We start from the raw sequence: 57,671 nt of genomic DNA, 5'->3' as shown, positions 1-57,671 counted from the left end.
AATCGAAATTAAACTTAACTGTTTACAGATTTACATTTTCCTTTATTTTGTGTTTCTAAAAGAGTTAGTAAAGCGTTATTTTTTTCAGTAAAATGTAAAAGACATAAAGAGCCAAAATCGGCTCTTTATGTCTTTCTCTTAATTTATTTATCTTCTTTTACCCTATTATAGTAATTCACTCCAAATTGAGACCCTTCTGATACCATTTTAGCATTCTCAGGTTGATCAGCTTCTGGCACTCCTGCTTCTTCAATTGGTAAGTAACTAGTCTCATTTGTTTTTTGTTTAAAACGTTTAAATAACCCTTTTCTATCAACCAACAGATAGCTCACAGTACCTGCTCCAATTGCGCCTATCGCAGATATCAAAACAGTTTTTCGAATATAGACCACTCCTTTTCTTGCTTATTACAGTACAATTTCCCTTAAAAAAGGAATCTAAAACTACATACACGTTAAATTGTTCATTAAATTTAACTTTAAGCTATCATGGAATTCCTTAGGATTTGATGTTAAAATAAAAAGATACTAGCCTAAGTATGAGGTGAAAAATATGAGAGTAAAATGTGTAATATGTGATTCCATTGATAATATTGATGGAAATTCACTACAAGCAAAACGTTTACGTAATCGCCGGATTCACATGTATTTATGCCCTACCTGCGATACTCGAATTGGGGAAAAAACTAAAAAGAGACTTGCTACTGGAAACTTTCGCGTGTACAAAGAAAAAGAACAAAAAGATCAATTAATATAATAACAGAAACATAGTTATACAACAGAATATTATATTTAAATTATAATAAAAGGGGCTGTCAATCGATCTTCAAGCTACACATAGAGAGTGTAATCAAGTTGATTAATAGACAAGCCCCTTTAAGTTATAAACTTATTATGCTTTTCGTTCGCGGTACAACCTAAATCGGTAAACTCCCAAGACTAAAGCAATTACGAAAAGACTTTCAGCTAATGGTAAGTTAAGACCAAATATTAAAGTTATAATAAACATTCCCACTATAAGTATTAGATAAACGACTGCTGATTTTAATGGTGGCAATTTTTTAGCAAATCCAAATTTATATGCCAAAATGGTTAGTAAAACGATAGTTAGGTATAACAAGAAGAAACCTCTAATCAATAATGCAACTTCACTTTCATTATTAAAGTTTACTTCTCCGCCTAGCCCTTGCATAAAATAATCAGCTACTGGCCAAAGATCATCTGGTACATTCATTACTGACTGATTCCCCACGTGGCTCCTCCTTCTAGTAAGTCAAATAGATTCCTTATCTATCATACTAAATCTTATCTTCTGACGCTAGAGATAAATACAAAGCAATCAATTAAATTACGAGGTGAAATTAATGAAATCTATTCAAATATCAAAATTATTATTAGCAATTTTAGTCATCAGTTCTTTTTCTTTTGTAGGGATAGCAATCGCTTATCGAAATGTGTGGTTATCGATTCTAGCGTTTGTCGTTGGATTTTTAATAATGGGCTATGGCATAACATTAAAAAGAAAAAACATGGCAAAGGAATAATTCAAGTTATCAAAGGACTACCAAACTTATGGCAGTCCTTTGATCTTGTCTTAAAAATAATTCCCCAGAATTTTATTTATTATTTGAGCTCCACGAATTGATTTGAAATTTTATTATGTATTTGTTTATTAGCCGATAAAATTGTATTGTTCACAAGCAGGTCTAGAGTCTCTCCATTCGAGTTTGTTGTCAACCCACCTACCTCATTAACTAGTATTGCTCCGGCAGCAATATCCCAAGGAGCTAACTTCATTGTCAAATAGCCATCAACTATCCCTTCTGCAATATAGGCAAATTCTAGTGCGGCAGATCCAATTGACCTTGTACCACGAACTTTTTTAATGAGCTCTTGAATTTTCTTTTCATTAACAACTGGATTTTCACAAGCCCAAATACTATTTATTACTAAAATCGACTCTTCAAGGGGTAATTTCTTATCTAATGGTAAAAGCTGTTTATTATTCTTAAATGCACCTTGTCCCTTTTGTGCAGTGTATAACACATCTTCCATCACATTATAAATTAAACCAATTTCTCCGACGCCGTCTTGATAGATACCTATTGAGATTGCAAAATTCCTTTTTTGATGGACAAAGTTCATTGTGCCGTCTATTGGATCAATAATCCAAATAGTACCTTTTAGGTTATCAACTTCATCTCCAAAACCTTCTTCGCTCAAAATCAAGTGATTAGGATATTCTCCTTTAATTTTCTTGGCAAAGTATTTCTCAGTATTTCGATCCATTTGTGTTACTAGGTCATTAGGATTTGATTTAGTATCGATATATAATGGTTCATCAATTACATCTCTGATGTGGTTTCCCGCTTCAAGTATCCATTCTTTTGCTTTTTCGAATAATAATTTTCGTGTTTGATTATCCATAAACGATTGTCCTCCAATAGTAAATTCTTTCCATTCATTTTAACAAAAACTATCACTGAGTGCATCTTTACAGGAGCTTATCCTGATATTTATACGTTTATTATCTGTTAATGAGAGATTAATAATACTTTTTTCGGGACAGGTGCATGTTTATTCAAATTAACATTTCGTTATGGTAAAATATAGTGAATCATGTCAGAACCTAGAAGAATGCAAAAGAAAAGGTAGGTAATTTTATGAATTTTAATGGCTTTGATAAGAACGATTTTAATACTTTTAAAATTGATGGTCTCGACGATAGAATGGAAGCAATCCAACAACGGATACAACCAAAATTCCAAGCAATCGGGGATGCGGTATCGGACGACCTATCCAAAATGGTAGGCAGTGACATGTTCCTCCATATTGCAAGACACGCAAGAAGAACAGTCAATCCTCCTCGTGATACTTGGTCGGCATATTGCCATAACAAAAGGGGATACAAAAAGCATCCTCATTTTCAAATCGGATTATGGGACGATAATCTTTTCATTTGGTTGGCATTTATTTATGAATTACCGAATAAAAGCCTACTCGCCGAAAGATTCTTGGAAAATATTGAAGACATAAAAGCCACGGTTCCCGGTAATTACAATATATCACTAGACCATATGAAAAATGAATCATACCAAGTAAAAGACATTGATTTGAATGAATCGCTTGCACGCTTTAAAAACGTAAAAAAGGGCGAATTTCTAATTGGACGAAATTTCGCACCGAATGATCCAATTTTGCAAGACGGTCAGGCATTTTTAAATGAAGTTAAGAAGACTTTCGAAACCTTGTCACCATTATATAAAATAGCTATGAAATAAAATAAAAGTAGTGTCTAGACCTAATGATGGTTTAGACATCTTTTATTATTCAAATGAAAATTCACATTTTGATTCTTCCACCCTGTTCTTTTGCTTTAGCTTTTTGAACTGTTCTGTAACATGAATAACCAGATTCCTTTTCGAACTTGCCACATAGCTGTTTTTCCTCGCTCTTTGATGGGACAATTTGCTTGAATCGGGTATAAGAAATTAAAAGATCCTCCTGTTTGACGCCTAATTCATATGCTTTCTCAACTATCGAGAAAAAATTAACTACATCAATAATTTCTTGCTTAGTCCATGTTTCATCTATTGGATAACTATAACTCATAAAATATACTCCTTTCGAGCTACATCATTTACTCGTAATTTTGCTCTATTATTGACCATTTAAGTTATTAATTCAACTAATAAATAAGCACGTCATGTTTTTGCCAAAACAGTTGACTAACAAAGCATTCTAATTTTGATCCCCTGCTTTTATTATCTTCACCACTAATAAGGAATATTAACACACATTACTTAGGACTACTGTCTTCTGAGTAATTGGATGATACTGTTCCGTCTAGTATTACAATATATATACTAATCTACGGATTTAAAACCCCCTTCTCCTGAAATATCGTATCATAAATGATATAATTTTTGCTAAAACTAGCTATTAGACTAATGTTTTGCTATAATTCTGTTGTTTTAAGACTTTAATAAGAGGTGCAGCAATCTATGTTATCACAAAAAGAAACTCCATTATTCACTGGATTACTTAATCACGCAAGCAAAAACCCAGTACAGTTTCATATACCAGGACATAAAAAAGGAGTTGGGATGGACCCAGACTTCAGAAATTTTATCGGGGATAATGCTCTTTCTATTGATTTAATTAATATTCAACCTTTGGATGATCTTCATCATCCTCAGGGGATGATTAAACACGCGCAAGAATTAGCCGCACAAGCATTTGGTGCTGATTACACTTTTTTCTCTGTACAAGGTACTAGTGGCGCAATTATGACAATGGTACTTAGCGTATGCGGACCTGGCGACAAAATTATCGTCCCAAGAAATATTCATAAGTCTGTTACAACGGCAATAATCTTTTCTGGCGCTACTCCCATTTTCATTCATCCAGAAATAGATGAAGAATTGGGTATATCCCATGGAATAACACCAGTATCTGTCGAAAAAGCATTACAAGCTCATCCAGATGCAAAAGGTGTTTTAGTTATCAATCCTACTTATTTTGGGATTGCGGCAGATTTGAGAAAAATTGTAGAGATTTCGCATTCATATCATGTACCAGTTTTGGTTGATGAAGCGCATGGAATTCACATACATTTCCATGATGACTTACCAATTTCAGCGATGCAAGCGGGGGCTGATCTCGCAGCCACTAGTGTTCATAAACTTGGTGGTTCATTAACTCAGAGCTCTGTCTTAAATCTAAGAGAAGGATTAGTATCTCACGAGAGAGTTCAAAGCGTTTTGTCTATGTTAACAACAACTTCAACGTCATATATTTTATTAGCTTCATTAGATGCTGCTAGGAAGCACTTAGTAATCAATGGTAAAAAGTTAATCGACGAAACAATAAAGCTTGCTAATAAAACTCGTAAAGCAATAAATGAATTACCCCACTTATATTGTGTCGGCAAAGAGATATTGGATAGTGGTTCAACGTATGATTATGATCCAACAAAATTAATTATATCTGTAAAAAATTTAGGCATTACTGGTTATGATGTAGAGGTATGGTTAAGAGAAAACTATAACATTGAGGTTGAACTATCTGACCTATATAACATTCTTTGTATTATTACACCTGGCGATACTGCTCGGGAAGTGAACTTACTGATTGATGCACTTTTCAAACTTGCTAGTGATCAGGAATTCACTGCTAGTGAGAAATCAATTAAGGTAACTATTCCAGATATTCCTTTATTGGCATTCTCACCGAGAGAAGCTTTTTATGCAGAGACAGAAATAATTAACATGAATGAATCTGCCGGTAAGATTAGTGCCGAATCAATTATGGTATATCCACCAGGTATCCCTATTTTTATTCCAGGAGAAATTATTACATCTGAAAACATCGACTATATCAATCAAAACATAAAGGCAGGATTACCAGTTCAAGGACTAGAAGATGAAACATTGCAGCATATACGTGTGATTAAAGAACACCGGGCATTTAAATAAATGAAAAGGAGCTGAAAAATTTTTCAGCTCCTTTTCATTATTAAGGTGTTTTTATTAGTTTAGGATCAAGCATTTCGAAACCTTTTTCTCTTAATCCATTTACAATATCTTCAAGTGCTTTAGCTGTCCATTCACGGTCGTGCATTAATAAATTCGCCCCTGGTTTGAGCAATGAGTATGGGACATCCACTTCTGGACCTTCGCCAGTAACCATTGCTGTTGTTAACTTTTCAGCATCCATATAAGGTTTGAAGTAATCATAGCCATACGTCCAATTCATCAATAACATACCCTCATCTTTAACCATTTGTTTTGAGTAATCAGGATTAACACCATGAGGTGCTCTAAAATATTTAGGCCTCTCTCCAATAACTTCTTCAATTAAATCGCTTAATTCGACAATTTCCTTTTTCTGTTGTTCTTCTGACACTTCCGATAAGTTTTGGTGATTATATGTATGGTTACCTATTTCAAACCCTAAATCGTGAATTTTCTTCAGAATTTCCTTTTCTTCATCGGTATCCAAAAAGTGACCATTAACAAAGAAAATCGCCGGAGCATCCAATTCTTTTAAAGTCTTAGCCATCTCAAGTGCATGCTCGTCTGGAGCATCATCAATAGTTAATAGTACAACATTGGCATTATCTTCTTCTGAGATTGGTTCGAGATTCCAGTTTTCAGTTAGTTGATATAATGGTTCAAGAGTTTCTTGTTCTTCTTGTTCTTCCTCTTCTATTTCCGCGTCAATTTCATCTTCTTCTGGTACGGTATTATCTTGGTTGTTACCTGTGTCGATATCAACAGAATCATCAGGTTGTTCAGGTTCTTCTGTCGCATCTTCACCTTCCTCTACTTGATTTTGTGGCTGCTCATCAGAACTACACCCCACTAAAAATAGAAAAAATAGTAATGTTGTAAATAGTATTTTCTTCATTAAAGTGTTCCCTCCTGCTGTAAAATTGGACTACCTTTATTATAAAGGATTTATTGAAAATAAACGTGGAAAAAATATAAATTAATCAATTTTTTTGTCTTCTTTGTTATTTAAATTGCCTAAACCAGAGATTGATGATAGTGAATTTCACATTTTATAAAAATTCCTGTGATTCTAATTGAATCAATTTTATCTCGGTGCTCTAATGATTAATCAAGCGAAATAATACAGTGAATTACCCAAAAGATTTAATTATTAAAATATCGGCACTAATGAGTCGACCAAATCCAGTTTCTGCTAAAATCTGAAATAATTCTATAACAACAGTATTTTATACTGAAAAAAGCTATCACCAATGTTTGGTGATAGCTTTTTTAAAAAGGAAATTATTTCATCATATGAATTGGTGTACCCATAGCTACTTCAGCAGCTTCCATAGTAATTTCTCCAAGAGTTGGGTGTGCATGAATAGTTAGAGCTAAGTCTTCAGCTGTCATACCAGCTTCAATAGCTAGACCAAGTTCTGCTATCATATCACTTGCATTTGGTCCTGCGATTTGAGCACCAATTACTAACCCGTCATCTTTACGAGTAATTAATTTTACGAACCCATCACTGTCATTCAATGATAGAGCACGTCCATTTGCTGCAAACGGGAACTTAGATGCTTTTGCATCATATCCAGCATCTTTTGCACCCTGTTCTGTGTAACCAACCGAAGCAAGCTCTGGATCAGAGAAGACAACAGCAGGAATGCCATTATAATCAATCTCAGACTTTTCCCCACTAATTACTTCTGCGGCAATCTTACCTTCGTAAGAAGCTTTGTGAGCAAGTGGTGGTCCAGGTACAATATCACCAATAGCATAAATGTTGTCAATATTCGTCTTACATTGTTTATCAATTTGGATAACACCTTTATCATCCATTTCGATACCTAATTGCTCAAGGCCAAGTTCTTGTGTATTTGCGGTCCGACCAACAGTTACTAGAACATAGTCTGCTTCAATTGTTTCTTCTTTACCTTTTACCTCATAAGAAACTTTAACGCCATTCTTTGTTTCTTCAACACCTTTTGCCATTGCTTCTGTGACAACTTTAACACCTTTTTTCTTCAAGTGCTTTTTAACTATAGATGTCATTTGTTTTTCAAAACCACTGATAATATCTTTCGCACCCTCAAGAATTGTCACTTCAGTACCAAAGTTTGCATAAGCAGTACCTAACTCTGTACCTACGTATCCACCGCCGATAACAACCAGCTTCTTCGGAACTTCTTTTAGATTTAATGCGCCCGTTGAATCAAGCACACGATCACTGTATTTAAAAGTAGGTAACTCAATTGGACTAGAACCTGTTGCGATAATACAGTTGTTAAATGTATAAGTTTGAGAGTTCTTCTCGTCCATCACTTTTACCGTGTTCTTATCGACAAAGTAAACTTCACCTTTAACAATATCAACTTTATTACCTTTTAGTAAGCCTTCAACACCAGTTGTTAGCTTTTTAACTACACCACTTTTCCATTCTTGTACTTTAGAAAAGTCGACTGTAACATTTTCTGATTTAATCCCCATGTCATCTGAACCATGTGCATACTCAACACGGTGTCCAGCTTGAATTAAAGCTTTAGATGGAACACAGCCTACGTTCAAGCAAACACCACCGAGTGCACCTTTATCAACAATTGTCACATTTTGGCCAGTCTGAGCAGCACGAATCGCTGCTACGTAACCGCCAGGACCTGCACCAACTACAAGAGTATCTAACTCAATCGGAAAATCTCCTACTACCATATCCCTACGCCTCCATCATAATTAATTGTGGATCGTTCAATAACCTCTTAACTTGATTCATCGCAAATTGTGCAGTAGCACCATCAACAAGACGGTGGTCAAAGCTCAACGATAGAGCTAGTACTGGCGCAACAACGATTTCCCCATCACGTACAATAGGCTTTTCAGCAATGCGTCCGATACCAAGGATAGCCGCTTCTGGATAGTTAATAACCGGAGTAAACCATTGTCCGCCTGCGGAACCAATGTTAGAAATTGTGCTTGAAGCACCTTTCATATCATTAGGGGCAAGTTTACCGTCTCTCGCTTTAACTGCAAGTTCGTTGATCTCTGATGATATTGAAAAAATTGATTTAGTATCAGCATTTTTGACAACTGGTACAAGTAAACCTTTATCAGTGTCAGCTGCAATACCAATGTTGTAATAGTGCTTATAAATAATCTCATCTGTCGAATCATCAATCGATGCATTTAAGACTGGGTACTCTTTTAATGCAGATACAAGAGCCTTTACAACATATGGCAAGTACGTCAACTTAACATCTTTTTCAGCTGCAACAGCTTTAAATTTCTTTCTATGAGCAACTAACTCTGTCACATCTATTTCATCATGTAAAGTTACATGAGGTGCTTTCGTTTTAGAGTTAACCATTGCTTTTGCAATTGATTTTCTAATTCCACTCATTTTCTCGCGTGTTTCTGGATAATCACCTGCTGGTACAGTCGCTTTTTGTTCTTGTTTAGATTCTGTCTTTGTATCAGCTGGTTTCTCTTCAGTAGCTTCTGTTTGTCCACCACTTAAGTAGTTATCGAGATCTTCTTTTAGTATGCGACCATTCTTACCTGAGCCCTGTACTTTATTAATACTTATTTCGTTTTCTCTAGCATACTTACGAACTGATGGCATTGCGATAACGCGATCACCATTATCAGCTTCTTCTTGTTGATTGGAAGTATCTTCTGTCGCTGATTTATCTTTAGAATCTGTAGCTTTTTCTTCTTTAGACTCCTCAGCAGCCGGTTCCTCACTTCCACCCTCGTTTTCATATCCTTCTGCATCAATTGTAATAATTGTTTGCCCAACAGTTGCTACTGAACCTTCGTCAAAATGTACTTCTTTAACTGTACCCTCGACTGGGGAAGGTATTTCTACAACTGCTTTATCATTTTGCACTTCACAAAGTGCATCATCTTCTTTAATTTCATCACCAGCTTTAACAAACCACTTAACTATTTCACCTTCGTGAATTCCTTCACCAATATCTGGTAGTTTAAATTCAAAAGCCATTATAATACCTCCTATCTATATTTTTCCCTAGAAATTAACTACTTTATTTACTTTTTCAATAATGTCATTATAGTTTGGTAACCAAACCTCTTCAGCTTGTGTGAATGCATAGACAGTGTCTGGTGCTGTAACTCGTAGAACCGGCGCTTCTAAATGAAGTATCGCTTTCTCTTGAATTTCAGCAATAATATGTGATGCCATTCCAGCTTGACGCTGCGCTTCTTGGACAACAACAACACGATTTGTTTTTTCCACTGATTTTAGAATTGTCTCAAAATCAATTGGCATAACAGTACGAAGGTCAATTACTTCTGCTTGAACACCGTCTTTTTCTAATTCTTCAGCAGCTTTTAAACAGGAGTGAACCATAGCGCCATAAGCTACAAGTGTGACGTCACTTCCTTCACGTTTAACATCCGCTTTACCTAAATCAACAGTATACTCTTCCTCTGGAACTTCTCCACGGAAAGAACGATACAGTTTCATGTGCTCTAAGAAAATTACCGGGTCATTATCACGAATGGAAGCAATTAATAATCCTTTTGCATCATACGGTGTAGAAGGAATAACTACTTTTAACCCAGGTTGTTGTGCCATCAGACCTTCCAACGAGTCGGCGTGTAATTCAGGAGTGTGAACTCCACCACCAAATGGGGATCTAATTGTGATTGGTGCATTTTTAGTGCCACCTGTACGATAACGAATACGAGCAATTTGTCCACTAATAGCATCCATTGCTTCATAAACAAAACCAAAGAATTGAATTTCTGGAACTGGACGAAAGCCTTCCATTGCAAGACCAAACGCAAGACCACCGATTGCGGATTCAGCTAAAGGTGTGTCAAAAACTCGCTCTTCTCCGAATTCCTTTTGTAGTCCTTCGGTAGCGCGAAATACTCCACCGTTTTGACCAACGTCTTCACCAAAGACTAGCACGTTTTCATCATTTTTTAATTCTGTACGCATCGCGTCAGTAATTGCTTGAATCATTGTCATTTGAGCCATCGTTTACTTCGACTCCTTTGCTTTATATTCTTCCATTTGTTCTTGTAAGTGAGCTGGAAGTTCCTCATACATGTTCTCAATTAAATCCGTCACTTTTTGTTTTGGTTGCTCATCAGCCTTTTTAATTGCTGCTTTTATTTCTTCTTTTGCTTGATCAATAACTTTATTCTCTTCATCTTCAGACCAAATCCCTTTATTTTCTAAGAATTTACGGAATCGAACAAGTGGATCTTTTTTCTCCCACTCATTATTTAAATCCTCAGTACGATAACGAGTTGGATCATCACCAGCCATTGTGTGCGGGCCATAACGGTATGTTAAAGTTTCAATCAATGTTGGACCTTCACCATTGATTGCGCGTTCGCGTGCATCTTTTGTAGCTGCATAAACTGCCAATATATCCATACCATCTACTTGTATACCTTCAATTCCAGCGGCAACAGCTTTTTGAGCTAACGTTGTAGCAGCCGTTTGTTTTTCAACTGGGACTGAGATAGCAAAGCGGTTATTTTGTACAACAAAAATCGCCGGAGCTTTATAAGCACCTGCAAAGTTCATACCTTCATAGAAGTCACCTTGTGATGTTCCACCGTCACCAGTATAAGTAATTGCAACAGTCTTTTTACCACGTTTCTTCATACCAAGAGCTACACCAGCTGCTTGAGTGTATTGTGCACCAATAATAATTTGAGGGCTTAACGCATTTACACCTTCTGGCATTTGGTTACCGTGGTAGTGACCACGTGAGAATAAAAATGCTTGGTATAAAGGAAGTCCTTGCCATATTAACTGAGGTACATCACGGTATGCCGGAAGAATATAATCTTCTTGCTCAAGTGCGTACTGTGTACCAAGTTGAGATCCTTCTTGACCAGCTGTCGGAGCATAAAATCCTAATCTACCTTGTCTATTTAAGGCAATAGAACGTTGATCTAAAATACGAGTGTATACCATTCTGTACATAAGTTCCTTTAATTCATCATCTGATAAATCTGGCATTGCGTCTTCATTAACAATTTTGCCATCTTCATTCAGAATTTGAAACGTTTCAAACTGATTCTCAGCATTTTCTAATGTACGTTTCAAAAGATTCACCTATCCTTTCTATTTCCTTGTTATTAATCAAATTTAGCTTTCCCAAACTTCGAAAAAATCTGTACCTAATTCATTATTAAATACATTACCCTGCATCGCAATTTTTTAATCTTATATGTATAAAATAAATAACTGTTACATAAAAGAATCAAGGAATGACTGGTACAATTTTTATTCAATTATTAGTTTAGCTTATTAATAGATGTTGGTCAAACACTTTGACACTTATTATTATAAATTTGTTATAAGTAATTGTATAGTTAATTGCTTACTAAATAATTATCCGTATAAAAAGCATCTGTATTAGCGAAGATTTGTTGCTGTACTACAAAGGATAACTTAAGATAAGCTTAACTAACTTTCCTTGATGTTTTATAAACTAGGTATTGCTTCAAGCACAAAAGCGAAAGTCTTTCCTTGTTCACCCAACAAGCTTAAAGTCGATTTTAGGTACGGTAAGCGTTAAAACTAGACATTGGTCCCACAATTTATATTTTTATCAATTTCAAAAAAGCCTTCGCAATCTGCGAAGGCTTTTGATGATAGTAATATCATTACTTTAGTAATATGTTCTTATTTACTCATTATATTCTACATCAATCTCTGCTTTTTGATAAAAATCCTGTTTAAGTTGGTTATACTTGTCAGTATCACTGTTAAACGTTTCATTAGCTTCTAAAACTTCATCATATGTAGAATTTACTGTGTCAATATGATTCTTTAATTCCTCTTCTTCTAAATCTTCACTCTGAAGCATCTCGTATAATTCTTTGTCTTTATCTAATGAGTTCGAATATACATCATGCAAACTAATATATGAATTATATCTATTTTCCATTGCCGTGTACATCTTGTCGGCCACTTCTTTTAATTCTTCATCATCGATATCTTCTATTAAAGGCTTAATTTTTCTAAACTCTTCTATAGCTAATTCAATGCTTTCTTTTTCTATTTCAATTATTTCTGCGCGACCTTCAATTGCTGTTAAGGCTTCTTGGGATAATTCTTCTACTCTTTCAAATTCATCCATACCCAAGTTTATTATTTCTTCATAGAGCTCTTTTTCTTTTTTTTCTAACTCGACAAGGGGTTCTTGTTGATCAGCAAAATCTTCTTCCAACGTAACAGCTTGTTCCATGTGCTCGTACATATCTTCTGTAGTTGATTCTCCACTACAACCCGCAAGTAAGAAGATAGATAGAGTGATAATAAATGTTATTTTTTTTAAATGCACTACATTTCCTCCTATCATCCTGCTTTTAAAATCTTTGTTGTAAATTTAAAGTTACTTTTCAATTTAATATTTAGTATAACATAATAATAAGACAATTTAGCTATCTTATTATATGAAAAGAAAAAAATATTCATGCCTTTTTAACGACTAATATTCTACCATTTGCACTTAATTTTGTGTTAAACTATTTTCAGCAAAAAGATGCGAGCAAAGGAGTGAATGTCATGATTACAATGAAAGATATTATTAGAGAAGGTAATCCTATTTTGAATACAGTAGCAAAGGAAGTACCCCTTCCCCCCGTTGAAGAAGATAAAAAAACATTACAAGATATGATGCAATATCTAAAAGATAGTCAAGATGACGAAATTGCTAATAAATACGATTTAAGACCAGGTGTTGGGCTTGCAGCGCCTCAAATAGGTATTTCTAAACGCATGGTAGCTTTACATTTTGAAGATTTAGACGACAATCTATACAGCTACGGTTTATTCAACCCAAAAATTATAAGTCATTCAGTTGAAAAAACATTCCTATCTACTGGTGAAGGCTGTCTTTCCGTTGATCGCGAGGTCCCAGGAATAGTTCCGCGCTACGCTAGAATAACTGTAAAAGCTACTGACTTAGATGGAAATGCTGTAAAGCTTAGACTGAAAGATTTTGCAGCTATTGTTTTCCAACATGAGATTGACCATCTAAACGGAATTATGTTTTACGACCATATAAATCCTGACAACCCATTCGAAGAACCTGAAAACGCAAGCGCTGTTGATAGATAAAGGAAAACTTTACTGATCTCTTTTTTATATTTTAATTGTTAGTTCATAAAGCCAATTGAATTGCAACAAATTCGATTGGTTTTTCATTTTAATAAACCAAGATAATTCATACCCTTCACTAACCCATGCTTGTCTGCATCATCTGTAACGTAGCCTGCTACTTTTATCAGTTCTTGTACATCTTTCCCCATCGCAACGCCAGTCCCTACATGCTCAATCATCTCCGTATCATTTAGTCCATCTCCAAAAACCAAAGAGTTTTCTTTTCAATTTTGCTTGCCATTATTAATTTATCGACACCCATCGCTTTTGATCCATCTTTTGGCAGAACGTCACAAGAAGATCGGTGCCAACGTACATCGAAGTTGGTCATAAGACAATTCATAATCTAGTTGATCCTTTTGATTGCAAAATAATAGTGGTTGGTAAATAGAGTTCTGAACATGAAACTCAGGGTCAACATCTGGATAATTTATTTTCAAGCTTTTCTTACTTTCTACTACTAAAGAGTCACGCACTCTTGCAGCCTTCATTTCATTGTTCGTTTGGAAGGCTATCGAGTGATTCCTTGTTTTAGTCTTATTTATTAACCTCTCTAATTGGTTCAAGGAATTGGATCCTCATATACAGTCTCCCCTTCAAATACAACATACTGACCATTAAGACAAACGAAAGAGTCAATTCTCAGTAATTCTCTAATTTCCTCAGGTCATAAAGGGCGCATTACCTGTAGCTATTGCAACATAAACACCCTTTTCCTTTAACTCTTGAATGGCAGCTATTGTTTCATCAGTTATATTTTTATCAAGGTCAACCAAAGTTCCATCAATATCAAAAAAACAATTTTTTCAGGAAATCTATTCGCTCCTTAATGTAAGTTAAAGGGAGTTAATTCCTTTTTTATCGAATAAAATCAAGGAATTCGCAAAAAATATAATCACATGAATTCGTTAAAATCTCATGGCTCTTATTAAATTTTATTCATTATTTAATACGTTTCTATTTCAATATTTACCAAATCATACTATACTATAAATTAGAGGGATTGGACCGGTGAACGCTTTTTAATGCTTTTCTTTAGTATAAGGAAGGGAGTTGTAAGAAATAATGTTAAAACGTTTAAAGGAAAAGCTTAGAAAGCGATTGAAAAAGATGTTGGGTCGGAATCGTGTACCTAGTACATTTCAGGATGACTATCGTTAAATTTACAGTCCTACTACAAAAAACTATTTGATAAATAAAGATGCTATGGTTTCATAATTTTCTCAAAAAATATTTATAATACAAGTTAGGAGAGGTTGAATGATATTTAAAGTACTGTATCAGGAGCTTTCAAATGAAGTTCCTGTTCGAGAACGTACAAAAAGCTTGTACTTTGACGCTAAATCCGAGCGCGAAGTACGTAAACAACTCTCCGATCGCAATTTAAACATAGAATTTATCCAGCCATTAGATGAAGCACATCTTGAGTACGAAAAAGAATCTGAAGATTTCATTGTGGAGAACGCCTAGCCATGAAATTCGTGAAAAATGACCAAACCGCTGTCTTTGCATTGGGGGGATTAGGTGAAATCGGGAAAAATATGTATGGTGTACAATTCCAAGATGAAATAATTCTTATTGATGCAGGAATAAAATTTCCTGAAGATGAATTATTAGGGATTGACTATGTAATTCCTGACTTTACTTATCTAGTGCAGAATCAAGACAAAATTAAAGGCCTATTTGTAACACACGGACATGAAGATCATATCGGAGGTATTCCTTACCTTCTAAAAGAGATTAACGTGCCTATCTATGCTGGAAAACTTGCGATCGGATTATTAAAAAATAAATTAGATGAACATGGTCTTTTGCGAAATGCCAAGCTTCACCCGTTTCAAGAGGACGACGTTTTTAAATTTAGAAAAACATCAGTAACATTCTTTAGAACGACACATAGCATCCCTGACTCTTATGGTATTGTTGTTAAAACACCACCAGGTAACGTCGTTCACACAGGTGATTTCAAATTTGATTTCACCCCAGTTGGTGAACCAGCCAATATAGCTAAAATGGCTGAAATTGGCAAAGAAGGAGTCTTGTGTTTATTATCAGATAGTACAAATAGTGAAGTTCCTGACTTTACCATGTCAGAACGAAAAGTAGGAGAAAGTATTAACGATATCTTCAATCGAGTTGACGGACGATTGATTTTTGCAACATTCGCTTCTAATATTTATCGTTTACAACAAGTTGTTGAGTCAGCTGTTAAAAACAATCGAAAGGTTGCTGTATTTGGCCGAAGCATGGATAATGCGATTAAAATCGGTCAGGAACTTGGTTATATTCAAGCTCCAAAGGATACATTCATTGATACGCATCAACTAAACCGATTACCAGCTAACGAAGTAACCATTTTATGTACAGGTTCCCAGGGTGAACCAATGGCCGCTCTTTCAAGAGTTGCTAATGGAACACATCGACAAATTCAGATTATCCCTGGCGATACAGTTGTATTTTCTTCTTCACCAATCCCTGGAAATACAGTTAGTGTTAGCAGAACAATCAATAAACTTTACCGCGCAGGTGCAGATGTAATTCATGGTCCACTAAATGATATTCACACATCTGGACATGGTGGACAACAAGAACAAAAATTAATGTTAAGATTAATCAATCCTAAGTTCTTTATGCCAATTCACGGGGAATATCGCATGCTCAAAGAGCATACAAAGTTGGCTCAATTATGTGATGTTGATCCTAGTAATTGTTTTATTATGGACAACGGAGATGTACTTGCCTTAGGCAAAGATAACGCCGCAATTGCAGGTAAAATCCCTTCAGGCGCGATTTATGTAGACGGAAGTGGAATTGGCGACATTGGGAATATCGTTTTAAGAGATCGTCGCATTCTATCAGAAGAAGGCTTACTTATCGTAGTAGTTAGTATAAACATGAAAGAATTTAAAATAGCTTCTGGTCCCGATATTATCTCTAGAGGATTTGTATATATGAGAGAATCTGAAGACCTGATAAATGAAGCGCAAAAACTAGTGTCATCTCATCTTGATAAAGTAATGGAAAGAAGAACAACACAGTGGTCTGAAATTAAAAATGAAATAACAGATACAATTTCTCCATTTCTTTATGAAAAGACAAAACGTAAACCAATGATTTTACCAATTATTATGGAAGTATAACACTGATTAAATGCAAAATACCCTTTCTCATAAGAGAAAGGGTATTTTTTATACTTTTTGAGATTAGTCTTTTAGATTTCAAAGAATATCCATGTTTAGGTTGCTCTATCTACTAATCATCATCTACTACTAATTGCTTTTCAAAACGAGAAATGTCCTTGTCAGCGCCAATTACAATTAGTATATCACCTTTATTAATCATTTCTGTTGCCATTGGAGATACATTGATTTGCTTATTATGTTCCTGCTTAATAGCTACAATATTACAACCATAATTGGCACGAACATCTAAATCAACCAGTGTTTTACCACTCATCTTTGTCCCCGCCTTCACTTCAACAATACTATGGTCATCGGATAGTTCTAAATGATCCAAAATGTTATTAGAAATAATATTATGTGCTATTCGTTTTCCCATGTCTCTTTCCGGATGAACAACTTGATCTGCACCGATCTTATTTAAAATTTTTTCATGATAATCGTTCTGTGCTTTTACTGTAATTTTCTTAACGCCTAGCTCTGTAAGCATTAATGTAGTTAGAATACTTGCCTGTATATTATCACCGATGGCTACAATTACATGCTCAATATTACGAACTCCTAATTCCTTCAATACTTTTTCATCAGTTGCATCTGCGATTACTGCGTGAGAAGCGATATTTTTGAATTCATTAACTTTATCTTCTGCTAGGTCAATGGCTAGAACTTCCATTCCCTCTTCACTTAATTCTCTACAAATACTTCCACCAAAGCGCCCAAGACCAATAACTGCAAATTCTCTCTTCATGGTTTTTCCTCCGTATATAGATTGCTTCCTTAAAGTTTATCATAGTTTAAATCGAAAAGGGAGACCAAACATACATCGTTCATCACTATGCTTGAAATATCTAAATTTGCTATCTACTTAAGATATTTAGATACATATAGATATAAATAAATTGACACAGGTTATTACAGCTAACTAACAACGAGTCGAATTTTAAAACTGATAAGTAATAAAGTAAAGGCCATTACCCGCACTTAGGTAATGGCCTTTATTTTATAGAGCATCTAACATTTGAAATTGAGATTTGACAAGATCAAAGTACTCACCTTTTTGATTCATAAGTTCTTGGTGATTACCTTGTTCTAAGATTTTTCCATGCTCTAACACAATTATATTATCCGCTTCTCTAATCGTAGATAGGCGGTGAGCAATCATAATTGCAGTTCTTCCTTTTAGAAGTGTTTTTAACGCTTTTTGTATTTTTACTTCTGTCTCAGTATCAATACTTGCGGTTGCTTCGTCCAAAATTAATATTCTAGGATTGGCAAGTAGAGCACGTGCAAAGGAGAGTAACTGTCTCTCACCAGCAGAAAGAATACTACCTCTCTCCTCTACTTCTGTCTCGTATCCATCCGATAACCTTGAAATAAACTCATCAGCTCCTACTACTCTTGCTGCATCCTTCACTTCTTCATCGGTGGCTTCAGGTCTCCCGAAACGGATATTTTCCATTATTGTACCAGAGAAAATAAACGTATCTTGTAGTACTACACTAATACTTTTTCTAAGACTATCTAGCTTCATATCTCTTAAATCATAGCCATCTATTTTAACAGCACCTTTTGTAGGATCGTAAAACCGACTAATCAAATTAGCTATCGTCGACTTACCTGAACCTGTATGACCAACAAGCGCTACTGTTTGGCCCTTATTCATTTCTAATGATATTTCATGAAGTGCAACCCGGTCCTCATCGTATGAAAATTGAACACGATCAAATTCGATATGTCCTTTCATGTCTTTAAACTCGATAGCATCTTCTTTTTCTTCAACATTTGGTTGCTCATCTAAAAATTCAAAGATACGTTCTGATGATGCCATCGCTACTAATAACTGATTATAGATTTGACCTAACCTTGAAATCGGTTCCCAGAACATCCCTAAGAAAAAGGCAAATGTTACGAAGGTACCAATTGCAATACCTCCATTTTCTTCACCAAGGATAATTAGGTGGGCGCCATAAGAAATTAAAATAACAGTACCAATCGCATTACTCATTTCAACAAACGGCCCAAAGTATGCACTTTTTTTGGTAGCAATCCTTTCCGTTTCAAAGTTATCTGTATTGACACCATCAAAGAATTCTGTATTCTCTTTTTCTTGAGCAAATGACTGAGTAATACGGATTCCTTGCATACTTTCATTTAAATGAGAATTTAATCTAGACTTTTGAATACGCACATCCTGCCAAGATCTACGAATATTTCTTCTTAGCTTCGTTGAGATATAGAACATTATAGGTAGTATTATTAACACAGCCATAGTTAACTGAGGGCTAAGCACAAATAAAATAACAATAATACCCAGTAACATAACTACGTCCATTAATAAGTTGATAATTCCGTTAGTAAAAAGTTCCTGCAAGGAATTTACATCGTTCAATATCCGAACCAAAATTGATCCTGCTGATCTCTTATCAAAAAAGTTATGTGATAAACGTTGTACGTGTGAAAATAGACTCGAACGTAAATCATGAATAATTTTTTGCCCTAGAATGTTAATCCACTTGATTCTAAACATATTACCTAAGTAGCTTAATAAGTAAAGAAATGCTATCACTACTACAAGTTTGGTTAATAATGTTATATCTTTATTAGCAATTGCCACATCAATGACAACTTTACCAATCAGTATAGGAACAAGAAGTCGCACCATTGTCGAAATGAACATAGCTAAAATCGCTCCAGGTAGCAACGTCTTACGGTAAGGTTTTACATAGTTGAGCAATCGTAACATTTGTTTCCAGTTAAAAGGTTTTTCTACCGCCAGGTCTAATGGGTAATAAAATCGGTTTAAATGGTGGTTTTCTTTTGTCGTACTATTTGTATTTTTATGACTTGCCAATGGTCTCCCCCCCTTTAATTAACAGTATTCATAATGGCTTGTTTGTCTTGATACTGAATGTCATAGATACGTTGATAAGGTCCACCATTACGTAATAGCTCTTCATGCTGACCTCGCTCTACGATTCCACCATCTTCAAGAACCAAAATTTCATCGGCATGCTTTAATGAAGAAATTCTGTGAGCAATAATAAATGTTGTTCGATTATCCATTACTTCTTTTAGTGCTTTTTGAATTTGAAATTCAGTTTCCATATCAACTGCTGAAGTTGCGTCATCAAGAATTAACACACTTGGATCGATAAGGATAGCGCGCGCTATTGCTATTCTTTGCTTTTGACCACCGGACAGACCCATTCCTCTTTCACCTAACATCGTGTCATATCCTTTTGGCATTTCCAAGATAAACTCATGCGCTTGTGCTCTTTTAGAAGCTGCAATAATGTCTTCCATGCTAGCTTCAGGGTTACCATATGCAATATTTTCCTTTATGGTCGTTGAAAAAAGAAAGGATTCTTGTAATACGAAACCAATATTTTTTCGGAGTGTCTTTAAGTTATAGTCTTTGGTTGATTTACCGTCGATCAATACTTCTCCTAGTTCTGGTTCATAAAAACGTGTTATTAATTGAGTAATACTTGTTTTTCCTGAACCTGTAGCTCCAATCAATCCGACAACTTTTCCTGGTGGCGCATCGAACGAGACATCTTTTAATGCTGAATCGTCATCAGCTGTATAAGTTAATGTAACGTTATTAAAAGTTACATGTCCTGCTATCCGTTTAGGATCAATAGCATCCTCTTCTTCTTCGATATCTTCTTTTGCTTCCAAGATTTCTAGCAATCTTTCACCAGAAGCTTTTGCTTGTGAAAACATGTTTACGATAAATCCTAAATGCATTAGCGGTCCCAAAATATAAGTAACCAAACTGAAAAATGCAACCAATTCACCTAAACTTAATTGTTCATTAATAACTAAGTAACCACCAAAAATAAGCAATGCTACCATACAAACATTTCCGATAAACTCCATAAATGGAAAGTATTTAGCCCAGATGTTTGACGTTTTAATATTAACTTCACGGTAGTTCTGATTATTAGTAGTAAATCTATCAATCTCAAAGTCTTCTTTTGATAGAGATTTTACTGTATTCATACCACTTACATTTTCTTGTATTCTAGTGTTTAGACTACCCAATGACTTTCTAATTGTTCTAAACGCCGGATGAACACGTCGATCAAATTTGTAGACAACAACAGCAAGAAAAGGCATGGCTGCCATCGTAACTAGAGCAAGTGGAACCGAGTAGAAAAACATAACACTTAAACTAATAATAATGAGCAAAGAAATTTTTAATAATTCCTTAAAACCAGCAGCTAAAAAGAATTTAAAGCCCTCAACGTCCATTGTCAGTCTAGACATTAAATCTCCTGTCCTAGCATTATCATAATAAGTAAATGAAAGTTTTTGTAGCTTCTTATATAGTCCATCTCGCAAACGATAGACTGAAGAAGTTCCAAATAAATCTCCCAGGTACTGCTGAAAAAAGTTAGCAATCCCTTTTACAATCATAATTAGTATAAAGCCCGTAGCAATATAAGGTATTAGTTCGTATTTTCCATCTCTTACCACATCATCAATAGTTATTTGTAATACAATTGGATATAAAACAGTTATTCCAGTTACTAATAATACAAAAAACAAAGACGCAAAAAAGTACTTTTTAAATGGCCAGTAGTATTGTTTTAATTTCTTAAAGGTTTCCATTTGTCTCCCTCCTCCTGATGTTTTTTTCGTAATTATAAATATAACGGGTTACGAAATAAATTTCCACCTTTTTGACTTAATTTTTTAATCTTTTTGACAATTACTTTTTTAGACCAACTAAATTTATATATGAAATGTTTTTGTCCTATGCAAACTAAATTAATTAGACAAATTTTCATAAGAAAAACCCTTTACCACTAGGCAAAGAGTTTTATAATTCAATTACTTATTTTTCATTTTTACCTAAAACACGATTAACACGTTTGCGCAGCATCTTCATGCCTCCACCACCAGCTTGAAAATGGCGAAGATTCCCTTCTGCATCAAAAACATAATAAGCAGGAACATATTGATTCTCAAATGCATCAGTCAAAACATGTTTGTTATCGACAAAGATAGGTTGTGTAATGGCATGTTCCGAAGCAACCTCTTTAATCTGTTCCAAATCTAAATCCTTCTCAGACCTAGGCATGTGGACGGCAACAACATTTAACTCATCTTTGTATTCATCACGAAATTCATTGACATTAGGCATTGCCTCTTTGCATAATCCGCAACTCACTGACCAAAAATGAATAAGAGTAGGTTTCTCACCTACAAGACTGTCTTTTGTTAATTCTCCATTTAACCACTCAGTTGCTCCGCTAAGTTCTGGCATTGATTCTCTTAGTTTCAAATGTATTTCCTCCCAAATTTAGTAATGTCAAAAGTATGTTAAAAAAGGTCTAACGCTAAAGTTAGACCTTCAATCTGATTTAATAATTATAGTGTTTCTTGTCCAGGCTTCCAGTTAGCAGGGCAAAGTCCACCAGTTTGAAGTGCTTGTAGTACACGTAGTGTTTCATCAACATCGCGACCAATATTGTTATGATTTACTACCTGATATTGAAGTTCTCCTTCAGGACTAACTATAAATAAACCTCGAAGCGCTACACCTTCTTCTTCAATTAAAACTCCGTAATCTTTTGCGACCTGATGGTTCGTATCAGCAGCTAGAGAATAATGTAAGTCTCCAAGACCATTTTCATCACGTGAAGTGTTAATCCATGCTAAGTGAGTGTGAATCGTATCTGTAGAAACACCTATAACTTCTGCGTCTAAGTCTTCAAATTCATCAAAACGATCAGAAAGTGCAGTTATCTCTGTTGGACATACGAAAGTAAAATCCATTGGATAAAAGAAAAGAACTGTCCATTTATCATTTTTCATATTTTCTTCTAAAGAAACTCTTCCAAATTCTTTATTTGGTAGCACTGCTTCCATTTCGAAACGTGGTGCTTGCTTGCCTACCATGCGTTCTGCCATATGTATCCCTCCATAAATTTTTCATTTAAATAGTAATCTAAAATTGTGTTTGCTCCACAATTCACAATGGATATTATAACTAATATATTATCCTTTCGTCAATCAAGATGATTATCTGATGATATAAATATTAACTCTACCATTATTTTATCCAAGAAAGCACTTGCTTAAACAATAACTGTAATATAATTTAGTTTGGTTTTTATACTTCCTGAAATAGAGCGAATTTAAAGTTTAAATTAGTATTTTATTGTCTATTATTTGATTAATCATACCAGTTTCTATTATCCTTATAGAGAAAGGAGACGTTGACATGGATTTTATACAAGATATATTTAACGATGCACTAGGTGCAATAGTAACTTATGGTTTAAGAATTATTTTATTAGTTATTGCTTTTCTAATCGTTGCTCCAATTGGTAAAAAAGTAATATCTTCTAGCTTAGCAAAGGCAAGTAGGCGGGAGAACGTCTCAGAAGGAAGAATTAAAACGTTGGAAAAGTTAATTTTAAACGTTTATTCGTATGTATTACTCTTTATATTTATTGTTATGATTTTTGGTATAATTGGCTTGCCACTTGGTCCTCTACTAGCAGGTGCAGGTGTGCTTGGGCTTGCAATCGGTTTTGGTGCCCAGGGGTTAGTTAGCGATGTTGTAACAGGTTTCTTCATTCTATTAGAGCGGCAAATTGAGATAGGTGAATATGTGACAACAGCTGGATATAATGGAATTGTAGAAGAAGTAGGTCTTCGCACGACAAAAATCAGAAGTTTTGATGGAACATTAAATTTCATTCCTAATCGTGAAATGATAGGAGTGAGTAATCATTCTAGAGGAACGATGCGTGCTTTAGTTGATATTGGGATTAGCTATGATGACAATATTGACCAAGCAATGGGAGTTTTACAACAGGTTTGTGATGAGTTTAAAGAAAATGACGAAAGATTTGTTGAAGGCCCAGATGTATTAGGGGTACAAAGCTTCGGTTCATCCGACGTCGTTCTAAGAGTACTTGGACAAACAGCGAACATGCAGCAATTTGCAGTTGAACGTGACATGAGAAAACGAATTAAAGAGATGTTTGACAAAACAGGAATTGAAATCCCATATCCACATCAAGTAAACATAAGTAAAAATGCAGATAGATAAAATCACCCCCTTGCTACCAAAAGCAGGGGGTGATTTTTTAAGTAATTTTATAGTCAGAATGTCCCTTAACTGCCTACTCGCTCTTCTACTTGCTTACATACTTCATTTGCAGTTAATCCATCAGCGTTAATAACGGATCCACTAAAGCTCGTTGTTTGCATACCCATCACATCTTTATCCTGACCAGAAATAACACAACAATCACATCCATTACTGTCTTCTTCCTGCCTTAAATCAACAATCTCATGTCCTTTTTCTTGTAAAGCGCCTTTTACATCTGCAAGTGTACCTTCAATACCAATTTTAGCCATAGTTGACATTCCTCCTCAAGTAATTATTTGAGATTTCCAATCTTAGATTTCCCAAATCTAGAATAGGTATTCAACTATTTATATTCCTCTTAATGTCTCTTTAACTAAATTAACCCCTACATGTAAAGCATCCTCGTTTGCCTGTAGCTTGCTATGATGTAGACCATACGGAGAATCCACACCTAACCAGAACATGAAACCTGGAATATCGTTTAAGATGTAACCAAAATCCTCGCCTGTCATTGCGGCCCTAGCTTCAATCCAGTTAACATCCTGTTCCATAACTACCTTTTTAAATTTTTCTACGTATTCTTCTGAATTATATACTTGATAATAGTTTGAACCATAGTCAATCGAAATAGAACAGTCATGACTGAATTCGGTACCTTTTGCGAGCATTTCAATATGGTGTTTAACCTCATCAATTACCATAGGGTTAAGAGTTCGAATGGTACCTTCCAGTCTAGCTTCTTCTGCGATAACGTTTTGTACAAAGCCACCAGTAACTTTTCCTATTGTTACAACTGCACTTTCAAGTGGATCAATTCTTCTAGATACAATCTGTTGTAATTGAGTAACAAAATTACTTGCTGCTACAACCATATCTTTAGTTAAATGCGGATAAGCGGCATGTCCCCCTTTACCCTTAAAATCAATAAATAACTCGCTAGTATTAGCAAATAACAAACCAGCTCTCGTAGAAACGTCTCCGACTGATAACTCGGGAGCAATATGCAATGCAAATATACAATCCGGCTTCCACTTAATGAATTCTTCAGACTGTAGCATTGGTAAGGCTCCACCTGGGCCCTCTTCAGCAGGTTGAAATAAAAATAGCGCATTATCTTCAAGCGGAGAAGTTGCAAGGTCTTCTAATGCCCCTAAGGCAATGGTCATATGGAAATCATGTCCACACGCGTGCATTTTCCCAACGTGCTTGGACTTAAATCCATAACCTGTCTGTTCAGTTATTGGTAAGCCATCGATATCAGCTCGAAAACCAATTGTTCTAGTTGCATTTTTACCTTTAACCAAAACCAGAATTCCCGTTTTCCATGTTTTTATCGTTAAATGCTCTTGTGGATAAGTACTAATTTTATCTAATAAATATTGTTGTGTTTTATATTCCTGAAAGCCTAGCTCAGGAATCTGGTGTAGATCGCGCCTTATTCTTTTTAAATCTTCTAAATTCACAGTTTTACCTCCTGAAAGAGTTTTATGTTTTTAAAAAAAGCAGGAGAGAAACTCTCCTGCTTTTTTTACTTATTCTTCATCTAATTTTCTTAATGCTTGCATTATTTCGGTTTTTGATTTCGTTTGATCATCAATTTCCTTAATTACTCTAGCAGGTGTACCGGCTACAACAGTGTTTGGTGGTACATCCTTCGTGACAATCGCACCAGCGGCTACAACTGCACCTTCACCGACTCTAACTCCCTCAAGTATGACAGCATTCGCTCCAATCACAACACCATCTTCAATAATTACCGGATCAGCAGATGGAGGCTCGATAACTCCTGCAAGGACAGCTCCTGCTCCAACGTGACAATTTTTACCAACTGTAGCTCGTCCACCTAGAGTTGCATTCATGTCAATCATTGTACCTTCACCAATAGCCGATCCAATGTTAATCATAGCGCCCATCATGATGACACAACCATCACCAATCTCTACCTGATCACGAATAACAGCACCAGGTTCAATTCGAGCATTAATTCCTTTTAAATCCAATAAAGGAATTGCTGAGTTTCTACGGTCATTTTCAATGACATAGTCTTCAATTTGACTTTTGTATGTATCTAGAACTTCTTTAATATCTTTCCATTCACCAAAAAGAACTCCTGTCTCACTATCAACAAAATCTTTCACGTTATCATTGAACACAATTTGATTCAGTTGCTTACCTTTAATATAAACTTTTACAGGTGTTGATTTTTTACTATTCGAGATAAAAGAAATAATCTCATTTGCATCCATCATTTTCAATTTTACTTCCTCCAATACCAAATTCATTCTCTTTACTTTACCAAAGATAATTTATACATGACAAGTGATATCATTTAATTATTATTAGAAAACTCGCGCATTCCTAATTCACTTAATAGACGAAACGCATGTTTATCTACAGAACACTTACTAGAACACTTGCTGACTACCACTAATATATTAATTTAAACGTTTACGAAAAAGGAGTCTTTATCATAAAAAGACTCCTTTCAAACTTCCTAAATCACACTATTATTCTGCAACTTGAGGTTTATGTTTATTCACGTGAAGATATTTATTCAACTGCTTTAAAATCGCTCTTCTAGTTAAAATGCCATCAAAATAACCTTCTTCGTCTACGACACAAACAAAAGGATAATTAATAACGGTTTTCAAACAAGTTAGGAAATCGTCATTCTTGTTGAGACAAGGTATTTCCTGATTCATTACCTCAGATACTTTTATATCCGAAAGTTTTTCCATTTCAAAACGTTCTAGACCTAACACACTATTAAGTATGATAGTTTTCCCTATTATACCTTTGAATTTGTAGGTAGAGTCCAAGACTGGTACAGCGGAATAACCAGATTTCACTAAAACTAACAAAGCATGCTCTAATGGATTTCCCACTTGGACATGGGCAACTTTTTCTGAGGATATCATTAATTCTTCTGCGAGGATTTCGGTAATTTCCTTACTTTCAACATTATTCATTGTAACACTCCTTTACAAGGCAGTTGAAGGAGCACATTCACGTTTTCACTTCCCAATCATATTTTATCATAAATATATTTGGTAAACCACGATTACTTTAAGACTTTTAACAATTCGTTACCAGTTGAATCAATTTCATAATTACCTTATACATCAATTAGCATCCGCATCTAGTTTGGGAATGGTCTATCCCAACTAGATGTAAATGTTAACTTTCAAAAAAACAGTATTATGAAATTGACTAACAGTTATTAATGTTTACATGACAAATGTCAATTTCTAAATTGAATGTTACAAGCTATAATAATAATTGAAAAGAGGTTTAACGATGACTACACATACATTTACTAAAAAAGAAGAAATTGCACACGCAATAACCCATGGCATTGGAGCACTTAGTAGTGTGGTTGCCCTAGTTTTTTTAATTCTTTATTCAAGTGCACACGGTGATACTCTACAGATTATTTCATCAGTAATTTTTGGAGTTACTATGCTATTTATGTACATTTCATCAACTATATCCCACGCATTGCCAGATGGAAAATGGAAGTACATTTTTCAAATATTTGATCATTCCTCGATCTATTTATTTATCGCGGGAAGCTATACTCCCCTTCTACTAATTCTACTCAGAAATGAATTAGGATGGACATTATTCGGGATTGTTTGGGGAATCGCTGTGCTTGGGATCATTTTCAAGGTGTTCTTTGTAGAAAAATTCTTGATTATGTCTACCGTTTTTTACATATTAATGGGATGGCTAATTGTATTTGCATGGGAACCTCTCACTACTGCATTGCCTAAAGACGGATTAACTCTTTTAATTATTGGTGGATTGCTATACACAGTAGGCGCAATATTTTATGTTTGGAGAAAATTTTATTACCACCACGCTGTTTGGCATCTCTTTGTTATCGCAGGATCAGTTTTCCACTTTTTCACTATCTATCTTTATGTTATCTAAGGAACTATTATTAGTTACTAATCAGGAAAAATCAGTCCTTGGCCTAATTTAATTTGGTCAAAGGACTGATTTTTGTTATACTATTTTTTTGCTGCGGACAGATAATGGTCTACTATTTAGAAAACTGTTAATATATTAATAATAACTACTTACTATACAATAAGTGGAAAGGCTTGGACTTATATGGACCGACGATCTTTTTTAAAAAAACTAGCTGCAAGTACATTAGCCTTGTTGGGTTCTGGTGGTGGAACCTATTATTATGCTAGAGAAATAGAACCTAGCATGTTAACAATCCACCAAGAAAAAATAACATCTCCAAAAATTATTGATTCGTTTAATCAATTTACTATAGCTCAATTTAGTGATACTCATATTGGCTTTCACTATACTTTGGATCAATTCGCTGAGTTAGTTACTACTTTAAACGATCAAAAACCAGATGTCGTGGTATTTACTGGCGACCTAGTTGACGCACCTAATGAATTTAATTGGGATAATCAATTAATAAAAATTCTATCTAGCATCAAAGCCCCTTACGGCAAGTTTTGGATATATGGCAATCATGATCATGGAGGATATGGTACGGAAATTGTCAAAGAAGCAATGGATAAAGGTGGATTCACATTACTAAAGAATACGAATACTATTGTCAGTAAAAATGGGAAATCAATTGCATTGGTTGGATTAGACGATGCGATGCTCGGAAGTCCAGATATTGATCAAGCACTTGATAATCTCGATTCAACTTTGCTAACTATTGTTCTTGTTCACGAGCCAGACTACGCAGATATTGTTAAAAATTATCCTGTCGATGTTCAATTGTCTGGACATAGCCATGGTGGTCAAATTCAAATTCCTTTTCTTGGTCATTTATACACACCTAGTCTTGCAGAAAAATATGTAGAGGGGAAATATACTTTTAGTAATGCGCCGCTTGAGTTACATGTTAGTAGAGGTATAGGAACAACGAGACTTCCTTACCGCTTTTTATGTAGACCTGAAATAACTTTATTCCAATTAGAAAATTAAGAACATCGCCTGATAATTGGGTTAATTAATAGTAATAATAGATTTAGTAACTCTTTTTATGTTGCGCTTTCTATCAAGTTTGTGTAAGATTGTAACCAATCATATGAAAGGAGGAAATCTAGTGGATAGTAGTAATACAACTAATAGTATTGAAAATATTGCAAAAGCACTTTTTATCGTAAACCGACACGCAAAGACAGCCCCAAACCCTCGATATTTATATAACATGAAAAAGCAGGCGATTCACAAATTATTACAAGATAACTCGGCTAAGAAAATCGGGCTTCACTTTTCAGATCACCCCAAGTTTAGCCATCAACACTCCACGTTGCTAGTCAAAGTGAGTAATTACTATTTTCATATACCTCCAACAAAACAAGATTTCAAAACGATGGAACATTTAGGTAACCTAGACCAAAATTACCGTAATCCAAAACCACAAATGTCCCTATCACAGGCTAAAAAGGTATTAAGTCATTTGTTGAATTGGCCTTATCCAGATCCAAAAAAAACAGAAGAAAAAAAGACCTATTCTTCTTACTTTACCCCATCTTCTTTAGGGCAGTTAACACGGCCAAAGTATAAAAAAAGAGACCAAAGATATTAATAATCCCATAACGATAGGAGCGGTCTAAATGCATATCAACAGCACACCGCTTTAATATGTTCTGGAGAAATTAAATAGATTTTGAATTATGGGCTTTTATTTGGGCAATAATAGTGTGAGTTACTTGAATTAAAAAAAGCAAACCTCCAAAAAGAATGATTCCTAAAGCAACGTTAGCAATAGTTGTTGACGTTGCTTCTTCTGTGTTACCTATGCTACCTCTAAAATTAACTAACCCAACTATGAATAATAAGAGAAAGCTACATGTGAAATAAGTGAGTACACGGTTTAAATTTAATAATATCACCAACTTTATTACAGGGTATAACAGATAGTAACATAGAAGAATTCCAAGGAATCCAACTAAGATATCAACATGTTTTTCCGTTATTCCAAACGGTATTAATTGAGAATAATTTATAAACCAGGCTCCCATTAAATCCCACCTTTATCCAACCTTAGTTTTATTGTTTCCAAAAATAAAATCTATTATACTGTTATTTGTACTTCTAAACCAAAACTCGTTCACTAATAAAAACCGTCCCCTCACAAGTAAATGTGAAGGGACGGTTGTTAACTTATTTATTTTGTCTGTTCGCTCATTCATGTGGTATCATCAATTTACTGTTTAATTTTTGTGCTCTTTAACTGTCTGTTCTCTATCTGCTCTTCTAGTTGCTTCATAGCTTTTTTATCATTTGTCAGTTCCTGTATATTTTTATCAACTAATTCTTCAAAAGATAATTTACGTAGTCTCACTGTAGTCACTCCCTACCATATATTAATCGCTTTCATTATAACAGATGAATAAGGCTAATAAATTTAAATTGTGTGAACATTTTGTTAACTTTTGTATAAATGGAGGAAAATCTGATGGAACATCTAATCAACCGTAATGTTAAAAATATTGAAATATCAGGAATTCGTAAGTTTTTCAACATGGTAGCTGATAAAGACGACGTCCTGTCGCTGACAATAGGTCAGCCTGATTTTTATACACCGGATCATGTGAAGGCTGCTGCAAAAGACGCTATTAATCAAAATAAAACTACATATACTCATAATGCTGGAATACTTCCCTTGAGAACAGCAATTAGTTCGTTCGTTAATACTCAGTACGATCTATCGTACGACCCAAAAACAGAAATCATAGTTACAGTTGGCGCATCACAAGCCATAGATGCAACTTTAAGAACAATTTTAAATCAAGGTGATGAAGTTATTCTTCCAGGTCCTGTTTATCCAGGTTATGAGCCCTTAATTAAATTGGCTGGGGGAGTTCCAGTCTATGCAGACACAACGCAAAACGAGTTTAAACTTACTAGTGATATTATAAAAAAACACATATCAAAACATACTAAATGCATTATCTTGCCGTATCCTTCAAATCCTACTGGTGTTACATTGACCAAGACAGAATTACAAGAAATAGCTGAAGAACTAAAAAGTCATGACATATTCATCCTCGCAGACGAAATATATAGTGAACTGGTTTATGATCAGGAGCACGTATCTATTGGCGTTTTTGATGAGGTCAAAAATAAAACAATTATTGTAAATGGAGTGTCTAAATCTCATTCAATGACTGGTTGGAGGATAGGCTATTTACTTGCACCAGCTTGGTTATCACAACATATATTGAAAGTACATCAATATAATGTTTCTTGCGCGACTTCAATAAGTCAATATGCTGCTTTAGAAGCTTTAACAAATGGACTGACTGATTCTGTTTATATGAAAGAACAGTATAAAATGAGGCGCGAATTTGTCTATTCGAGATTAACCAAAATGGGGATTGAGGTTGTCAAACCGGACGGAGCATTTTACTTCTTTCCAAAATTCCCAATTTCAGAAATGTCCTCATTTGATTTAGCCATCAAACTGGTTAATATGGCTAAGCTTGCTTTAGTACCTGGGGATGCATTTTCCGTATATGGTCAAGGGTTTCTGAGACTTTCCTATGCTTACGATATGGATACATTAGAGAAAGGTATGGATCAATTGGAACAGTTTCTCGTTGAAAATATCCTTAATTAACCTTTGGGTATTTAAAGAATGCTTCAACATTCGACAATGTTGAAGCATTCTTTTTATTTATTTAACTTTATCTTTACTTCTAGAAACCTTATTTTTCTCATATAGATTTAATAGCTTGTCTAATTCTTGACTAAGTGTTATAGATTCTGGACTTGTAAAACCTTTTTGTAAGGCAACCTCGGTCATCTTATTTCTTAGAAATTCAATTCTCAGTAATAGTCTTATTGAATAATTCATACCGGGTTACCTCCCTACGTTTAATGTTTATTAAATCTTAACATAGCTCAATCTAGTTTTGCAGTTTAATATTAACCAATTTTCACCGAGTAACTATGCTTTTATTTTAGTAGATAATTACCTTCTGGTGTTATTCTATTTTAAATTTCTATAAAATGAATGAATACAAACAAACATGCGCTCGTACAATCAGAAGTTGAGGAAATCACTCGACCTTTCTACAGTCAAGAACTATACGAAGAGGATTTTAGGATTTGTTCTGTTTTTTTGCGAAAAATGAACATGGTTTGTTCTTCTAAAAGAAAAAATGACAGTAAAACTGCCATTTTATCCTCTATCAAAGATATTGAATCCCATTAGTGTCACTAATATTACTAAAGAAACGATAAAAAATATTACTTCACTCACCTTATATACCTCCTTATCGCTTTTAGCTATGCCTCTTAGTAGCTTCAGTAATTATACTATAATAAAATCAAGAGAATATACTTTATGTACTAAAAGTATCTATATGTTATTTTAACAAATTTTTTTGTATTTTCCTACTTTTTAACAAAACATAGATAATTACTACAACGAATAGTAGTATGATAAACTATTGTTAACTAAATGCATATTCAAAAAGGTGCCGAATTGAGAAGCAAGCCGGTTGAGGTGGCCTAGCTTTTTTGCAAAGGAACGTATGTTTTTAATATGTGAGTGGCAAACGAAGAGTTTCTACGCATATCATTTGGTGACTTTTTAAACAACCTCTATAATGTAAATTCAATAATTGTTTTTCTCTTTATCTATTTTTTTAAAACTAATCTAGAAAAACATAATACTAACTTGCTAGACTGAACTGAAAGAAGGTGACCTATATGCCCCACTGTCCCTATTGTGGCGGAAAAATTAAAAGTGATGAGATTTTCTGTACGCAATGCGGAAAAAAAATTCCTAATGATATTAATGATCGAATTCCCAATGAAAAACAAAACCATCGACTATGGTATTTTCCAATCATAACGATTATCATTATTTTAATCGCTATAGGTAGCTATTATATGCACTTAGAAAATAATTCAAAAGAATCTAAAGAACTTTTCAGGCAAGGGGAAGACTTAGCTTTGGATGGTCACTATGTAAAAGCCTTATCTGCCTTTGAAGATGCGTTGGAACGTAAAGGCAATTTTCCAGCAGCATCTACAAATAAGAAATTTATCAAAATAGCCATTGAAGTAACTTCCGAATTAGACACAGCAGAAAAACTCACTTCTGATGAAGATTTTCAAAAATCACTCGAATTAATAGCTAGTGCTGAAGATAAACTAAAAAACTATAACGGTGAGGTGGTTAATGCACTCATTAATGAAATTGTAGAGCAGCGAAAATCTACTCAATTAAATCAGCTATCCACAAAAATGAATGAAGACCTTAGCATAGATGATTTAAAAACTCTTCTATGGGAAGCTGAAGCAATTAAAAACGATGAATCAGAGATAATCGCTGAAGATATTAAGAATCGAATTATATCCTACATCTTCTCTACCGCAAGTGATCAATTAAATAATAAGCAATTTTCAAGTGCGCGAGATATCGTTGATGATGGATTGAAATATGCACCAGAATCGGAGAAACTTCTTAGTCTAAAAACGACGATTGAAAAAGAGAAAACGGCTTTCGAAACAGCTCAAGAACAAAGAATTGAACAGGCAATGAATGCCGCAGAAGAAGAACACGAAATTAATAAAAACGATGCCGTAGAAATTATTGATATTCAGGTTGTAGAAGATGACCAAGATGATTTAGTTGTTTCAGGAAAACTAAAAAGTGTTGCAACAGTACCTATTAACTCGCTGTCGGTTGAGTATGTTTTGTTAGATAAGGACGATGACGAGATACTTTCAAACGAAGTATATGTCTATCCAGACACACTATACCCAGACGAAGAAGGTAAGTTCGATTTTACCCATTATGAAATTGAGGAAGAAACAAGCGAACTAAAAGTAAAGATTGAAAAAATTAAGTGGTTTCTAGATTAGTAAATACAACGGAGTGAGACGATGAATAAGAAAAAGAGTTACCTCCCGATACTATTAACAGTTTTTCTAGTATTAATTGGGGTTGTATCGATTTTATTTATAAATAATCAATGGCAAAGTGAGCCACTTGAAGTAAAAAACACATTGGCCAACCAAGTTACTAATGAAGAAACTTCTACGGATTTAAAAACTATTATTCATGAATCTCAAAAAAACGTCGTTCAAATTGAAGCGATTACTAATAGCAGTGAAAAAATCGGTTCTGGCTTTGTCTTTAATAATAAAGGAGATATTGTTACAAACGCTCATGTAGTTAAAGAATCTAATTCAATTTATGTGAAAACTGCAGATGCGCAAATATTTACAGCCGCACTAGTAGGAATTGGTGATAATAAGGACATTGCTGTCATCCGAGTTCCTCAACTAGCTAATCAGAATCCTGCAGTAATAGACACGAACTTTCGTGCCGAAATAGGTGATGAAATAATTGCTGTCGGTAGCCCGTTGGGATTTCAAAACTCTGTTACCTTAGGTATTATTTCTGGCACAAACAGATCGTTCACAATTGATGAGTTTGATTATGAAAATGTTTATCAAATTTCAGCACATATTACGAATGGAAACAGTGGTGGTCCCCTTATTGATCGTTCAACAGGTAAAGTAATTGCAATTAATTCTGCTGGTATTGAAGAAGGTGGTATTGGTTTTAGCATTCCTATTTCCGCCGTGTTGGAAGATGTAACAAAGTGGTCTGATGCAGCCGAACAACGAGAATTAGATTACAATAGTTTATCAGAAGAAGCTCAACAGGTTAATCCGGATCAACTTGTTGAAGATGCAGAATATATTATTGGATATTTTTTCGAAAGCTTATCAATACGAGACTATATCAATGCTTATGCACTCTTAGGTAGTGAATGGCAAACAAAGACTTCCTACCAAACGTTTCGAGAAAACTATATTCATGTGGTAGAAACACAAATAATCGAAATGGAAAGTTCCTTTATTGAAGAAACTAATCAAATTAAAGTAAATCTAATTGCAGAAAAAGTGGTTAGAAACTCGAATCAAAAAGTAAAAAACGAACAACATCAGTATTCTTTTCAAATAGGTTATGAAAACGGTCAACTAAAAATTATTGGTAGTGAGCAATCAGCCATATCCACCTCGGAGTAAAATAAGCAATTAAAGATAAAATAATCAACAGACCAAAAGTGTATTAAGACAGGAAGTGCACAATATCGCAAAACCACTTCGAAGTAAATTCATCTATGAGTTATTTCGCTTGAGCTGGCATCGCTATACTAGGAATTAATTTTCTTCAGCAGTCCATTTTATAATTTCCTGATTATTAATAAAGACGCACACCCTTTAGGGTTGTGCGTCTACTATTTTTTCATTTTTATATCGTACATACCTATTTCTTCCCAGACATTTTGCTTCATAAAGAGCTTTGTCAGCATTTTTCATAATCGCTTGAACTTCATCACCATCATCTGGATAAATACTACTCCCTATACTAAATGACAAATGAAAGGAATCTTTTCCTACAAAGAATTTTTCTTTCATCTTCTGTAATATTCTATTTGCCATGAACTCTATTTCTTGATCATCTGTGATTTGTGGTAGCAAGACAGCAAATTCATCTCCACCTATTCTGGAAATAATCTCCTTCTCTCCTACTATCTCTCTCAAACGGTCAGCAACAGCTATTAAAAATTGATCCCCAACATCATGTCCGTATTTATCATTTACCTTTTTAAATTTATCTCCGTCAAGATATAAAATTGCCATCCTATTTAGTGCTTGTCGATCTACTTCGTCCATTGCTTTTTGGGAAACCTCTTCAAATATTCTTCTGTTTGGAAGTGACGTCAAAAAATCCGTATAAGCAAGTTGTTTCAATTTCTCTTCCGCAAGCTTTCGTTTCGTTATATCACGGCTTGATGCAACTACCCTCGTAATTTCCCCTTCACCACCTATAATTGGCTCTATATTATCTTCCACCCATATAATATTATTCGTTTTCTTGACCATTCGGAACTCTAAACGTAAGCTTGTCTTTTCAATTTGAAGTTTTTTATACTGATGCTTAATTTCCTCTACGTCATCTTTATGAATAAAGTTAAATTTGCTCTTATTAATAAATTCATCAGAGCTATATCCCAAAATATATTCGTGGGATGGTGAAGCGTAGCGTATATGTCCATCTATATCGAGTATTTCTATTAAGTCTTGCATTGACTCAGCAATTAACTGATACCGTTCTTGAGCAACTGAGAGTTCATGTTTTGTTTTTAATTTATCAGTTATATTCTCAAAAATACCCGCAAATGCGACATAGTTTCCAGACTCGTCAGCGATAGGGTTAAATGTTACTGTAACGTTAATTAAATGACCAAACTTATCTAGATATGTAGTTTCTTCTTTTAGAACTCTTTTTCCTTTAGATAAGTTATCTATGTATTCTTTAATATTTATTTGTGGTTGAAACTCCTGATACGAGTAATCGATAATTTCACTTTTTTTATACTTAAACAACTTATAAAATGACTCATTTGCCATTAAAAATGTTCCATTTAAATCAACTAAAGCTAATCCTTCTTCTGCATTTTCAACAAAAGAAGCGAATAGTCTATTTAGATATTTGATATCATTCGATTGTAATGCTAAATGTGTTAAGTTAATCGTGATTGATAATATATGAGTTATTTCATTTTGATCATTTCGAACAGGAATTAATCTGCTTTTAGCTTTAAAATGTCCATTTGACAATACAACACTATCTGAGTAATTAACAAGCTGATTTGTTTTTAAGACATCTTGATATTTTTCTTCCAAATACTCTGCTTGACTTTTCGAATTAGATTCCATTAATGTCTTTCCAATATTTTTTTGTGTTAACCGAGCTAACTCCATTCCTGCATCATTGATAAATTCGTAGGTGAACGTTGAGGTGTTTTGATCTTTAGATACTTTCATAAGAAAAATGCAATCTGTCATTAATCCGGCAAACTGCTTAATCCATTCTATTTGATTTTCATGCATATGGTGGATTTTTAAATTCATGCTCACCACTCCTTTAGTTGCCTAAAAAGCTACTTTAGTCCTATACTGCTATTTTACATGAGATGAAAAATTAAAAACAGTCTTTTTCCAAAAAATTACATAATATTTATCTTAAGGTAAGATTTTATTTTAAAATCTCCATACTCGCTATGCCTATTTTTCTATCGATTTCTATAAACTAGGTAAACGTCTATACACAAATATCACTTGAGCCATATAGTATTAATGTAGTTTACTCAGGAGGTGAGTATGTATATGTCACACTTAGGATACGGATCCCCTTATGGAGCACCTGCTGGATATGGTGCTGGAGCTTATGGTGCTGAAGGATATGGCGCTGGATATTGCGGCGCTGGAACAGGTTATGGTGGCGGCAATTCCTTCGCCTTAATCGTAGTACTTTTCATCTTACTCATCATTGTTGGCGCAGCATTTTATGCCTAATCTTGGTACTCCTAAAGGCCTATAAAAGCAAACCCTCATAACGTTTTTTGAGGGTTTGCTTCTTACTTGTTTATCCCTCTTTATCATCAAGAACACTATCCAAATTTGAACAAAAAGCTTGAACACTAATAACAAATTCCTGTTTATCATTTAACATTTTATTGCTATCATCTTTAATAATTAAAGATTGGCAATTTGGTAAATACCATTCGTATTTTCTAATGTCCTGTTTCGTTAATCCGTCTTCAATTACAACTAATACAGGAAAATGAAAACTTTTTAATGCTTCCCAAAAAACTACTTCGTGTGAGTCCTTTTGGAAAGCGCTAACAAAATTATAAAAAGATTTATTTTGTTTTGCCCGATTAATACTTACTGTCGTTCGTTTGAATTGATTCAACCATTTTACCGGAAGTTCACGATGTACAGCCGGAAAGTCACCAACAATGATTCCGGCTATTTGGTCTGAATTACTTAACGCATACCCCATCAAATAGCTTACGCCGTAAGAATGACCATAAATAATATAACGATTTATATTCAGGTTAGCTATTACTGTCTCAATGTCTTGTATATGGTCATATAGTGTGTACCCCTCTTTTGGGGTATTACTCTTTCCTCTTCCTCGTAAGGATATAGTTATAGATGGACGAGGATACAAATTTTCCATAAATTTAATATAGTTCTCAGCAGCTTCAAGACCAGGAATAATAATTATCGGGACATGATGGGAATTAAAATCACCATGATACAAATAATATATATTAACACCGTTGTTCTGTACATGTCGTTCTTTCATAGAATCTTCCCTTCCTTATTTCATCGCATTGGAAGTTACAAAAACTAGTTAAGAATTTAACTACACTCTATCTTTAAATTCATTCAATAATTGATCGCCCTGATAACCTTCTTCAATTAGAGCCTTAAGTGTTTGTTCGATTTGGCCTTTTTTAAGGTCAATTATTTTACCTAAGAACAGGATACTAACATGATCTTTTATATCGTTAATCTCAATAATAGATGACATAAACGTTGCAGGTTTATTAGTCTCCTTTGTGATCTTAGCTTGCAACATGATGGCATCATTTTTCTTTTTTATGTTGGAAAAGTACTTAGAATAGGATTGATCAAGTAAACACTCCAATACCCATTGACTCTTTTCATCCTCTCGATCAATAATCAAGCCATCTAAAAGGGGGATATTGTGGGACACTATATCACTTTTAATATCTTCTAACACATCAAGTGAAATAAGTTTGAATGTTTTCATTAAGCATGCCTCCATAATTGTATAACGTTAATTTCTACTTCCAACAGTAATTTGAATGATTATTCATATTTCTATTTCTACTTCTATTCTAACAGAAATAATTAAGTTTTTATCATTAATACTTGTTTATTTTTACTATTACAAATCAATTACCATCATACGATTTAACATATTAGTGAATAGTAGATAAGAATTCTAATTAAAAGGAGTGTTACTAAAATGATTTGGTTGATATTCATTGTTTTAATTTTCGTTATTATTACTATTGCTGTAATCCTTGAGAGAAAAGGTGAAAATAAGTTTAATGATGGTGATTTTACAATAGAAGAAAAAGCCCAGATTGATAATGATTACATAAAAAATGGAGAGCATCACGAAACAGATCGCGGTGATAAAATATAAGAGTTGCAGATAATTCTTTTTAACAAGATGTTAGTATTTTTCACTAACATAACGGGAACAAATGACTTATTTTTTAAAGTCCTGTATAATAATTATATCTTTTATCAGGGGTGTTAAAATGAAAACTAGTTCATTTTTCTTATTGTTTTTTTTCCTCTTCGCATGTAGTTCTGATGTTTCACCTGCTATTACAAAAAAGGATGTGGTATCTGAGGAAGCTAATCCTAAACCCGAATTAGTAGAAAACGAAATTAAGGAGAATAATGAAGAAAAAGTACAAATGGTGTTGGAATTCAACTTACCAAACGAGCAAGTTACGATAAATTTGGATGGGATAGAAATTTTAAACGAATATTTAACAGGCGCAAGTAACAGGCAAGAACAAATCGATAAAATGATACTAACACCCGTAAAGTTACCTGAGTATGACACTCTATATTTACTTCAATTCTCTTGCTACAATGATAATTGCTCTTATCTACTATTAGATCAAAAGGATGAAGGACGTTCATTCTTATTGGCCGATTTATCAAAAATTCTTAAATTTGCTATTTCTGATGATAACAATAAGTTATTAATGGTATTCAGAAGAATAAATGAGGAAGGCAATCTAATACTACAAAAAGATAACTTACTTGTTATTGATTTAGATAGTTGGGAAACTCTATCGGTTTCAACGAATTCACAAGAAAAATTCGCCAACAACTATAAAGTTCCGATTATGGATGCTAATTGGAATCAAGATCATTCGATAACAATTTCCACCCCGCGATTAAAAACACCAACCGAAGAAAATTTAATTAAATGGTATGAGAGCATAGATAAAACTACTAAAAATCAAAAGTTATTCATTGAAGGTATGTAAAAATAAACAACAGAACTCTATGTAAAGTTAAATAACAAAAAAGTAAGTTTCTCATGATGAGAAGCTTACTTTTTTGTTTTAATGAAACACTATCTCTTGTTCACTATAAACATTGAATGGTTCACCATCTACAAAAAATTGACTGTGAATATACAAATTATAACTACCTTTCTCAAGAGGAGAATAGCTTTCCGGTTCTTGAGGATGATATATGTAATTCGGTTCAAGTGTTTTAGTCACGTGACTACCCGTAAAGTCATGGTTCTCTTGATTAATCGATACTGAAGTTAACGGGGTTCGATGATCGATAGTAATTGTTTCGCTACCTATATATTGGAGGGATCGAAGTATTTGAAAACCGTCCCCATTTCTTTCAACTCTTATATGTACAATGAAGTCATCCTTTTGCTCTCTAATTTTATAAGTTTCAATCAATTTAGCGCTTGATGTCTCATTTAACCAGTAAATTGTTCCGGAGATTGTCAATACTATAAGTAATATTAGAATAATAATTTTTTTCATTTTTATCCCCTCCTCACGCTATTATGTATCTATATATAATATAGACGAATAGGTACGGCAAAAGGTTTCACTAAATTTGGAAATTTTATACTATTATTTACAGTTATAACTAAGTTTGACGATCTCTAGACTACCCTTTTTGTTGCTCAAGTCATCCGTATTTTACTACATAAATACTTATTACTACTTAAATGTAATGTCTTTAATTCGTATTCCTAAAAAAAGTAAAACACGAATAAATAACATTTAAGAGTTGCAATATAAATATATACCCTTGAATGCGTTGTGACTAACCAATTCATTTTGATGGTTAATTAATCGTTAAGGAGGAATTCGAATGACTGTATCTAGCCAAGTAAAGCAAGCTGTGGCAGGTCTAAAAAGTGCACAAGCTAGTTTGGAAACATTTGCGCTTCAAACCCAAAATGAACAAGCAAAGCAAATGTACCAAAATGCTGCGCAACAAACTGAAACTGTAGTTCAATCTTTAGAACCACGAGTACTAGAAATAGAAAATGAAGAACCGCAATATAAACAAGAATAGAGGCACCATTTGACCTCCAATTTTAAAAATCACACTCGGTGTCAGCAGTTACTTGCTGCACCGGGTATTTATGAAGGTGGATTCAATCTACCCTTTTTCATACTTTAAAAATAAAGGTGATAACAGTGAATAAATTTAAGATTCCAGTAATTATAAGCCTCGCTTTTTCATTTTTTGTTCTAGCTGGTTGTAATACCGAGGAAGATAAACGAATTGTTAGTGATGATTTAGATAATAATATTACAAAGATTAGTAAAACTTCTCAAGTAGATCAATCACTCTCTAATGATGCTAAAGAATTTGTATTAAATAAAGACAACGTTACAGGTGTCAGAGGTGTAAACACAGCTACTCGACTATTTATAGCTGTTGAGATAGCACAACTAGAACAATTCAATGAACAGGATATTGGAAAAGAAATAAAAAAAGAATTACAAAAAAAATACTCTAACAAGAAAGTTGAAGTTTCTTCTGATCAAAAGCTATTTTTCGAGTTAGATGAATTAGAAAAGCAGGTTCAAAATAACAACATCAAAAGAGAAAAATTAACTAAAAAGTTTGATGAACTTGAAAAACTATTGAATGATGAAGCGTAACAAGTGAGGTATAAAAATGTCGAACAATAAGAAAAAAAAACTAACTCCAACTCAGCAAGAATATCAGCAATTTGCAAACAATCGAGAAGTAGTTAAACGCCCTCTTTTAAAAAATTGTATCAAAGCATTTTTAGTCGGAGGTATCATTTGCGTGATTGGCCAGTTAATATCTACTTTTTATATGTATTTCTTTAAATTCACCGAACAAAACGTCGGCAATCCAACCGTTGCCACATTAATTTTTATCACAATGCTCTTAACTGGTTTTGGAGTGTATGACCGGCTGGCACAATTTGCTGGAGCTGGTTCAGCCGTACCCGTTACCGGATTTGGTAATGCTGTTATTTCGGCAGCCATAGAACATCGTACGGAAGGATTTGTATTAGGTGTAGGTGGAAATATCTTTAAACTTGCTGGTCCAGTTATTGTATTTGGTGTTTTCTCGGCATTTATCGTCGCGTTAATTAAAACGATTTTAATACAATGGGGTGGATTATAAATGTTAGCAGGACATCGTACATGGATTTTTGAAAATAAACCGGTAATCATTTCAACAGGTACTGTTGGCGGACCATTTGAAGCAGATGGAAGTATTCCTGAAGATTTTGATTTATTACACTCCGATATGTGGATCGGACAAGATTCATTTGAAAAAGCACATAAGATATTACTCGATGAAGCCTGTCAAAAAGCTATCGAAAAAGCCGGCGTACAAAAAGAACAGATCCAATTTTTTTTAGCTGGAGATCTTATCAACCAAATTACCCCTACTAGCTTCTCAGCATCACAATTAGGTGCGCCATATTTAGGATTATTTAGCGCTTGTTCCACATCTATGGAAGGATTAGCTTTAAGTGCACTAATAGTAAACAGTAAAGGAGCGAATTATGTCTTAACTGGTGCTTCTAGTCACAATGCAGCTGTTGAAAAGCAGTTTCGTTATCCAACTGAGTATGGTGGTCAAAAACCCGCTACTTCTCAGTGGACAGTTACAGGAGGTGGTGTGGCCCTTCTTAGTAATCAAGGAGATGGGCCAAAGGTTACTTCTGCTACAATTGGCAAAATCGTTGATATGGGTATGTCAGACCCTTTCAATATGGGTGGTGCAATGGCACCAGCGGCAGTAGATACAATTGAAGCGCATTTTAAAGAACGTGGTGTTGATGCCACGTATTATGATCTAATTATAACTGGCGACTTGGCTCATGTTGGCCGTGAGGTAGCCATTGATTTATTTAAAAAGCACGGCACTACGATCAACGAGGATCAATTTGTTGACTGCGGCTTAACTATTTACCGCGAGGGACAGCCTGTGCTAGCTGGTGCCAGTGGTGCCGCATGTTCAGCAGTGGTAGCCTATGGTCATTTTTTAAACAGAATGAAAAAAGGAGAACTAAATCGCATACTGGTAGTGGCAACAGGCGCATTACTCTCTCCTCTTTCTTCTCAACAAAAAGAAACGATTCCCTGCATTGCACATGCTGTTTCGATAGAAAATGGAGGTGCTTAAGATGGTATTCTTTTGGGCTTTTGTTGTCGGAGGATTAATTTGTGTAATTGGTCAAATTATGTTTGATGTATTTAAACTAACTCCTGGACATACCCTAACCACTTTAGTTGTAAGTGGAGCTGTATTAAGCGGCCTAGGTTGGTATGAAAAATTAGTTGATTTTGCTGGTGCTGGAGCAACAGTACCGATTACAAGTTTTGGAAATCAACTTGTGATTGGCGCAATGGAACAAGCAGAAAAACATGGAATTATTGGTGTTATCACAGGAATGTTTCAAGTAACCAGTTCAGGTATTTCTGCAGCAATTATTTTTGGTACGATTGGAGCTATATTTTTTAAACCAAAAGGATAACAAGGAGAAGATACAATGACAATCGGATCCCAAGTGAAAACAAGTTTATCAAGTATAAAAAGTCTACAATCAAGTTTATCTAGCTTATCTATGCGTTCGCAAAATGAGGAAGCGAAACGAGTATTTCACGAAACCATGATGATAATGGATGAAGTTTGTATCGATTTACAAAAACGAGTCGGAGAATTAGAACGCGAAGAAGAACAATATAAAGGATTTTAACTAACCTTCAAATGTCAGGAGCTTTTTAAAAATGCCGGAATGGGTAGAAGTTATAATAAGATCAGTTGGATTAGTGATTATTGTTTTCGTTGTTTCTAAACTATTTGGAAAACGGCAATTAGGGCAGTTAAGTGTATTTGAATTCATCTCAGGAATCGTTGTAGCTGTTATTGCAGCGAACGTTTCCATTGGTCTTGGAATCTCCTTTGCCCATGGCCTTTTAAGCTTGAGTATTTGGTTTCTAATACCCGTTCTTCTTGGTTTATTAGCTCTAAAAAGCAAACCAGTCCGAGATTTAGTTGAGGGAAAAGGTACGATCTTTATTAAAGACGGAAAAATAATGGAAGATAATTTAAAAAAAGAACGTTTTAGTTCTGATGACCTGTTAGAAAAATTAAGAGCGAAAAACGTTTTTCAAGCTGCTGATGTTGAATTTGCTGTTCTAGAGGCTGATGGTGACTTAAGTGTATTACCAAAAAAAGAAAATCAGCCACTAACACCGAAGGACTTAGCTATTAAGGTTGCTCCAATAAAAGAACCACAAGCGGTAATTATGGATGGTGAAGTCCTTTATGAACCACTGTCGACAGTTGGACTGAGTTTGAATTGGCTCGAAACAGAATTAGATAAGCTCGGTGTTAGTGTTGAAAATGTTTACTTGGCACAAGTGGACTCTTATGGTCAATTAAACGTAGATTTATTTGACGACAAGCTACAAGTACCTTCACCACAAGAGAAGCCACTGCTTTTGGCAACAATGAAGAAGTGCCAAGCTGATTTAGAACTATTTGCACTTTCGACTGAAAATCAAGCAGCAAAAAAAATGTACTCAAAAAACAGTCAAAAGTTACAAACGGCGGTAGATAAGCTAACCATCTATCTACAAGATTGACTTAACCCAACAGTTAAAAATACTGGATTTAATTTAAACTATTGAATGCTAATAGCTATTTTTCCAAATTGCTTTGCATCACCTAAATAATCAAAAGCTGCTTGCGTATTTTCTAGACTAAATACTTTACCCACTACTGGATGAATAGAATGACTCTCAATAAATGCTAGCATCTCTCTTAACTCTTCTCTGCTTCCCATTGTCGATCCAAGCAATTGATATTGTCCATAGAAAAACTGACGAATATTAATCGTAATCTCATCCTCAGTAGTGGCACCGAAAGTTACAAGCTTTCCTCCCTTTTTGAGGACGGCTAATGACCGATTAAATGTTGCTTTACCAATACTGTCGATTACAATATCAATTTGTTCATTTTTCAATTCTATTTCCCAATCGCTATTGGTATCAAGAGCAATATCTGCACCTATTTCTTTTGCTCGATCTCTTTTTTCCTTACTTCTTGATGTAACAATGACCCTTGCCCCAGTTGCTTTGGCAAACTGAATTAAAAAGGTCGCAACACCGCTACCAGCACCAGGAATAAATACGGTATCTGAAGCTTTCACCTTAGCTTTTGTAAATAAAGCTCGGTAACCAGTTAAAGCTGGTAATGCCAGTACGCCTGCCTCTTCCCAAGTTAAATACGAAGGCTTCTTTTCAATATGTTCTACTGAAGTAATTATTTTTTCTGCAAATGTACCATCATCTGGCATTCCTACTATTTGAAAACCCTCTGGCGGTGCATCACTATTTTGATGCCAACCGATCCCAGGATTTAGTATAACCTCGTCTCCAACATGAAAGTTATTTACACCCTCTCCTATTTCTTCAATAATTCCAGCACCATCTGAACCTAACACAAGTGCTTCGGTAGATTCCCCGCGTCTTTTTGGAATATTTATATCTCTGTGATTTAATCCTGCAACCTTCAATTTAATTTTCACTTGCCCTACACTTACAGATGGCTCTTTTATTTCAGCATATTTCAGCTCTTTTCCAACATGAATAAATGCCTTCACTAGTTATCATCCTCTCATCAAATTTATCTTGTTGGTATGTATGTTTAAAGCCAACAACTGTAAAATATATCGTATCATATTCAAAGCGTTCTTCTAAATAATTGATACAAATGATAGCAACAGAAAATAAGCTGATTACCCCGGTGGAGCACTCAGCTTATTTTTTGGGGGCATTTTAGTGAATTCTAGAATAAAAATAAAGCTAACAGTGTTGATGCTACTAAACCAATCATAACAGGACCAAAGTTTTTCCTAACTAGTTCCATTACAGGAACTCCACAGAAACCAGCAACAGCCACCAGCGAGGACCATGCGATAATCGTGCCTCCTCCAGTCCAAATCGATCCCATTTGACCAATTGCAGCAAGTGTTGTTGCGTCAATAGATCCATCAGCAAGCGCACCAGATAACGCACCCGTGAGTGGCAAACCGGAAAATCCGGATCCATCTAAACCAGTAATAATACCAATGATCAATATACTAAAAGCTGCTAAAAAGGCGCTTTGCGGTAAAAATTCTTGTGTTGATTGTACAAGATCGAATAATAACGCCGGTGGATTTTCTTCACCGATAGGTAAGATGCCACCTGCAAAATCTGAGCTACCTAAGAAAAAGAAACCAGCAATAGGGATAACTGGTCCCATCGCTTTAAAGGCAAAAGTGAAACCATCGACAATGTGTTCACTAATATAATCAAGTGCACGATGCTTACCAAATACGAAGGTTGAAAGTAGTAGTAAAACAATTGCTACCCCACCAATAAATGCCGCACCATCTCCACCTTCAAATCCACCCATTCGACCTGCAGACAATTTAGTTGAGACCATGTAAATCATGACCGCTAACATCGAAACTGGTACTAAAACCGCGAAAATTTTACTCCAAAGCGATAAATTTTTAGTTTCTGATTTCTTGTGACTTTCTTCTTTTAATCCTTGCATAGTTGCTAATTCTTTTTCAATTTGAGGATCATTTTTTTGACGTATAGATTTTCTATTGAAAAAATACGCCAATGCTATTGCGATTCCTCCAGTAATTAATGATAAAACTAGTGCTTGATCTGACAAAACAGAGGTCTCTACACCTGCGGATTTAGCAGATAATCCTGGAGCAACTTGAATAACATAGTCAGATGATAAAGCCATCCCTTGACCTGCAAGGGCAACCGCCATAGCCGCTACCATTGCTGGTAAACCTGCGCGAATAGCAGCAGGAACTAATAGTGCACAAATTAGTGGTACTGCTGGAGTTGGCCAAAAGAATAATGAAATAAGATAGGTTACGCCAATTAAAACAAAGTAAGCTACATGCCCATTAACCATAAACTTTTCAATAGGCTGTATCATCCGCTTATCAGCACCTAAATCTTTTAGTGAATGTAATAAAGCAACCATAAATGTAATAATTAAGAAGATATTGAACAATTCTTTAGCAGCTACTAGATTTGCATTAAAAACTGCAGTAAAACCATCAATAACATTTCCTTGATATATCCAAGCAACTACAAATGTTCCAAGTAAAGTAGGAAGAACCACGCCCTTGCGAAATACCATCGTGATAATAATTAACAATGTAAACAATCCATATATCCAGTGGGAAATTGTTAATTCCACGTCACATTGCCTCCTTATTCAGTTATTTATTAACTGTGATAATAGCCTATGCAAAACGGATTTAATGGTGACGTGGTAAGCAAACGCATGACGCAAGAAGTCACTCCATAGAACAAAAGCGCAAGGGGCATTCGAAATAAGCAAACCGCTTATTTCCGGGTAAGCGCTGGAGCTGGATGTGGCTAACTTAGTAACCAATTACCGACAGAGTAATCCATTTTGTAATTTCCTATACATAAAAAAAATCCTCTCGTCAAAGACGAAAGGATTTTTTATCGTTATAATAATACACTAAAACTATTTAATTAGTCGCTGTAATAAGTTTAGGGCGTTTATTAAACAAGAAACCAACAACAATGGTATTGATAATAAATGATGGTATTAAATAAGAACCGTTATATACTAATGAGTAAACCCAAACATTCATACCGTCGATTAGTGAATCGAAGAACACAATTCCAGCAATAAAATGTGCCGCGAAACGTAATGTACATGCTAATAATACGCCTAACGTGATAGCTGAAATAAATCCAGAAGTGTTTCCATCTTTTACATTTTGTTTGACTTTATTAGCAAATAACCCAGCAAACCCTAAAACAGTAAATGCCAATCCATAATCAATAAAGCCTTGAACAGGATGCATAATCCAAGCTGTTCCTAAAGCAACTTGTAACACTCCAAATAAAAAACCGGATACTAAACCACCCTTAAGTCCCCAACGAAAAGCGACAATAAAGACTGGAATCATTGCAAATGAAATCGAACCACCCTGTGCCCATAATTTAAACGATAAAAATGGCAAAAGATCAAGTACTAACGCTAAAGCTGTAAAAATTGCTACCTCAATTAGAAATAATGTTCGTTTCGAATTCACTTTAAATTTCCTCCCCTCGAATTTTGGCAATAAAAAAAGCAATGCCAAGGGGAAGCTTCCTGATGGAAAATATGCTTTATTGCATACCGGACACCAGAAAAGCCACCATCCCTACGCTAGAATTAACTAACAGGTTCAAAGGGTCTGAACAAATGTTCACTCTCAGCCATAATGGCTCCCCCTGAAGGCTTCACTTCTATACTTTGATTGCTAATAGATATTATAACTTAAAACTCGCTAAATAAGCAATATAGAAAGACTATACTCATTCCTTGTTAAGACACAACTGTCACTGGGCACGGAGCATTTTTTATTACACTATAACACGTGCTACCTAGTAGTCTTCCTTTTACTTTCTTCATACTTGTTGTTCCCATAATGATACCAAGTGCCTGAATATTCTTTGCTTCATTACATATTTCTTGTGATGTAATTCCTAGACGCCATTTCACTTTTAAATCGATATTTTTTCCAACTCGGTTCCTACCCTTATTAAGCACTTTAATTGCTTCTTCTTTTTTATATTCCTGTAGCTGTTTCTTACCAATTTTTTTATTTGCATAATGTGTATTTACTCTCTGTTGAACATGAAATAATTCAATTGTATAGCCTGATGTACGCGCTAATTTTACAGCATAATCTATAGCTAATAGAGATTGCTCTGAATCGTCAATTGCAACTAGCAATATATTCTTCACACGAATCACCTCTGCTTTATACTATTCAGCAAGTAGTGAAATACGTACCATAAAATAATTTTAGGATGATTTTTTTTATTTGAGATATAGTAGTAAATAGGTTTTATGAAATTGATTTGTTTATACTGAAAAGTTAACACAACCATATTCTCGCGCTTCAAAATTCTTCGAAGTAACACAAGTTGAGCATCATCTAATTATGTGTCATAATTTAGAGGTATTCATGCAGGGAGGTTCAAGTTTGAATATTGTATATTCTCAACCGTTTTTCATAGTAAATCGTGAAATAAGTAATAACCAACAGTTTTATTTTGAATCAGAAAAATACATTAACCTCTATATAGACCGAATAACAACACCTATGCATCAATTTTATCTAGATGAAGTGCTTGATGTTTCTTATAAGCTACTCACATCATCTAATTATTGTTTATTATACTTGCATACTAACCAAGGTGTATTCACTTTTAACGTAAAATCATCTCCAGATGAATTAAAAAGAGAATTCCTGAAAACCAAAAAAAGTAATCAACACTAATTTATTAGCCACTTTTAAAAGAGGTTTTCCCAAGCTTGGGAAAACCTCTTAAATTTCTAAAGTTTTTATCTAATTTTATTTTCCGTTAACCGCAAAAATTCCTCGACATCAGCAATACATAACTCAATGCCTTTTTCCCAGAAATCTAATCCTCCAAGATCTACATTTAGATGTTTTTTAGCCAAATCTTCAACAGTCATAATTCCAGTGTCCCTTAATAATTCTTTATATGACTCTTCAAAGTTTCCATCTGATTCAACTGCATTCGCATAAATTCCTAGACTAAATAGATAACCAAACGTATATGGGAAATTGTAAAATGGAACATCTGTAATATGAAAATGCAACTTGGACGCCCAGAACGTTGGATCATAAGATTCAAGTTCATTACAGTATGCTTCTTTTTGTGCTTCAACCATTAACTCACTTAGTCTCTCAGCTGAAACAATTCCGTTTCGACGTTCTAGGTAAAACTTATTTTCAAAAAGAAAACGTGAATGTATATTCATAAAAAATGCTACGCTACGCTGGATTTTTTCTTCGAGTAACGATATTTTCTCATCTTGAGTTGTCGCATTTCGTACAGCTGCATCGGCAATAACCATTTCAGCTAAGGTTGAAGCTGTTTCCGCTACATTCATAGCATAGTCCTGATTCAACACACTTAATTCATCCATTACATGCTGATGATATCCATGACCGAGTTCATGAGCTAATGTCGCGACATTGGATGCTGTACCAGAATAAGTCATAAATATTCTAGTTTCACCGCTATCTGGAAAGCTAGTACAAAATCCACCCGGTCGTTTGCCTGCTCTATCTTCCGCTTCGATCCACCCTTTATCAAAAGCAGTTTGAGCAAACTCAGCCATATTTGTACTAAATCGACTAAACTGTTCAATAATCGTCCTGGCAGCTTCATCAAAGTTAATTGTTTTAGTGGAAGTAGCAATTGGAGCCTCTAAATCAAACCAACTTAGTTTCTCTAAACCAAGTAGTTCCGCCTTTCTTTTTAAATAAGATACAAAAGGGGTTTTATTATTAGCTATTGCTTCCCACATTGCATGTAACGTCTCATCACTCATCCGGTTATAATCGAGTGGCTCTTTGAGCACGTGAGCCCAGCCGCGATGGTTATAGGTTTGTAGACGAAATCCAGCCAAATGATTAATTGTTTCAGCAAATAGCTCTGAGTTCTTCTTCCACTCTTTCTCTAATTCTGTAAATGCTTCTTTACGTTTCAAACGGCTTGGATCACTTAATCGATTAGCTGCCTGTCCTACAGAAAGATGCTCAGACTCATCACCATTAGTTAGTTCCACGCTCATCTTGCCGACAATAGTATCATACATCTCTCCCCAAGCATGATAGCCATCAACGGATAGGTCATTTAGTAGGATTTCTTGCTCTATTGGAAGTTTTTCCTTTGCTAATTTCCTTCTTTCATTAAGTACAAACTTAAACGCGATGAGTGTTTGTTGTTCTATTAGGTGTTCCCAAACATTTTCTTCAATTTGGACCAATTTCTGATCAAATTTAGATATGGTGGTAGCATATAATGATGAAAGTTGACTTCTTTTACCTACTAGTAGCTTAGCTTCTTTGTCACCAACGTCCTGAGCGGATAAGCAGCTCACAAAGGAGGAAAACTCACTCAATTGTTTAGTTGCTTTCTCTAGTAATTGGATAACATCTTCCAAATCCTTGGAATCATTAGAATGTTCAGGAATAATAAACTTGTTTACAGCACTTAATAACACATCCATATTTTTTTTGAGTTCAGATATATAATTATGTAATTCTTTAGAACTGCTTCCTCCAGAAAACAGTGAATCTAAGTTCCATTCCATTGTATATTGGCTGTTCATTTGTATCTCTCCTCGCAATGGCAATTGACGCTTTTCTAATTTTTAAAGATATCTACAAAATATCTCTAGTAAATTATAACAGATTTTGATTTAGAAATGCCTTATTCTCTTTTTCCCATCGACTTAAACTTTAAAACATATAAGTTTAGTCTCTTACAAGGAACAAATGAGAAGGAGCCGGATCTGGACGTGGCAAAATTAAGAATGAATTATCTATAGCAGTTCATTTTATAATTTCTCAAAAAATAAAAAGACTGTTCCAAGTTCGAGAAACAGCCTACTAACCACTAAGTAATACGAACGAATTTTTCATTTGCGGTAAGATAAAATAGTTGACCATTGGAGTTTTCTACTTGATATTGAAATCCTTCCCCTACTCTGACCCGTGCTAAAATTTTCGGAAAGCCAATTCCTTTATTAATTGTATTAACTAAAGCATTATCACCCCATGATGGTTTATTATAAAACCTTAATCCGTCTACTTTACTTTCCACACGCTTACCAATAAATTGTTGGTCTTTCATGGATTGAAAGGTTTTAGTTTGATTGATTACAGATGCTCTACCTCTTGGTGCGAAGTAACTATATCCACAATATTGACAGATCCCAAGTACGACTGCTTCAGCATAATCCTGCCAATGATTTCTTAGTTGTTTGATATCATCCATTTCTGAATCTGCAAATCCATACTCGATAATGTTGGTTTGTACTTTACCAGTTTCTCGTATCATAAAATAATAGTCTTGTCCTATACCAGAAGGAAGAGTTCTAGTAAATATTCGTCTCACATTTTGCCCGCTTTTTTGTAATTTTCCAGCAAGTACTTTTGCTAATTTCCCATTACTATAGATGGAGTGAATAATCTCTCCTCCATCTCCACCTCCTGCGTTAATGTGATTAGAAATACAGTAAGCAGCTCCACTGTCACGTACTATCTTCGTTCGTTTTTCATTGGTAAGGGTTGTATCGTTAGATCTAGTTATCGCAACTGGAAAATTCAACTGCTGAAAGCGACGATATTGATAGATAGAAATTTTTAAATTCATATCCTTTTCTATCCAGTACTGATTAGAACCCCCTCCTGGATCAGCACCGCCATGCCCTGGATCTATAATTAAAATAGGTTTCACTTGCTCCCTCCTCCCACATTCTTATTTCTATAATTGAAATCAAGGAGCCTTTTAGTGTCGCTACCCTTAAAAATGTTTTAAGTTTTACAACAACTAAAGTGCAGGCAACATGCTCACCCTAGGGAATAAGACGAGCCTCGGCGCCTAAGTTCTTAGCAGGCATAGAGGATTGACTTAAGACCTCAGGCGGTAGCTGGATGTGGTTAACTTAGAAATTAATTATCCACACGAAACCAAATTTATAATTTCCTAAGCAAGAACAAGAAGTCAGTCATGTATTTTATTGATCTATTAAAGTAACCGTAACACGAACATCAAGTGTATGACCTCCACCTCGGTAAACACCCTGTAGTGGACTAACATCTGCATAATCTCGGCCAGTACCAACACGGATGTGATTTTCCAACGCTTCGACATTATTAGTAGGATCAAGTCCTACCCAGCCGATTCCCGGCACCATTATCTCTACCCATGCGTGTGTTGCAGAATCACCAACCAAAGCAGAATTGTCACCTACATATAAGTAACCACTCACATAGCGAGCTGGTATATTTTTGGCTCGAACAATTCCAAGCATCACATGAGTAATATCCTGACATACACCATTTTTAAGTTCAAAGGATTCATATGCTTTTGTATTTACATGTGTAGCGTCTCCATTGTAGTTAAATCTTTCATGTAAATACTGCATGATAGCAATTGAAAATTGGACTGGATTCTCTATCTCACCGACTTCATTAATTACCTCCTCTATTTGTCCTGGTTTGAGATACGTGTACTCCGTTTCATTTAAGAAAGATAAATAATGATTATGAAACAAATCGGAATGAAAGATGGCTTTCATTTCCGGCGAGTATTCTACCCGGTGGATAAACGGACTTTTTTGAATACTGACGATAGAAGTTGTGGTTACTTCTAAATGGTTGTGTTGTTCAGGGATGAAAAATGTCTCCACATGGTTTCCCCACAAATCCAAATGTTCTTTTGTTAGAGAAGAAGGTTGAATCTCATTTCGATAGGATAGCAACCTCTGACACTCATCTGTCCTCGGTTTCAGTCTTATCGTGTTCATACTCTGGTTAACAGGTGATTCATAATCAAAACGATTTGTGTGAATAATTTGGTATTTCATGCTTGATCTACTCTCCGTATTTTGTTGTTGGCTTTGAAAAGTTTGTTTAGTATTCGTTTTAAAGTCTATATCGGGCTCAATCAAATAGTATGTTTTCGAAAAAATAATTCCAATTTCGTTACATCTATTCTGAAAATTATCTAAGAATGCACTTAATTCCTTTAATTCTAAATCATTGATTTTCACTTGATTAAACTCTTCCGCCAATTGATCAAGTGATGCATACATTTTCCACGAATAGTGAGAAACTTTACCGCCTTCCATTTCATAAACCGCTTGTCTTACATGGTTGATACAATACAGTATCGACCGAGGAAACTCCTTATTTGAAATTAGAAAAGTAAGCACTGCTTTTGGATTCATCTGAGGTGGGTTTTGTTTTAAATAGGCTTCATATCCGTTAACGAGCTGTAAAGCTGACCTCCAATAATAATAATATTGACCATGGTAATTATATTTAGTCTCTGCTGAAACTGTGTTATTGCATACTACATTTAATATTCGCGTTGTTTTTTCGGCCCGTTCAAGCCACTTTCCAATCTTAATAAATCGATAGGCAACACCACCCCGAGGCATCGACGATTCCACAATCCCCTGGACAGTTAATGCAGTCAGTTTAATTTGCTTTAATAATTTTTGTATGTCATCTTTTGTCCAATCGCTTGTATTAAAATCGCGAAAAGATAAACAAAAGTCATTCCATATTTCCCATAAATCGTCTGGAAGGTGATCTCTTGTTGTTTTGGCATTTTCTCTAGCTGCCCAAACACAATTTGTAATCGAATTTTCATTTTCAGTAGAAAACAACAAGTAATCGATAATATCTCTTTCTTGTGTAAGGGAACGCCCTGTCTGTTTAAATTCTGACAAAGAACCGCATATTTCAATCACAACTTCCCAATCATGATTTGCTAATATCTCTTCGTCTGAAGCTTCTAAAATTTGAATTAATTGGACACTCAGTATTCTTGCGTTATTTTCTGCTCGTTCAATGTTACGTGACATCCAGAATAAACAATCTGCAACCCTACTAAGCATTAAGTATCACTTCCCTTTCCTTTTAATACCCATGTATCTTTCCCTCCGCCGCCTTGAGAAGAATTAACTACCAGTGAACCTTGTTTTAATGCTACACGTGATAGCCCACCTGGAAGAACGTACGTTTCATTTCCTCTCATAACAAAAACACGGAGGTCAACATGACAAGGATAAAATTGGTCACCTTGATAAGCCGGAGCACGGGATAGCTTAATAGTTGGTTGAGCAATATATTGATGAGGCGCTTCCAATATTTTTTGCCGAAAAATTTCGATTTCTTCTGCTGAAGCATGTGGTCCAATCAACATATCATAGCCACCTGAAGCACCTACATTTTTAATTACTAATTGATCTAGGTGATCAAGAACCCATTCCCTTTGTTCCTTATCCCTTAGTCGATATGTCTCAACATTAGGAATTATTGGTTCCTCATCTAAGTAGTACCGAATAATATCTGGGACATATGCATAAGTTGCTTTATCATCTGCCACACCATTTCCTATACCATTTAAAATAGAAACATTTCCTTTTCTGTAAGCTTGGAGTAAATCTGGAACACCTAATGTTGATTCTTCATTAAATGCTTTAGGATCAAGAAAATCATCATCGATCCTTCGATAGATAATATCCACCTGCTCTAAACCTTTGATAGTTTTCATGTACACCTTATCATTTCTGACAAGTAAATCCCGCCCTTCAACTAACTCTAACCCCATTTGTTGCGCTAAAAAAACATGGTCGTAGTAAGCGGAATTAAATATACCGGGAGTCAGCAATACAGCTCTAGGGTCAGTCCCTTTTTTAAGTGTTGGAGGTCTATGTGCTAAGACTGCATCATGTAAGTAGGAGATCTGATGCTCTAAAGTGAACAGCGAATGCTTCGAAAAAAATTCAGGATATACTTGACGCATTACGTAACGGTTTTGATAGACATAGGACATCCCCGATGGATTGCGCAAATTATCCTCTAGGACAAGGTATTGACCGTTTTCATCTTTGATTAAATCAATACCAGCCAGAAAAATGTGGTTTTTCAAAGGAATATCAATACCTTGGACTTGTTTGTAGTAAAAATATGGATTTCCCTCTACTAATTCTTTTGGAACAATCCCATCTTTTACTATATTCTGTTCCCGATAAATATCCTCTAAAAATAAATTTAAAGCCTCAGTCCTTTGAATCATACCTCTTTCCACTTTTCTCCATTCCTCGTCCGGAATAATGATTGGCACAAAGTCAAAAGGCATTATCTGCTCTTTACTCTCGTTTTTGTTATAAACAGTGAAAGTAATTCCTTGCCTTAAAAAAGATAGTTGAGCAGTTTCATGCTTTTTCTTTAGTTCTTCTTCGTTAAAATCACTCAGAATTCGATGGAATTTAGAATAATGAGTTCTTGGCGTTCCATCTAATTTCAACATTTCATCAAAAAAAGGTGCTGTTTTATATGGTTTAAACAAAGCAGTCCCTCCTAATTGGGCATCAGTATTTTAAACCTTTGGTATTACTAATTCCGTTAAAACTCTCTATCTAACTACTCGTCCTAGTCTAATAGTATTCAACCTATGGATTAATAAGACTTATTTAATCTAATTTATTGAGACGCAGGCACCTTACTCACCCTAGGGCAATAAGACGAGCCTCGGCGCCTTTTTACATCTTTGCAACATAGAGGATTGATTTAAGACCTCTGGCGGGTGCATTTGAAATAAGCAAACCGCTTATTTCCGGGTAGGCGCCGGAGCTGGATGTGGCAAAGCTTAGGAATTAATTGTCTACAAGAAACCAATTTTATAATTTCCTAAGAAATGAAAAAACGAGCGTCCATTAAATTTGGACACCCGTTTGTTATTGCTATTTCATATCTGGGTCTGGATGAACGTTGGAAGTGCGCAATACACTAAGTGGAGTATCATGAATATATGGAGGTGCTGGCTTAAGTTTTGGTTTTTTGCCGAACGGTACTGGGTTATCTACATAATTAAACACACCACAACCATCCATGCTTGTTCCATAAGCCCAACGGCCCTTTGCACTCTCATTACCCGCTGAGTAGTTGAACAATGTGTAGGATACTTCTTGTTTTTCAAGCTCTCTCGGGAATGTACTTGGTACAACCACATTTTCCTTCGCTTCTAGTTCTGCGATTGCTGCTAACCATTGGTTTTGGTGCATCGTGTCACGTGCGATTAACCAGGAAAGCATATCTTTAACACCGCGGTCTGTTGTTTGTTCATATAAACGAACCGCTTGTAATCTACCATGAGATTCATATGTTAAATTCATTCGAAAATCTGCTAGTAAATTTCCGCTTGCATTAATGTAGCTCGCCGTCCAAGGATTACCAACACTATCTACTGGCATTGCACCCAGACCTGACACAATTGCATGCTGAGGGTTCATTCCGCCTAAAACAGCACCAATTACAGGGTCTTTAGCTGCCACATCTAAATCGCCAACAGGGGCATCTTCTAATAATCTGGCAATCATAGTAGCTAGCATTTCAACGTGTGCTAATTCCTCTGCACCAGTATCCATCAATAAATCTTTATACTTTCCATCACCTCGTGTTCCCCAACCTTGAAATAAATATTGCAAGGCAACAGAAATTTCACCAAATTGTCCCCCTAATATTTCTTGTAATTTCTTGGCATAAAGCGCATCTGGTCTCTCTGGTTTTGCTCTGTATTGAAGTTCTTTTACATGATAAAACAAATAACCCACTCCTCACCTTTTTTTGTTTTCGGGTTTTTCTCCCTATGTTTTCTTATTCAACAATTAACAAATGGGTGAATGCTGGATAGCCTATTTTTTCTCTAAATTTCCTTGAATTAGAGGAGTAAAAGTCTACTAGCTAAGTTTAAGCTTACTTTAAACAAAAATCTGTTTTCTGAAAAATTTGGGACTGCGGTAACTCGTCGGATGGTGTTACCAAGCTAGAATAATGTATAACTAATCAGTGGCCACCGACTACTATAAAGGCGAAAAAGTGCGTGTTTGGGGCGAATCTTTACTCTTTCTTTTAAGCCCCCTTATTCCTTTGGACACCTAAATCGATTAAGAGTAGAATGATTTTAATAAAAAATCAATCGATAAAGGTGGTGATAAGATGCCAAGAGAAGCAGAAATCATTGAGGATTTAAAAAAACGTTATGTCCGAATGGCGTTAGAAACGAACAAATATGCGAGCACAGCACAAGCTGCTGGAGTTGACCGCAAAACGCTTCGAAGTTGGATGAATAAATATGAAACAGAGGTTCGAGATCA

Annotated in this window: 64 protein-coding genes and 1 riboswitch; of the genes, 26 read left to right on the top strand and 38 right to left on the bottom strand. The window is 35.0% G+C overall.

Features of this window, described 5'->3' with window-relative positions; translation table 11 throughout:
- Positions 1–143 precede the first annotated feature (143 nt).
- Positions 144–392: a YbyB family protein gene (locus tag LD272_RS00320; RefSeq protein WP_369413900.1), complete on the bottom strand. Its 249-nt coding sequence runs from the start codon at positions 390–392 to the stop codon at positions 144–146.
- A gap of 160 nt (positions 393–552) precedes the next feature.
- Here LD272_RS00320 and LD272_RS00315 point away from each other — a divergent pair, with 160 nt between their 5' ends.
- Positions 553–756 carry a YlaI family protein gene (locus LD272_RS00315; RefSeq protein ID WP_226034588.1) on the top strand — a complete coding sequence of 68 codons (204 nt, stop codon included), beginning with the start codon at positions 553–555 and terminating at the stop codon, positions 754–756.
- A gap of 135 nt (positions 757–891) precedes the next feature.
- Here the strand turns inward: LD272_RS00315 and LD272_RS00310 are convergent, their stop codons facing one another.
- Positions 892–1,251 carry a YlaH-like family protein gene (locus LD272_RS00310; protein WP_226034587.1) on the bottom strand — a complete coding sequence of 120 codons (360 nt, stop codon included), beginning with the start codon at positions 1,249–1,251 and terminating at the stop codon, positions 892–894.
- Between the two features lie 112 nt (positions 1,252–1,363).
- Between LD272_RS00310 and LD272_RS00305 the strand changes: the two genes are divergently transcribed.
- Positions 1,364–1,543 (top strand): DUF5325 family protein, encoded by a 180-nt coding sequence (locus LD272_RS00305; protein ID WP_226034586.1) that lies wholly within the window; start codon positions 1,364–1,366, stop codon positions 1,541–1,543.
- A 79-nt stretch (positions 1,544–1,622) separates the two neighbouring features.
- Here the strand turns inward: LD272_RS00305 and LD272_RS00300 are convergent, their stop codons facing one another.
- On the bottom strand, positions 1,623–2,426 hold the full coding sequence (locus LD272_RS00300; RefSeq protein WP_226034585.1) for an inositol monophosphatase family protein: 804 nt from the start codon (positions 2,424–2,426) through the stop codon (positions 1,623–1,625).
- A 236-nt stretch (positions 2,427–2,662) separates the two neighbouring features.
- On the opposite strand from LD272_RS00300, the gene LD272_RS00295 reads away from it, so the two are divergent.
- Entirely contained in the window at positions 2,663–3,280 is a 618-nt protein-coding gene (locus LD272_RS00295; RefSeq protein ID WP_226034584.1) for a YktB family protein, read from the top strand.
- Positions 3,281–3,341: 61 nt separating this feature from the next.
- Here the strand turns inward: LD272_RS00295 and LD272_RS00290 are convergent, their stop codons facing one another.
- Positions 3,342–3,611, bottom strand: coding sequence for a UPF0223 family protein (locus LD272_RS00290; RefSeq protein WP_226034583.1), 270 nt, complete (start codon positions 3,609–3,611; stop codon positions 3,342–3,344).
- A 392-nt stretch (positions 3,612–4,003) separates the two neighbouring features.
- Between LD272_RS00290 and LD272_RS00285 the strand changes: the two genes are divergently transcribed.
- Positions 4,004–5,476, top strand: coding sequence for an aminotransferase class I/II-fold pyridoxal phosphate-dependent enzyme (locus LD272_RS00285; RefSeq protein ID WP_226034582.1), 1,473 nt, complete (start codon positions 4,004–4,006; stop codon positions 5,474–5,476).
- A 40-nt stretch (positions 5,477–5,516) separates the two neighbouring features.
- On the opposite strand, the gene LD272_RS00280 is transcribed toward LD272_RS00285, so the two are convergent.
- The 6 genes from LD272_RS00280 to LD272_RS00255 all read right to left on the bottom strand — a co-directional run bounded on the left by LD272_RS00280 (position 5,517) and on the right by LD272_RS00255 (position 12,828).
- Positions 5,517–6,410 carry a polysaccharide deacetylase family protein gene (locus LD272_RS00280; protein WP_226034581.1) on the bottom strand — a complete coding sequence of 298 codons (894 nt, stop codon included), beginning with the start codon at positions 6,408–6,410 and terminating at the stop codon, positions 5,517–5,519.
- Positions 6,411–6,796: 386 nt separating this feature from the next.
- A complete protein-coding gene (gene lpdA, locus LD272_RS00275; protein WP_226034580.1) occupies positions 6,797–8,206 on the bottom strand; it encodes a dihydrolipoyl dehydrogenase in 1,410 nt (469 codons plus the stop codon).
- Positions 8,207–8,210: 4 nt separating this feature from the next.
- Positions 8,211–9,494, bottom strand: a complete 1,284-nt coding sequence (locus LD272_RS00270; protein WP_226034579.1) for a dihydrolipoamide acetyltransferase family protein — start codon at positions 9,492–9,494, stop codon at positions 8,211–8,213.
- Between the two features lie 27 nt (positions 9,495–9,521).
- On the bottom strand, positions 9,522–10,499 hold the full coding sequence (locus LD272_RS00265; RefSeq protein ID WP_226034578.1) for an alpha-ketoacid dehydrogenase subunit beta: 978 nt from the start codon (positions 10,497–10,499) through the stop codon (positions 9,522–9,524).
- A 3-nt stretch (positions 10,500–10,502) separates the two neighbouring features.
- Positions 10,503–11,585: a pyruvate dehydrogenase (acetyl-transferring) E1 component subunit alpha gene (pdhA, locus tag LD272_RS00260; protein WP_226034577.1), complete on the bottom strand. Its 1,083-nt coding sequence runs from the start codon at positions 11,583–11,585 to the stop codon at positions 10,503–10,505.
- A 586-nt stretch (positions 11,586–12,171) separates the two neighbouring features.
- Positions 12,172–12,828 (bottom strand): YkyA family protein, encoded by a 657-nt coding sequence (locus tag LD272_RS00255; protein WP_226034576.1) that lies wholly within the window; start codon positions 12,826–12,828, stop codon positions 12,172–12,174.
- A 224-nt stretch (positions 12,829–13,052) separates the two neighbouring features.
- Here LD272_RS00255 and def point away from each other — a divergent pair, with 224 nt between their 5' ends.
- A complete protein-coding gene (gene def / locus LD272_RS00250) occupies positions 13,053–13,607 on the top strand; it encodes a peptide deformylase (protein ID WP_226034575.1) in 555 nt (184 codons plus the stop codon).
- A gap of 83 nt (positions 13,608–13,690) precedes the next feature.
- Here the strand turns inward: def and LD272_RS00245 are convergent, their stop codons facing one another.
- The 3 genes from LD272_RS00245 to LD272_RS21535 form a co-directional block, all read right to left on the bottom strand.
- Positions 13,691–13,861 (bottom strand): HAD hydrolase family protein, encoded by a 171-nt coding sequence (locus LD272_RS00245; protein ID WP_226034574.1) that lies wholly within the window; start codon positions 13,859–13,861, stop codon positions 13,691–13,693.
- Between the two features lie 78 nt (positions 13,862–13,939).
- On the bottom strand, positions 13,940–14,215 hold the full coding sequence (locus tag LD272_RS00240) for a hypothetical protein (protein WP_226034573.1): 276 nt from the start codon (positions 14,213–14,215) through the stop codon (positions 13,940–13,942).
- Positions 14,216–14,311: 96 nt separating this feature from the next.
- Positions 14,312–14,437 carry an HAD hydrolase family protein gene (locus tag LD272_RS21535; protein WP_226035001.1) on the bottom strand — a complete coding sequence of 42 codons (126 nt, stop codon included), beginning with the start codon at positions 14,435–14,437 and terminating at the stop codon, positions 14,312–14,314.
- 472 nt (positions 14,438–14,909) lie between these two features.
- Here LD272_RS21535 and LD272_RS00230 point away from each other — a divergent pair, with 472 nt between their 5' ends.
- Both LD272_RS00230 and rnjA read left to right on the top strand, forming a co-directional pair.
- Positions 14,910–15,119, top strand: a complete 210-nt coding sequence (locus LD272_RS00230; protein WP_226034572.1) for a DNA-dependent RNA polymerase subunit epsilon — start codon at positions 14,910–14,912, stop codon at positions 15,117–15,119.
- A 2-nt stretch (positions 15,120–15,121) separates the two neighbouring features.
- Positions 15,122–16,789, top strand: coding sequence for a ribonuclease J1 (rnjA, locus tag LD272_RS00225; protein ID WP_226034571.1), 1,668 nt, complete (start codon positions 15,122–15,124; stop codon positions 16,787–16,789).
- Between the two features lie 112 nt (positions 16,790–16,901).
- On the opposite strand, the gene LD272_RS00220 is transcribed toward rnjA, so the two are convergent.
- The 5 genes from LD272_RS00220 to LD272_RS00200 form a co-directional block, all read right to left on the bottom strand.
- On the bottom strand, positions 16,902–17,576 hold the full coding sequence (locus LD272_RS00220) for a potassium channel family protein (protein ID WP_226034570.1): 675 nt from the start codon (positions 17,574–17,576) through the stop codon (positions 16,902–16,904).
- Positions 17,577–17,828: 252 nt separating this feature from the next.
- A complete protein-coding gene (locus LD272_RS00215) occupies positions 17,829–19,679 on the bottom strand; it encodes an ABC transporter ATP-binding protein (RefSeq protein WP_226034569.1) in 1,851 nt (616 codons plus the stop codon).
- A 14-nt stretch (positions 19,680–19,693) separates the two neighbouring features.
- Positions 19,694–21,445, bottom strand: a complete 1,752-nt coding sequence (locus LD272_RS00210) for an ABC transporter ATP-binding protein (protein WP_226034568.1) — start codon at positions 21,443–21,445, stop codon at positions 19,694–19,696.
- Between the two features lie 226 nt (positions 21,446–21,671).
- Positions 21,672–22,121, bottom strand: a complete 450-nt coding sequence (locus LD272_RS00205; protein WP_226034567.1) for a TlpA family protein disulfide reductase — start codon at positions 22,119–22,121, stop codon at positions 21,672–21,674.
- Between the two features lie 86 nt (positions 22,122–22,207).
- A complete protein-coding gene (locus tag LD272_RS00200; protein ID WP_226034566.1) occupies positions 22,208–22,750 on the bottom strand; it encodes a peroxiredoxin in 543 nt (180 codons plus the stop codon).
- Positions 22,751–23,063: 313 nt separating this feature from the next.
- On the opposite strand from LD272_RS00200, the gene LD272_RS00195 reads away from it, so the two are divergent.
- On the top strand, positions 23,064–23,900 hold the full coding sequence (locus LD272_RS00195) for a mechanosensitive ion channel family protein (protein ID WP_226034565.1): 837 nt from the start codon (positions 23,064–23,066) through the stop codon (positions 23,898–23,900).
- A gap of 65 nt (positions 23,901–23,965) precedes the next feature.
- On the opposite strand, the gene LD272_RS00190 is transcribed toward LD272_RS00195, so the two are convergent.
- From LD272_RS00190 to cbpB, 4 genes are all read right to left on the bottom strand, one after another.
- Positions 23,966–24,211, bottom strand: coding sequence for a YkuS family protein (locus LD272_RS00190; protein ID WP_226034564.1), 246 nt, complete (start codon positions 24,209–24,211; stop codon positions 23,966–23,968).
- Positions 24,212–24,289: 78 nt separating this feature from the next.
- Positions 24,290–25,405: an N-acetyldiaminopimelate deacetylase gene (locus LD272_RS00185; protein ID WP_226034563.1), complete on the bottom strand. Its 1,116-nt coding sequence runs from the start codon at positions 25,403–25,405 to the stop codon at positions 24,290–24,292.
- 69 nt (positions 25,406–25,474) lie between these two features.
- The gene (dapD, locus tag LD272_RS00180; RefSeq protein WP_226034562.1) at positions 25,475–26,197 is read right to left on the bottom strand and encodes a 2,3,4,5-tetrahydropyridine-2,6-dicarboxylate N-acetyltransferase; all 723 of its coding nucleotides are present in this window, start codon (positions 26,195–26,197) and stop codon (positions 25,475–25,477) included.
- Positions 26,198–26,449: 252 nt separating this feature from the next.
- On the bottom strand, positions 26,450–26,911 hold the full coding sequence (gene cbpB / locus LD272_RS00175) for a cyclic-di-AMP-binding protein CbpB (RefSeq protein WP_226034561.1): 462 nt from the start codon (positions 26,909–26,911) through the stop codon (positions 26,450–26,452).
- 328 nt (positions 26,912–27,239) lie between these two features.
- Here cbpB and trhA point away from each other — a divergent pair, with 328 nt between their 5' ends.
- The 3 genes from trhA to LD272_RS00160 all read left to right on the top strand — a co-directional run bounded on the left by trhA (position 27,240) and on the right by LD272_RS00160 (position 29,514).
- A complete protein-coding gene (gene trhA / locus LD272_RS00170; RefSeq protein ID WP_226034560.1) occupies positions 27,240–27,875 on the top strand; it encodes a PAQR family membrane homeostasis protein TrhA in 636 nt (211 codons plus the stop codon).
- Between the two features lie 183 nt (positions 27,876–28,058).
- A complete protein-coding gene (locus tag LD272_RS00165; protein ID WP_226034559.1) occupies positions 28,059–28,907 on the top strand; it encodes a metallophosphoesterase in 849 nt (282 codons plus the stop codon).
- A gap of 121 nt (positions 28,908–29,028) precedes the next feature.
- Positions 29,029–29,514: a YkyB family protein gene (locus LD272_RS00160; RefSeq protein ID WP_226034558.1), complete on the top strand. Its 486-nt coding sequence runs from the start codon at positions 29,029–29,031 to the stop codon at positions 29,512–29,514.
- A gap of 70 nt (positions 29,515–29,584) precedes the next feature.
- On the opposite strand, the gene LD272_RS00155 is transcribed toward LD272_RS00160, so the two are convergent.
- Positions 29,585–29,950, bottom strand: a complete 366-nt coding sequence (locus LD272_RS00155) for a hypothetical protein (RefSeq protein WP_226034557.1) — start codon at positions 29,948–29,950, stop codon at positions 29,585–29,587.
- Positions 29,951–30,135: 185 nt separating this feature from the next.
- A complete protein-coding gene (locus LD272_RS00150) occupies positions 30,136–30,273 on the bottom strand; it encodes an FbpB family small basic protein (protein ID WP_226034556.1) in 138 nt (45 codons plus the stop codon).
- Positions 30,274–30,387: 114 nt separating this feature from the next.
- On the opposite strand from LD272_RS00150, the gene LD272_RS00145 reads away from it, so the two are divergent.
- Positions 30,388–31,551: an aminotransferase A gene (locus tag LD272_RS00145; RefSeq protein WP_226034555.1), complete on the top strand. Its 1,164-nt coding sequence runs from the start codon at positions 30,388–30,390 to the stop codon at positions 31,549–31,551.
- A gap of 57 nt (positions 31,552–31,608) precedes the next feature.
- Here the strand turns inward: LD272_RS00145 and LD272_RS00140 are convergent, their stop codons facing one another.
- Entirely contained in the window at positions 31,609–31,788 is a 180-nt protein-coding gene (locus LD272_RS00140) for an aspartyl-phosphate phosphatase Spo0E family protein (protein WP_226034554.1), read from the bottom strand.
- Between the two features lie 860 nt (positions 31,789–32,648).
- On the opposite strand from LD272_RS00140, the gene LD272_RS00135 reads away from it, so the two are divergent.
- Complete coding sequence (locus tag LD272_RS00135) at positions 32,649–33,809, top strand: zinc ribbon domain-containing protein (protein WP_226034553.1); 1,161 nt, start codon at positions 32,649–32,651, stop codon at positions 33,807–33,809.
- 21 nt (positions 33,810–33,830) lie between these two features.
- Positions 33,831–34,985: a S1C family serine protease gene (locus LD272_RS00130; RefSeq protein ID WP_226034552.1), complete on the top strand. Its 1,155-nt coding sequence runs from the start codon at positions 33,831–33,833 to the stop codon at positions 34,983–34,985.
- 195 nt (positions 34,986–35,180) lie between these two features.
- Here LD272_RS00130 and LD272_RS00125 read toward each other — a convergent pair whose 3' ends face one another.
- Positions 35,181–36,878, bottom strand: coding sequence for a sensor domain-containing protein (locus tag LD272_RS00125; protein WP_226034551.1), 1,698 nt, complete (start codon positions 36,876–36,878; stop codon positions 35,181–35,183).
- Between the two features lie 255 nt (positions 36,879–37,133).
- On the opposite strand from LD272_RS00125, the gene LD272_RS00120 reads away from it, so the two are divergent.
- Positions 37,134–37,322, top strand: a complete 189-nt coding sequence (locus tag LD272_RS00120) for a YjcZ family sporulation protein (RefSeq protein ID WP_226035000.1) — start codon at positions 37,134–37,136, stop codon at positions 37,320–37,322.
- A 70-nt stretch (positions 37,323–37,392) separates the two neighbouring features.
- Here the strand turns inward: LD272_RS00120 and LD272_RS00115 are convergent, their stop codons facing one another.
- Both LD272_RS00115 and LD272_RS00110 read right to left on the bottom strand, forming a co-directional pair.
- Positions 37,393–38,121, bottom strand: a complete 729-nt coding sequence (locus LD272_RS00115; protein ID WP_226034550.1) for an alpha/beta fold hydrolase — start codon at positions 38,119–38,121, stop codon at positions 37,393–37,395.
- A 60-nt stretch (positions 38,122–38,181) separates the two neighbouring features.
- Positions 38,182–38,592, bottom strand: coding sequence for a YwpF family protein (locus LD272_RS00110; protein ID WP_226034549.1), 411 nt, complete (start codon positions 38,590–38,592; stop codon positions 38,182–38,184).
- A 219-nt stretch (positions 38,593–38,811) separates the two neighbouring features.
- Here LD272_RS00110 and LD272_RS00105 point away from each other — a divergent pair, with 219 nt between their 5' ends.
- Positions 38,812–38,994 carry a hypothetical protein gene (locus LD272_RS00105; protein WP_226034548.1) on the top strand — a complete coding sequence of 61 codons (183 nt, stop codon included), beginning with the start codon at positions 38,812–38,814 and terminating at the stop codon, positions 38,992–38,994.
- 118 nt (positions 38,995–39,112) lie between these two features.
- On the top strand, positions 39,113–39,859 hold the full coding sequence (locus tag LD272_RS00100; protein ID WP_226034547.1) for a hypothetical protein: 747 nt from the start codon (positions 39,113–39,115) through the stop codon (positions 39,857–39,859).
- 78 nt (positions 39,860–39,937) lie between these two features.
- Here LD272_RS00100 and LD272_RS00095 read toward each other — a convergent pair whose 3' ends face one another.
- Positions 39,938–40,381 carry a hypothetical protein gene (locus tag LD272_RS00095; protein WP_226034546.1) on the bottom strand — a complete coding sequence of 148 codons (444 nt, stop codon included), beginning with the start codon at positions 40,379–40,381 and terminating at the stop codon, positions 39,938–39,940.
- A gap of 337 nt (positions 40,382–40,718) precedes the next feature.
- Here LD272_RS00095 and LD272_RS00090 point away from each other — a divergent pair, with 337 nt between their 5' ends.
- The 7 genes from LD272_RS00090 to LD272_RS00060 all read left to right on the top strand — a co-directional run bounded on the left by LD272_RS00090 (position 40,719) and on the right by LD272_RS00060 (position 44,497).
- On the top strand, positions 40,719–40,925 hold the full coding sequence (locus tag LD272_RS00090) for a DUF1657 domain-containing protein (RefSeq protein WP_226034545.1): 207 nt from the start codon (positions 40,719–40,721) through the stop codon (positions 40,923–40,925).
- 125 nt (positions 40,926–41,050) lie between these two features.
- Complete coding sequence (locus LD272_RS00085) at positions 41,051–41,521, top strand: dynein light chain family protein (RefSeq protein WP_226034544.1); 471 nt, start codon at positions 41,051–41,053, stop codon at positions 41,519–41,521.
- A gap of 16 nt (positions 41,522–41,537) precedes the next feature.
- Positions 41,538–42,020 (top strand): stage V sporulation protein AC, encoded by a 483-nt coding sequence (gene spoVAC, locus LD272_RS00080; protein ID WP_226034543.1) that lies wholly within the window; start codon positions 41,538–41,540, stop codon positions 42,018–42,020.
- Positions 42,021–43,031, top strand: a complete 1,011-nt coding sequence (spoVAD, locus tag LD272_RS00075; protein ID WP_226034542.1) for a stage V sporulation protein AD — start codon at positions 42,021–42,023, stop codon at positions 43,029–43,031. It begins immediately after the preceding gene.
- Position 43,032: 1 nt separating this feature from the next.
- A complete protein-coding gene (gene spoVAE, locus LD272_RS00070; RefSeq protein ID WP_226034541.1) occupies positions 43,033–43,383 on the top strand; it encodes a stage V sporulation protein AE in 351 nt (116 codons plus the stop codon).
- A gap of 15 nt (positions 43,384–43,398) precedes the next feature.
- Entirely contained in the window at positions 43,399–43,605 is a 207-nt protein-coding gene (locus tag LD272_RS00065; RefSeq protein ID WP_226034540.1) for a DUF1657 domain-containing protein, read from the top strand.
- A 31-nt stretch (positions 43,606–43,636) separates the two neighbouring features.
- Entirely contained in the window at positions 43,637–44,497 is an 861-nt protein-coding gene (locus LD272_RS00060; RefSeq protein ID WP_226034539.1) for a DUF421 domain-containing protein, read from the top strand.
- 38 nt (positions 44,498–44,535) lie between these two features.
- Here the strand turns inward: LD272_RS00060 and LD272_RS00055 are convergent, their stop codons facing one another.
- From LD272_RS00055 to LD272_RS00040, 4 genes are all read right to left on the bottom strand, one after another.
- Complete coding sequence (locus tag LD272_RS00055; protein ID WP_226034538.1) at positions 44,536–45,516, bottom strand: zinc-binding dehydrogenase; 981 nt, start codon at positions 45,514–45,516, stop codon at positions 44,536–44,538.
- Positions 45,517–45,701: 185 nt separating this feature from the next.
- On the bottom strand, positions 45,702–47,129 hold the full coding sequence (locus tag LD272_RS00050) for a hypothetical protein (RefSeq protein ID WP_226034537.1): 1,428 nt from the start codon (positions 47,127–47,129) through the stop codon (positions 45,702–45,704).
- 301 nt (positions 47,130–47,430) lie between these two features.
- Positions 47,431–48,003: an energy-coupled thiamine transporter ThiT gene (gene thiT / locus LD272_RS00045; RefSeq protein WP_226034536.1), complete on the bottom strand. Its 573-nt coding sequence runs from the start codon at positions 48,001–48,003 to the stop codon at positions 47,431–47,433.
- A 91-nt stretch (positions 48,004–48,094) separates the two neighbouring features.
- Positions 48,095–48,195, bottom strand: a riboswitch (TPP riboswitch).
- An 83-nt stretch (positions 48,196–48,278) separates the two neighbouring features.
- Positions 48,279–48,701, bottom strand: coding sequence for a universal stress protein (locus LD272_RS00040; RefSeq protein WP_226034535.1), 423 nt, complete (start codon positions 48,699–48,701; stop codon positions 48,279–48,281).
- 241 nt (positions 48,702–48,942) lie between these two features.
- Here LD272_RS00040 and LD272_RS00035 point away from each other — a divergent pair, with 241 nt between their 5' ends.
- Positions 48,943–49,239 (top strand): S1 RNA-binding domain-containing protein, encoded by a 297-nt coding sequence (locus LD272_RS00035; RefSeq protein WP_226034534.1) that lies wholly within the window; start codon positions 48,943–48,945, stop codon positions 49,237–49,239.
- A 65-nt stretch (positions 49,240–49,304) separates the two neighbouring features.
- Here the strand turns inward: LD272_RS00035 and LD272_RS00030 are convergent, their stop codons facing one another.
- From LD272_RS00030 to LD272_RS00010, 5 genes are all read right to left on the bottom strand, one after another.
- On the bottom strand, positions 49,305–51,107 hold the full coding sequence (locus tag LD272_RS00030; protein ID WP_226034533.1) for a M3 family oligoendopeptidase: 1,803 nt from the start codon (positions 51,105–51,107) through the stop codon (positions 49,305–49,307).
- Positions 51,108–51,394: 287 nt separating this feature from the next.
- Positions 51,395–52,237: an N-acetylmuramoyl-L-alanine amidase family protein gene (locus tag LD272_RS00025; RefSeq protein WP_226034532.1), complete on the bottom strand. Its 843-nt coding sequence runs from the start codon at positions 52,235–52,237 to the stop codon at positions 51,395–51,397.
- Positions 52,238–52,517: 280 nt separating this feature from the next.
- Positions 52,518–54,407, bottom strand: a complete 1,890-nt coding sequence (locus tag LD272_RS00020) for an alpha-E domain-containing protein (RefSeq protein ID WP_226034531.1) — start codon at positions 54,405–54,407, stop codon at positions 52,518–52,520.
- Positions 54,407–55,864 (bottom strand): circularly permuted type 2 ATP-grasp protein, encoded by a 1,458-nt coding sequence (locus LD272_RS00015; RefSeq protein ID WP_226034530.1) that lies wholly within the window; start codon positions 55,862–55,864, stop codon positions 54,407–54,409. Before LD272_RS00015 ends, LD272_RS00020 begins: the two co-directional genes overlap by 1 nt.
- Positions 55,865–56,258: 394 nt before the next feature.
- The gene (locus tag LD272_RS00010) at positions 56,259–57,119 is read right to left on the bottom strand and encodes a manganese catalase (protein ID WP_226034529.1); all 861 of its coding nucleotides are present in this window, start codon (positions 57,117–57,119) and stop codon (positions 56,259–56,261) included.
- 394 nt (positions 57,120–57,513) lie between these two features.
- Here LD272_RS00010 and LD272_RS21530 point away from each other — a divergent pair.
- Positions 57,514–57,671 (top strand): helix-turn-helix domain-containing protein (locus LD272_RS21530; RefSeq protein WP_226034999.1); only part of this gene is annotated, 158 nt, incomplete at its 3' end.

It is taken from the genome of Aquibacillus saliphilus, assembly GCF_020404745.1.
Lineage (GTDB): Bacteria > Bacillota > Bacilli > Bacillales > Amphibacillaceae > Aquibacillus > Aquibacillus saliphilus.
Note: the sequence above shows the minus strand (reverse complement) of the source record. Positions and strands in the feature narration are given on the sequence as shown.

Bases quoted from the DNA above. Each gene is read 5' to 3' on its own strand.
- LD272_RS00165 (WP_226034559.1), top strand. From the start codon at position 28,059: ATGGACCGACGATCTTTTTTAAAAAAACTAGCTGCAAGTACATTAGCC.
- def (WP_226034575.1), top strand. From the start codon at position 13,053: ATGATTACAATGAAAGATATTATTAGAGAAGGTAATCCTATTTTGAAT.
- LD272_RS00030 (WP_226034533.1), bottom strand. From the start codon at position 51,107: ATGAACAGCCAATATACAATGGAATGGAACTTAGATTCACTGTTTTCT.
- LD272_RS00115 (WP_226034550.1), bottom strand. From the start codon at position 38,121: ATGAAAGAACGACATGTACAGAACAACGGTGTTAATATATATTATTTG.
- LD272_RS00100 (WP_226034547.1), top strand. From the start codon at position 39,113: ATGAAAACTAGTTCATTTTTCTTATTGTTTTTTTTCCTCTTCGCATGT.
- spoVAC (WP_226034543.1), top strand. From the start codon at position 41,538: ATGTCGAACAATAAGAAAAAAAAACTAACTCCAACTCAGCAAGAATAT.
- LD272_RS00265 (WP_226034578.1), bottom strand. From the start codon at position 10,499: ATGGCTCAAATGACAATGATTCAAGCAATTACTGACGCGATGCGTACA.
- LD272_RS00125 (WP_226034551.1), bottom strand. From the start codon at position 36,878: ATGAATTTAAAAATCCACCATATGCATGAAAATCAAATAGAATGGATT.
- LD272_RS00105 (WP_226034548.1), top strand. From the start codon at position 38,812: ATGATTTGGTTGATATTCATTGTTTTAATTTTCGTTATTATTACTATT.
- trhA (WP_226034560.1), top strand. From the start codon at position 27,240: ATGACTACACATACATTTACTAAAAAAGAAGAAATTGCACACGCAATA.
- LD272_RS00195 (WP_226034565.1), top strand. From the start codon at position 23,064: ATGGATTTTATACAAGATATATTTAACGATGCACTAGGTGCAATAGTA.
- LD272_RS00140 (WP_226034554.1), bottom strand. From the start codon at position 31,788: ATGAATTATTCAATAAGACTATTACTGAGAATTGAATTTCTAAGAAAT.
- LD272_RS00210 (WP_226034568.1), bottom strand. From the start codon at position 21,445: ATGGAAACCTTTAAGAAATTAAAACAATACTACTGGCCATTTAAAAAG.
- LD272_RS00295 (WP_226034584.1), top strand. From the start codon at position 2,663: ATGAATTTTAATGGCTTTGATAAGAACGATTTTAATACTTTTAAAATT.
- LD272_RS00315 (WP_226034588.1), top strand. From the start codon at position 553: ATGAGAGTAAAATGTGTAATATGTGATTCCATTGATAATATTGATGGA.
- LD272_RS00065 (WP_226034540.1), top strand. From the start codon at position 43,399: ATGACAATCGGATCCCAAGTGAAAACAAGTTTATCAAGTATAAAAAGT.
- spoVAD (WP_226034542.1), top strand. From the start codon at position 42,021: ATGTTAGCAGGACATCGTACATGGATTTTTGAAAATAAACCGGTAATC.
- spoVAE (WP_226034541.1), top strand. From the start codon at position 43,033: ATGGTATTCTTTTGGGCTTTTGTTGTCGGAGGATTAATTTGTGTAATT.
- LD272_RS00155 (WP_226034557.1), bottom strand. From the start codon at position 29,950: ATGGGAGCCTGGTTTATAAATTATTCTCAATTAATACCGTTTGGAATA.
- LD272_RS00060 (WP_226034539.1), top strand. From the start codon at position 43,637: ATGCCGGAATGGGTAGAAGTTATAATAAGATCAGTTGGATTAGTGATT.
- cbpB (WP_226034561.1), bottom strand. From the start codon at position 26,911: ATGAATAATGTTGAAAGTAAGGAAATTACCGAAATCCTCGCAGAAGAA.
- LD272_RS00120 (WP_226035000.1), top strand. From the start codon at position 37,134: ATGTCACACTTAGGATACGGATCCCCTTATGGAGCACCTGCTGGATAT.
- LD272_RS00305 (WP_226034586.1), top strand. From the start codon at position 1,364: ATGAAATCTATTCAAATATCAAAATTATTATTAGCAATTTTAGTCATC.
- LD272_RS00135 (WP_226034553.1), top strand. From the start codon at position 32,649: ATGCCCCACTGTCCCTATTGTGGCGGAAAAATTAAAAGTGATGAGATT.
- LD272_RS00095 (WP_226034546.1), bottom strand. From the start codon at position 40,381: ATGAAAAAAATTATTATTCTAATATTACTTATAGTATTGACAATCTCC.
- LD272_RS00190 (WP_226034564.1), bottom strand. From the start codon at position 24,211: ATGGCTAAAATTGGTATTGAAGGTACACTTGCAGATGTAAAAGGCGCT.
- LD272_RS00130 (WP_226034552.1), top strand. From the start codon at position 33,831: ATGAATAAGAAAAAGAGTTACCTCCCGATACTATTAACAGTTTTTCTA.
- LD272_RS00145 (WP_226034555.1), top strand. From the start codon at position 30,388: ATGGAACATCTAATCAACCGTAATGTTAAAAATATTGAAATATCAGGA.
- rnjA (WP_226034571.1), top strand. From the start codon at position 15,122: ATGAAATTCGTGAAAAATGACCAAACCGCTGTCTTTGCATTGGGGGGA.
- LD272_RS00230 (WP_226034572.1), top strand. From the start codon at position 14,910: ATGATATTTAAAGTACTGTATCAGGAGCTTTCAAATGAAGTTCCTGTT.
- LD272_RS00290 (WP_226034583.1), bottom strand. From the start codon at position 3,611: ATGAGTTATAGTTATCCAATAGATGAAACATGGACTAAGCAAGAAATT.
- LD272_RS00285 (WP_226034582.1), top strand. From the start codon at position 4,004: ATGTTATCACAAAAAGAAACTCCATTATTCACTGGATTACTTAATCAC.
- LD272_RS00270 (WP_226034579.1), bottom strand. From the start codon at position 9,494: ATGGCTTTTGAATTTAAACTACCAGATATTGGTGAAGGAATTCACGAA.
- LD272_RS00200 (WP_226034566.1), bottom strand. From the start codon at position 22,750: ATGGCAGAACGCATGGTAGGCAAGCAAGCACCACGTTTCGAAATGGAA.
- LD272_RS00280 (WP_226034581.1), bottom strand. From the start codon at position 6,410: ATGAAGAAAATACTATTTACAACATTACTATTTTTTCTATTTTTAGTG.
- LD272_RS00020 (WP_226034531.1), bottom strand. From the start codon at position 54,407: ATGCTTAGTAGGGTTGCAGATTGTTTATTCTGGATGTCACGTAACATT.
- LD272_RS00090 (WP_226034545.1), top strand. From the start codon at position 40,719: ATGACTGTATCTAGCCAAGTAAAGCAAGCTGTGGCAGGTCTAAAAAGT.
- LD272_RS00300 (WP_226034585.1), bottom strand. From the start codon at position 2,426: ATGGATAATCAAACACGAAAATTATTATTCGAAAAAGCAAAAGAATGG.
- LD272_RS00220 (WP_226034570.1), bottom strand. From the start codon at position 17,576: ATGAAGAGAGAATTTGCAGTTATTGGTCTTGGGCGCTTTGGTGGAAGT.
- LD272_RS00110 (WP_226034549.1), bottom strand. From the start codon at position 38,592: ATGAAAACATTCAAACTTATTTCACTTGATGTGTTAGAAGATATTAAA.
- lpdA (WP_226034580.1), bottom strand. From the start codon at position 8,206: ATGGTAGTAGGAGATTTTCCGATTGAGTTAGATACTCTTGTAGTTGGT.